Origin of the sequence: Prevotella corporis DSM 18810 = JCM 8529 (assembly GCF_000430525.1) — a bacterium.
Classification (GTDB): Bacteria; Bacteroidota; Bacteroidia; order Bacteroidales; family Bacteroidaceae; genus Prevotella; species Prevotella corporis.
Genome location: NZ_KE387159.1, coordinates 1 through 54,867 on the forward strand (window position 1 = coordinate 1; position 54,867 = coordinate 54,867).

Here is a 54,867-nt window from a genome sequence, read left to right on the forward strand (position 1 = left end):
AGCAATGGGAAGGGTAAAACTCTTGCCCGTGCGCAAATCCGTCCATCGTCTGCGACGAATTTTCAAGATCACCTTATGGCCTCGAATAGGGAAGTCGGTTATATTAACTGCTTCCATGAACCCCTTGGACTCGAAGGTGGCATTACCTGACAAAGTCTTGTCCATACGTTCGTCAAGACTAATATGAAACTCAGGTCCAACCTCGCAGACAGAAACGATAGTAAAATAATCTAATATTTGAGAAGGCAAAACAAGAGTTGCCAAGGTGCGTAACATTTTTTCTTCCATAATGCGAAGGTCGGAATTATTAAGATAAATAACAAATTATTCCCCCATTGATTTTCTACTGAGCCATCTTTTTCCTATGTAAATATCCGATTACCGATATAGCTGATACAAGGAAAAGTATTCCGTAGATGAGGCGTGTCATAGTAATCGGCCACGTCGGTCATAAAGGTGTCGGCTTTCATTGGGATGAAGAACTGATTGTGGGCATCTGCCAGAAGAAAATGATAAAGCATATAATCTTTCTTCGTAAAATTCCGCTGATTTTTAGAAAGGCTGTCCAATATCGTCAATGCGGCCATGTCCCCCCTCGCAATCAGGCTGTCGATAGTTTCAAGTTGTCCCCGGTAGGTGGATTTGTTGCATGCAGCCAGCAATATGATGAACAGTGTGGTTATTGCGATCGCATGTCTCATTGCATTTGGTTTACAATGCAAAGATAGTATTTCTCGTTGAATCAACGAAATGATTTGTCAAGAACATTCGGGTGTTTTCCATCAATAGCCCCCGTAATTGCAGCTGGGCTCATCGTGGTTTCCGCTGTCTAAGCCCCGCCATCGGGGGAGGATTATATGGCACTCGCCATCCGCCGGACTCAGAGAAAAATCCTTAGAATCCGACATACCCCCAGCCGCATTGTAATGACTTGTGTGCCAGCTTGATGCGGATGAGCTGGCGAAAGGTCATCCTCGGTGTGCCCATTGCTGACCTATCAGCTGGCGAAAGGTCATCTTTTCCGTCGCCGTTGGTGGTTGGTGGTCGAGCCGTGAGGAAGTGAAAAAAAATGATGTGTCCGAAAGGTCGGACACATCATTCTATTGTATGGTTGCTTGCGAGCCGCACCTGTTGTCAGAGTCGGTTCCGCCTGTGCTTGCTTTTGTTTCGTATGGTTTTAGAAACGATCGTCGCTGTCGAAGTCGTTGCGGCGGTCGAATCCATAGTTTCGTCGTTCGTTGCCGTATCCGTTGTTGTTTCTTCTGTCGTAACTTCTTCTGTTCCCGTAGTTTGTACGGTTTCCGTAGCCTTGCCGGTTGTTTCCGTAGGAGTTGCGTGGTGCTCGTTCTTCCCTTGGTCTGGCAATGCTCACGTTGAGTGTTTTTCCCTCAAATTCAGTTCCGTTGAGAGCGTCGATGGCCTTCTGACCGTTGTTTTCGTCGTTCATTTCTACGAATCCGAATCCACGTGAGCGCCCAGTCTCACGGTCGGTGATGATTTTGGCAGACGCTACTTCTCCGTAGGTTGCAAATAAATTGAACAGGCTCTCGTCGAGAGTTGTGAAGTTGATGTTTGAAACATAAATGTTCATTGTCGATTTGTTTTAAATGTATAAAGTTTGATGTTTGAAATTCCACGTTCTGCGGTTGTCTTCCCTTTTTTCGGCCACTGTTGTTCGGTCTGTTTTGCGTTGCCGTGGGGACGGTTGTATGGCGGTGGTCGGAGCGTAATGGTGGCATGGTCACGTTTTCGCTCTTTTCCGCTAATTGCTTATGTTGTTGGAAGTTACATGATTTTTTGTCGTGTTTCCTCCTGCCTTATGCCGTTGGTTTTATCATCTTTTCAATCAGTCAGCCATGCCTTTTTCGTATTGTGATGTCGGCGTTGGCCCAGAAAATTCATTTGGAGTACAATTCTTGCGATGATAAATCCATTCTCAAGAGAAGGCCGGAGAAAGCATTGCCAGTAATTAGATGCTACAAAAAATTATTTTTCTATGGTGACAAAGGTATGTAAAAAGGTTGAGAAAATCGCCTCTTTTTTTCTTTTTTTTGTCCTTGTGTGATATTTTTTCTCTCCCGTCGTTGTCAGCCTGACTGTCCTAAAGAGAGATTTTGGCACGTTGGGGCATCCCTCTGCCGGGTGTTCGGACATCGGAGGGAGGGTCAAAAAAATGGTTGGAAGATGCCGTTATCGGCTAATAAATTCCTAACTTTGTGGTCAAAAAGCTCCATGGGCAATATAAAGATTTTCGACAGTTCGTTCAGCCAGTCACGTGAGCTGAGTTTTGCACCAGCCATCAAGGCGGGATTTCCCAGCCCTGCCGAGGATTACAATAGGGATTCGCTCGATTTCAACCGCGATCTCATCCGCCATCCTGAGAGTACGTTCTACGGCCGCGTATCGGGCGACTCGATGTGCGATGCGGGTATCAACGATGGCGACATCGCTGTCATAGACAAGGCAATAGAAGCGTCGAACCATGATGTCGTGGTGGCCTACATCAACGACGAATTTACCATCAAGTTCCTCGACACCACTCACAAGGATGAGGGCTACATAGAGCTGCGACCCGCCAACGAACGCTATCTCCCTATCAGGGTTGACGACCTCGACAACTTCAGGGTGTGGGGTGTTGTGGTCTGGACAATCAAGTGTTGGAAGCGATGAACTGTTTGTCTGGTGTGGCCGTCACGGCTGTTGTGCGTCGTCACGATGTACCACCATCGGCCCGAAGTGCCATTCATTATCTCTCATAATAAGATGTATTACGCCATCTGCGACTGTGATAATTGCTACGTGAGCTGCGAGCGAGTGTTCCGCCCCAGTCTGAACGGCAAGCCCGTTGTTGTGCTCAGCAACAACGACGGTTGCGTGGTGGCCCGCAGCAACGAGGCCAAGCGGATGGGCATCAAGGCCGGAATGCCCTACTTCCAGCTGAGAGAGCAGTTCGCCGGGGCAGATATCGCCGTCTTCTCAAGCAACTATGAGCTTTACGGCGAGCTGACAGGACGGGTGATGTCGCTCATCAGGAAGGCCTCGCCACGCACATTCCGCTACTCCATCGACGAGAGTTTCTGCCTCTTGCCCGACATGAGCCACGACGAACTGAAGGAGTGGGGCGAACAGCTGCGGAAAGATGTCATGCAAGGAGTGGGAATACCCATCAGCATCGGCATAGCACGGACAAAGACACTGGCCAAGACTGCCAGCCATTTTGCCAAAAAATACAGTGGCTACCGTCACTGTTGCATCATCGACACCGACGAACGGCGCACCAAGGCGCTGCAACTCTACCCCATAGGCGAGGTGTGGGGCATCGGACGGAGGTACGAGGCACGGCTGACCTTGGCGGGTATCAAGACCGCCTACGACTTCGCAAGCCAGCCACGGTCGTGGGTGAAGTCGGAATTCAACATCGTGGGAACACGCACGTGGATGGAACTCAACGCCATCGACTGCATACCCGACGAGGAAATCACACGCAAGAAAAGCATTTGCACCAGCCGAAGTTTCACGGGGATGACCACCGACTTCGAGACTGTGAGGACTCATGTGGTGAACTTCGCCGCCCGCTGTGCCGAGAAGCTACGCCGGCAACGCTCCGTGGCATCTGTCGTCACCGTGTTCCTCCATACCAATGCCTTCAGGGATGACCTGCCGCAATACTGGAACACACGAGAGATAACCCTACTCACACCGACGAATGCCACGCAGGAAATCGTGAAGGCGGCCGTCGATGGGCTTCACCACATCTTCATCGAAGGCTACCACTACAAAAAGGCTGGGGTGGTGGTCATGGGCATCACCTCCGACAGACAGATTCAGACCAACTTCATCGACTTCGACTCCGAACGGGCGCGCAAAATGGCTGCACTCGGCAAAGTCATCGATCGTCTCAACCGAATCAACGGCAGAGACTCGATCATTCTCAGCTCACAACAGTATGCGCAGAAGGGTGCCGATGGGAAACCAGTGGGCTTCGCCGATGCCATACAGCACAATTTCAGGAGCAAGAACCCTACCACCCGCTGGAACGACATCATCTATCTCCTTTAGCCAGTGGGCCTCGCCCCCCGACTGACACCTGACTAAACGAAAGACGTGGCTCATGTTGCATGAACCACGTCTGTTTGTTATTTAGCTCAAGATTTATTCTTGTTATTTAATCTTGTTGTAGCCGTACTTGGCTGTGCAGCACAGTTCCTCCTCGATGCGGATGAGCTGGTTGTACTTCGCCATGCGGTCTGTGCGCGACATAGAGCCAGTCTTGATCTGGCCAGAGTTTGTTGCCACTGCGATGTCGGCGATGGTTGTGTCCTCCGTCTCACCAGAGCGGTGTGAGGTCACTGTTGTGTAGCCGGCGCGGTGAGCCATTTCGATGGCTTCGAGTGTCTCTGTGAGCGAGCCGATCTGGTTCACCTTGATGAGGATAGAGTTGGCAGCGCCCATCTTGATACCCTTTTCGAGGAACTTCACGTTGGTCACGAAGAGGTCGTCGCCCACCAACTGGCAGCGGTCGCCGATTTTTGCTGTGAGCTTCACCCAGTTTTCCCAGTCGTTCTCGTCGAGTCCGTCCTCGATAGAATCGATAGGATATTTGGTGATGAGCTGCTCAAGGTAAGCGATCTGCTCGTCTGCGGTGAGTTTCTTTCCGTTAGGATCTTTCGGCATGCCGTCTTTCAGCTCACGGTAGTTGTAGAACCATTGTCCGTTCTCTTGTGTTGCGAACTCTGATGCTGCGCAGTCCATGGCAATCTTCACGTCCTTGCCTGGTTCGTAGCCAGCGTCCTTGATGGCTTTCATGATTTCGTCGAGTGCGTCCTCTATGCCGTCGAACTTGGGAGCGAATCCTCCCTCGTCGCCTACTGCTGTTGAGAGTCCGCGTTTCTTGAGGTTCTTCTGCAGTGTGTGGAACACTTCAGCTCCCATGCGGAGTGCCTCACGAAGCGATGGTGCGCCTACGGGACGTATCATAAATTCTTGGAATGCGATTGGGGCATCGGAGTGTGCACCGCCGTTGATGATGTTCATCATCGGAACTGGCAGTGTGTAGGTGTTGGTTCCGCCGATGTAGCGGTACAATGGCATACCGAGTGCTTTTGCGGCAGTCTGTGCCACTGCGAGCGACACGCCGAGGATGGCGTTGGCTCCGAGTTTGCTCTTGGTTGGTGTGCCGTCGATTTCGAGCATTTTATAGTCGATTGCACGCTGTGCTGTCACGCAGAATCCCTTGAGTGCCGGTGCGATGATGTTGTTGACGTTGTCAACGGCCTTGAGCACACCTTTTCCTCCGAAGCGTTTTTTGTCGCCGTCGCGGAGTTCGAGTGCTTCATTCTCACCTGTTGATGCGCCTGATGGCACACTTGCACGTCCCATTACGCCATTTTCGAGTGTTACTTCTACCTCGACTGTAGGATTGCCACGAGAGTCGATAATCTCACGAGCGTGAATTTTTTCAATCTTCATAATTTTACCTTATAATTTATTAATGTGATTTGAATGTATAAACTTATCTTAATAGGAGTGACACGATGACATTGGGGGTGTTGCTTTCGTTGGGTGGAAACCGTTTGTTATCCTTGCCGTCAGTATTTTCGTGGTGTACCATTGTGCTTGTGAAGCAAGCTCCTATTGGTTTTCGTCCCCAAAGTTATAAAAAATATTTGAGACTGGCAAAGATTTTCACACAAAATAACTCCTACACAGTCCGTTGCGTTTCTCTGAGCTCAAGCATTTCGGTGGGAACGGACTGCCTTATCTTGCCGGCGATGAGTTCACGCAGCGAGTTGCGTATGAAGTTTCGGCTGGTCATCAGCACGATGTCGCGTGTGGGGATGGGGTGGGCGAAGGGTCTGACGAGCTGTTTCTGTCCGTCGCTGAGCTGGTAGGTGGCCAGTTCGGGTATGAATGTCACTCCCTTGCCGCTTTCCACGATTCGCATGAAGGTCTCGATGCTGCCCAGATGATAGGTTTTCTTGCTGTTGGCGGCGGCTTTCAGCTGGCAGAACTTCACGAGTTGCTCGCGGAAGCAGTGCCCCTCGTCGAGCAGCCACAGGTATTCGCCTGTGAGGTCGGCCGTGCGGATGGCGGTGCGGTCGAAGAGGTCGTTGTCTTTGGCCACGTATGCGTAGAACTTCTCGTAGAAAAGGTGGTGGCAGTCGAAGTTGTCGAGCCCTTCGACCATGGCCAGTATGCCGGCGTCGATGTCGTTGCGTCTCAGTGCCCGTTGCATCTCTTCGGTCTTCAGTTCGGTCACCCGCAGGTCGATGTCGGGATAGTCGCTCATCAGTTGCGGCAGGAATCTTGGGATGAGGTAGGGCGCAATGGTGGGCAGCACGCCCAGATGGAATGTTCCCGTCAGCGATTGTTTCTGCTCCTGCGCCACTTCTTTCAGTCTCCGTGCCCGCACGAGCACGCCCCATGCCCTGTCGATGATGATTTTCCCGGCTGGAGTGGGACGTATGGGCTGTTTGCGGCGGTCGAAAATCTTCACCCCCAGCTCGTCCTCCAGCTTCTGAATCATCGAGCTCAGCGTGGGTTGTGTCACGTTGCAATAGTCGGCTGCCTTGGCAAAGTGTCCGAAGCGATGGACCGCCATCACGTATTCCATTTGTTGTAGTGTCATTGGCTTTGTCGGTTCTGTACTGCAAAGATACCCATTTTTTTTCTGATACCGCTCATCGTCACGACTAAAAAAATGTTGCCCTGTGGCGAAAGGTGAGCTATGGGCGCGCAAAAGCTCACCTTTTGATGAGTAAAAGCTCACCAATGGTTTTGCCGTAGCTTATGTTGGCCGATGGGGCAGAGCCGTGTGGCGGTTGTCAGTGGCGGTTTTCGGCCAGTCGCAGCAGCGTGCCGGTGGGACAAACGAACCGACAGTAGGGGCGTGGCACGAACAGCGACAGTACCACCACCACGATGCCCAGCACGAGAACAAAGGCCGAGGCAGTCTGAAAGACGAAGGCCGAGAACACCTCATAGTCCATCCACTCGGTCCATATGCCCGTGACCAGCAGCACCACCAGCACGTTGAAAAGCCCTTGGCGGAAGTAGTCCAGCCGTAGGGCGACCTTCTGGCTCATGTGCCATTTGCGACGGTGCGCCATGCCTGCCAGATCTTGTAGCGAGCCACACGGACAGACATTCGAGCAGTAGTAATTCTTCTTGCCGAAGAGCGGATAGGCAAAGGCGGTGCCCATCATGATGATGGGGATGAGCGACATCCACGAGTCGATTCCGCCCGATACGAAGCCCACCAGCAGCGACCACGAGAGGAACGTGCCGCACCAAAAGCCCAGCACGACCACGTTGAGCACGAGTTGTAGCGTGCGGTAGCGTCGGTTGCGGACGAGCAGTGGCACGATGGCTGCCAGCATCACCACCACCAGTCCGGCCACGGTCTTGGCGTTGGGGGAGTCAGCCAGCAGGTCGTTCGGTGTGGTGGCATTGGCAGAGGCATAGGCCATCGCCCTGTGCATGTTGGCGATGATGGCACGCGACGAGTAGGTGGCGCCGCTCACGGCATCGGGTTGGGTGCGTGCGGCCTCGTCGATGGTCATGCCGTTCCAACGTCCGAGCAGCTCCTTGGCTTGTCCGAAGAATGCCGGTGTCTCGTTGTTGGCCAGTGCCTTGACCCGTTTCACCCTCCCTTTGCTGATGTATATTTCCAAGGGAACGGGTCCTCCGTAGCCTCTGATGTCGCTGCCGAGTGCCGAAGTGTTGACGACGAGGGTGCCGTCGGCCATCGTGCGCATGGTGTCGTTGTCGTTGTGCGTCTCCGTAGCCACTCCTTTTTCGCCGAGGCGGTGTCCCCACAGGCAGCCGTCGCGCTGTATGGCTGCCGTAGCCACGATGCAGAGGCAGACGAGCAGCATCAGAATCTGTTGTAGTCTCTTCATATTATAATAGGTGTTTGCCCGTCGATGTTGTTGCGGGATTTCGTGCAAAGATACCCATTTTTCGTCACTTCCGTACTCATCCGCCTATCTTGTTATCAGTTTTTAACCCCGACGCTCCCCCGTCGCACTCTTAAATTTTTTCCGAAAATCAACATTCGCACAAAAATTGTTTGTTCAAGCCAAATCCTTTTTATATCTTTGTACTCCGTTCTCTATGACAATAAAAAATAATCACTATCAAATAAAAAGAAAATTATGGACAAAAAACTACTCAAAACACTGACGACTTTATTGTTGTTGGGCACCACACTGGCAGCGCAGGCCATCGATCGCAAAGCGCTCAGTGAGTATGCCAGCTCGCTCAAGGGCCAGAAGAAAGCCGATTTGAAAACAGCCGTTTTCAATCTCATAGGCAACCTCAAGACATTGTCGTACGGCAGCGGCTACAGGAAAACGTGGTGGGGCTTCTACCGCACCGATCGCATCGGCAACACGATGGAATGCCGCAACCGTTACAGCGATGCAAAGTTCTATTTCACTGGCGACGACGGTAAATCCATCGCAGGAATGAACATCGAACACTCGTTCCCCAAGAGCTGGTGGGGGAAAACAAAAAACAATGCCTACCAGGACTTGCACCACCTCTATCCCTCCGACGCAAAGGCAAACAGCAGCAAGAGCAACTACCCCATGGGCATTGTCACCAGCGGTTCGTCAGCCCCTGACGGTGCCGAGAAGGTGGGAATGGGCCCCGGTCCTAACGGACAACTCATCAAAATGTTCGAACCGGCGGACCAATTCAAGGGCGATTTCAGCCGAACCTATATGTATATGGCAACTGCCTATCAGAACCTGACGTGGCAAGGCACACAGGGCTTGCAGGAGTTGGAGAACAACTCGTGGCCGACACTTCGCCAATGGGCTTACACCATCTACACCGAATGGATTAAGAACGACCCCGTGAGCGACATAGAGATTGAACGCAACAACGCCGTGGCTGAGATTCAGGGCAACCGAAACCTGTTCATCGACTACCCTTATCTGGCAGAATACATCTGGGGCGACAGCATCGACCGTCCGTTCGACCCCTACACATCCGTCACAACGGCATCCGACGACTACCGCTACGGCAGCCAAACACCGCCGGCAGTGACCACACCGACATTCTCAGTGACCTCAGGCTCATACATCGCTCCGCTGACGGTTGAGATTACATGCGCAACCACAGGTGCGACGATATACTACACCACCGACGGAACGGAGCCGACTAAGGCCAGCACACCATACAACAGTCCGCTGACGCTCAACACCACAACCACCCTCAAGGCCATAGCAGTGAAGGGAACCGACGCAAGCAGAGTGGCAACGGCCAACTACACGCTCAAGAATGCCGACGACATGTACTACTTCTCGAAACTCACCACCGCACCGACCGACGGCAAACGGTATCTCATCGTGGTCAACAACGGAACGCTCAAGGCTGCAAAGCCAGTGGTAGAGGGCACAAAGGGCTACGGCTATCTCAAGGTGGCGGACGTTCAGGAGAAAGAATCGAAGATAACACTCGAAACCGATGAACTCGCCTTCACATTCGAGGCAGCAGCCGGAGGATTCAAAATCAAGGACAGCAAGGGCCGATACTACTACCAGAGTGACAACTACAGCACCTTCACGCCGACCACCGACCCAACCGAGGCCGACGTATGGACGGTTGTGAAGAATGACGACGGCACCTATTCCATCAAGGCCGCCGACTCTGGCAACACCATCCAGTACTCAACCAAGTACAAATCGTTCGGCAACTACAGTACAACGTCAGCCAAAAACTTGTTCCCCATGCTCTATGAGGAAACAAAATCCAACGGAATAGCCACCATCGAGGTGGAGACAACTGGCGTCAACGTCAACAACGCTACCTACACGCTGCAGGGAGTTCAGATGCCGCAGGGCAAACCATTGCAGCCGGGCATCTACATCCGCAACGGACGCAAGATAGTAGTGAAATAAACAATACCCACAACGGTCGGAAACGGCCACAATAACCAGCGCAACGGGCTGACAAGCACAGTGACTACGGTCGCCGCTTGTCGGCCCGTCGCCTTGATATCTATAAGGTGTGGCCGATTCTATCCCATCCATCGCCCAATGAAATCTGCCACACGTTCAATGTAATGTACAGTCTTTGAAAGGCAGTGTGGCAGAGTGGGTTGACGGGTTCGGGAAAATGTGTTTGTGAGTATGATACGGATGAGTGGGCGAAAGGTTACCTTTTGCGCCGCCATTGCTGACCTTTTAGCCGACGAAAGGTCATCTTTTTGTTGCCGATGGCTCAATGTCGGAATGCCGATTGAGAAAATGCCCGCTTGTTTTGCGTTGTTGCTGCTGGTCGTTCTGTCCGCAACTGATGGCTTACGGCAACCGTGTGTGGGTGTGAAACCGCCGATATCGAGATTGGAGGGAAAAAAGAATCCCCCACCGTCACGGTGAGGGATTTCTCTTATCAAATGATTAATGATTTTACCTTAAATGCAATGGTTTGTCGCCGAAGGATTAGTATGCGAACAAAGGATAGTCCTTCATTGTTGCATTCACCTTCTCGCGAACTGTTGCAATGACCTTTTCGTCTTCTGGTGATGAGAGGACGGTGTCGATGAGCTCTGCGATGAGCTGCATCATGTCTTCCTTCGTGCCACGGGTTGTCATGGCAGCTGTTCCGAGACGGATACCGCTGGTCTGGAATGCCGAGCGACTGTCGAATGGAACCATGTTCTTGTTGACGGTGATGTCGGCTGCAACGAGTGCGTTCTCTGCCACCTTACCAGTCAGTTCGGGGAACTTGCTGCGGAGGTCGAGCAGCATGGAGTGGTTGTCTGTACCGCCGCTGACGATGTCGAAGCCACGGTCGATGAGTGCTGCTGCGAGTGCTGCTGCGTTTTTCTTCACCTGTGTTGCGTATTCCTTCCAGCTTGGCTCAAGGTTTTCGCCGAATGCCACGGCCTTGGCAGCGATGACGTGTTCCAATGGACCGCCTTGGTTGCCAGGGAATACTGCTGAGTTGAGCACTGCTGACATTTTCTTGAGGTTTCCGTTCTTAAGAGTGATGCCCCATGGGTTGTCGAAGTCCTTGCCCATAAGGATGACACCGCCACGTGGACCGCGGAGAGTCTTGTGGGTAGTGGTTGTGACGATGTGGGCGTACTTCACTGGGTTGTCGAGCAGTCCGGCAGCGATCAAACCTGCTGGGTGTGCCATGTCAACCATGAAGATAGCGCCGATTTCGTCGGCTACCTTACGGATGCGTGCGTAGTCCCATTCGCGGCTGTATGCCGAGCCGCCGGCAACGATGAGCTTTGGCTTGTGCTCGCGTGCGAGTTTCTCAAGGTTGTCGTAATCTACGCGTCCTGTTTCCTTGTTGAGGGTATAGCCGATGGGGTTGTAGAGAATACCTGATGTGTTGACAGGGCTTCCGTGAGAAAGGTGCCCGCCGTGGTCAAGGTCCATTCCCATGAATGTGTCGCCTGGCTTAAGGCAAGCGAGGAATACTGCTTGGTTAGCCTGTGCGCCTGAGTGTGGCTGCACGTTGGCATATTCGGCTCCGAAAACTTTCTTGATGCGCTCAATAGCTAAATTCTCCACGATGTCAACAACCTGGCATCCACCGTAGTACCTCTTGCCGGGGTAGCCTTCTGCATACTTGTTGGTGAGGTATGAGCCCATAGCCTGCATGACCTCGTCACTTACGAAATTCTCGGATGCGATAAGCTCCATGCCTTTCAGCTGGCGCTGGTGTTCCTTCTCGATAAGATCAAAAATCTCAAGATCTCTTCTCATATTGTTTAAGTGTTTATTGTCTTTTCCAGCTAACATTTTTCATAGTGTAATGCTTTCGAAGACTAGGTTATTATTATTGCTTGCAAATATAAGCAAAATCTGTAAATCGCACAAATAAAAGATAGAAAATATTGTCTTCGGCCTTTGTTATTGGCTGATACTGTGCCCCTGATTTCTCACTTTGGGACAATCGTGCATCTTTCTCTCGGCATCATTCGCAGAGTTCCACCTTATCTATATATTGCTCCTTGTCGCAGTAGTGGCATTTCAGTATGCCGTGGGTCTTGTCAACGGTGTTGAAGATGGTGGTCATCGGCTCGTTGTTGGTGATGCACTTGGGGTTGTTGCATTTGACGATGCCATGCAACTCGTCGGGTGTCGTCACCTTTTTCTTCTCCACCACCTCGTAGTCCTTGATGATGTTGAGGATGATGTTTGGCGCCACGACTGACAAACGTGATATCTCGTCATCGGTGAAGAACTTGTCGCTGACCTTGATGATGCCTTTCTTTCCCACCTTGCTCGATGAGAAGTTGTAGCCTATGGTGACGGGTGTGGCGAGTTGCTGCAGTTCGAGCAGGTTGAACACTTGGAATGTCTTTCCCGATGGTATGTGGTCTATGACGGTGCCGTTCTCGATGGCGGCTACAAGTCTTTCTTTCTTTGACATTTTCTTTCTTTGTTGTTGGTGTTGATAATAGGGTAGGGATGGCTTTGTCCTATTCCTTCTTCTGTACTATATTTATGGTGTCGAAGATGTCGCCTGCCGTTACATAAACTGTGAGGGTGCGTTCCTTGCCCGTCGTGTTGGGTTCGATGGTGAGCCAGTAGGTGTTGCCTTTCACCTCAATCTCGTACCAGTCTTTTTTAATATGGCGGTAGTCCCATTCTTTGCCTTCCTCGACGGCGAGAAATTTCTTGCCATCAACGGTGACGTATGAATCGAGCCATGGTCGGCTGTAGTTTGTGCAGGTGACGGCGAACGTTCCTCCTTTCGCCTCGGCAGTAATCTTGGTGGGATTGCCTGGGTGATCAGCTACCCATTCCATTGGATCCCACAATCCCACTGGGTCGGTCTTGTCGCCACAGGAGGTGAAGCCAAGCAATGCGCTTGCCATAAGCAGGCAGCATGCGATGTGTTTTGTTTTTCTCATACTTGTAGTTATTCTCGTTGAATTGCGATGGCGGGTCGTGGCCTTTCGGTGTCGGCAGTGGCCCGCATGGGTTATAGTATCGTCTTGTCTGCCCTCACCTTGTCGAGTGTGATGCCGAGCGAGTAGCAATAGATGGCCTCGCGTGCGAAGAGTCCGTTGCGTGCCTGCTGTATGTAGTAGGCGTGCGGACTGTCGTCCACGTCGTAGGCAATTTCGTTGACACGTGGGAGTGGATGTAGGATTTTCATGTTCGGCTTTGCCAGCGTGAGCATGTTGTTGTGTAAGATATAGACATTCTTCACGCGCTCATACTCCATGAGGTCTGAGAAGCGTTCCTTCTGCACGCGTGTCATGTAGAGTATGTCGGCGTCGGCAATCAGTTCTGGTGTGAAGTCCTCGTGTTCGGTGTATCTGATGCCGTTCTCCTTGCAGTAGAGTTTGTATTCTTCGGGCATGGCCAGTTCCTGTGGCGCTATGAAATGGAAGGTGGGGTTGAAGTGGCGCATGGCCATGAGCAGCGAATGCACCGTCCGCCCGTATTTCAGGTCGCCCACGAGGTAGATGTTTAGGTTTTCAAGCGTACCCTGTGTTTGGCTGATCGTGTAGAGGTCGAGCAAGCACTGCGATGGATGTTGGTGTGCTCCGTCGCCTGCGTTGATGATGGGCACTGGTGCCACTTCCGAGGCATATTGCGCCGCTCCCTCGATGTAGTGTCGCATGACGATGGCGTCAGCATAGTTGCCCACCATGAGAATGGTGTCCTTCAGTGTCTCGCCTTTGCTGACACTCGACACCTTGGCGTCGGTGAATCCTATCACCTTTGCCCCCAGTCGGTTGGCCGCCGTCTCGAAACTGAGGCGCGTGCGTGTCGAAGGTTCGTAGAATAGGGTGGCGATGACTCTTCCCTTGAGTAGCTCTCTGTTGGGGTGTGCTTCGAACTCCTTTGCCATGTCGATGAGATAGAGTATCTCCTCGCGTCCGAGCTTCTGGATGTTCACGAAATTATGTCTTTCCATTGAAATTTGTGAGTTTGACCGTTTCGACTGTAAAGGTACGGAAATAATTTTGTCACTCCCAAAAAACAAGGCAATAATTTTGTGCTTTCCTTAAATTAAACTATCTTTGCAAATGAATTATGTCAGTTGGCCGACATTCCGCCGGCGACATGATGACAGAAATATGGATACATGAGACGACATCTCGTACATTTCTTTTGGGGAACGCTGATATTTCTTGTCGGTTCCATGACTGTCTTTTTCGTGGCCGTTTGGAACGGATGGGTGGGCTATATGCCTGACATGGAGGAACTTTCGAATCCTGTCGATAAGCTTGCCTCACAAGTCTATTCCAGCGATGGCCAGTTCATCGGAACATGGAACCAAGACAACGCCAACCGTGTGGCGATCGATTACAACAGTCTCTCGCCACACCTCGTCCATGCCCTCGTAGCAACCGAGGACGAGCGCTTCTACGAACATTCCGGTATCGACTTCATTGCCCTTGGCAGAGCTATCGTCAAGCGTGGCGTCATGCAACAAGCGAGTGCCGGAGGCGGTTCGACCATCACCCAGCAACTCGCCAAGCAAGTCTATTCCGAAAAGGCCCGCAACACCCTTGAGCGACTGTTGCAGAAGCCTATCGAGTGGATTATCGCCGTGAAGCTGGAGCGACATTTCACCAAGGAGGAGATATTGGCCATGTATTTCAATTACTTCGACTTCCTCCACAATGCCGTGGGCATCCAGCGTGCGGCCAACATCTATTTCAACAAGGAGCCACGCCATCTGAGCGTCACCGAGGCTGCCACACTTGTGGGCCTCTGCAAGAATCCGTCGCTCTTCAATCCGCTGCGCTATCCCGACCGATGCCGCAACCGTCGCAACGTCGTGCTCATGCAGATGAAGAAGTGCGGCTACATCACACAGGAGGAGTTCAAAGAGCTTATCCAGCGTCCACTCGGCATTGTCTATACCCGTGCCAAGCCCATTGATGGCTCGGCCGACTATTTCCAGTCGTTCCTCCGCCAGTACATGATGGCCGAAAAGCCGGAGCGGGAGAACTATCAGGAGTGGCGCATGCGTGAATTTGTGCTCGACTCCGTGGCATGGGAGAGCGATCCTCTCTATGGGTGGTGTAACAAGAACCAGAAACGCAACGGCGAGAACTACGACGTCAACACCGACGGACTGCGCATCTTCACCACCATCGACACACGCATGCAGCAATATGCTGAACAGGCAGTACGCAAACACGTGGGAGGATACCTGCAGGCAGAGTTCAACAAGGCCAACCGATACAAGAAGAACGCACCGTTCTCCAACAATATCACACGAAAGACCATCAAGGACATTCTCAACCGCTCGTGTAAGCAGAGCGTCAGATATCGCACTTTGAAGGAGCAGGGGGCAACCGACGAGGAAATCGTACGCAGCTTCCGAACACCACACGTCATGACGCTCTTCACCTACCACGGTAATGTTGACACGCTCATGACGCCCATCGACTCCATACGCTACTACAAGTCGTTCCTGAGAGCAGCTTTCATGAGCATGGACGTCCACACGGGAGCGGTGAAAGCCTACGTCGGGGGCATCGACTACGAACACTTCAAGTACGACATGGTGATGGTCGGACGCCGACAGGTGGGTTCCGCCATCAAACCTTATCTTTATGCGCTCGCCATGCAAAACGGAATGACACCTTGCAGTACTGCTCCCAACGTGCAACGTACCTACGGCGGATGGACGCCGCGCAACACCTCGCGAGCACGCTACGGACAACAGGTAACGTTGAGATGGGGATTGCAGCAATCGAACAACTGGATTTCGGCCTATCTCATCAATCTCCTTGGTCCGTCGCAGTTCGTCAACATCCTACACGACTTTGGATTCTACAATCCCGACATCGACCGCTTCACGTCGCCTGTGCTCTGCCTCGGCTCGTCCGAGCTTTCAGTGGGCGAGATGTGCAGTGCCTATACCACTTTCGCCAACCGTGGTGTGAGGTGCGCGCCACTCTTCGTTACGAAGATAGAAGACAGTCATGGCAATGTCATCGCCAAGTTCCAGCCACTCATGAACGAGGTCATATCAGAGGAGAGTGCCTTCAAGATGCTCGATATGCTGCAGGCAGTCATCAACGGAGGAACGGGCGGACGACTGCGTTCTCGCTTCAACATCGACGGACAGATAGGCGGCAAGACCGGTACAACCAACGACAACTCCGACGGTTGGTTCATGGGCTTCACGCCACAGCTTGTAAGTGGCTGCTGGGTAGGTGGCGAGGACCGCGACATTCACTTCGACAACACGTCAATGGGGCAGGGTGCCACCATGGCATTGCCCATCTGGGCCTACTACATGAAGCTGGTCTATGCCGACAAGCGGTTAGGCTATTCACCATCGGTGAAGTTCGACATTCCCGCCAACTTCAACCCGTGTCAGACCGCCGATTCCATATCGGTCAACGGCATACAGGAGATTTACTTCTGATGCGCCGTCGGCTGCCACAATAGGTCTGTGCTGCATCAGCCCGTCAATCGGACGACGGCAGGCCTTTGAACGGCAAGTACAAAGAAACTCAATCAATAAAATAGTGATAATTTTCTCAAACAACTAATCGTTGAGAAGCTGGCTGGCTCGTGATGAGTCAGCCAGTTTTGCTTTGCTGAGGTCCGTTCTCCTGTCGGACGGAGTCCTCCAATCGTTCATTGGAGATTTTTTTGTGCAAAAAGAAAGCAAAATTTTCTAATGATCGATTTGGGATTAATTGTTTTTACCAAAACGATTATACGTTTTCATTAAAACGATTAATCGTTTCCAGTGAATCGCCTTGTTGTTCTTTGACAATAAAGCTGCTCTGCCGTGGCAAATGGAGAGTTCAAGACTATTGGGCTTTTCTAAGTTTTCTTGTCACGAACGGACATCGTTTATAGATTGAAACTCACCTTGGCTGTCAAGCTGCGTTCTCGTAGATTGTTGATGGAAAAAATCCGTTCGTTTGTGGTAACGTATCTTCTCTCGTAACGGTTCGCTCCGAATAGGTTATTGCAACTCAGGCTCACTTCGTAAGTTTTCGTGCGATAATTTATTGACAAGTCAGAGAAGAAGTTGGTGTTCACCGTTTTATCATTGCTGTGGTATAATTCGTTGTCCCATTCTATCTGCCAATTTCCCGGCATGATGAAGAATTTCAATTCATGATGGAAATATCGTAATGAGCTTTTATCATTGCCGGCGAGCTTGTCATCCTGCCGCATGTAGTTCATGGAGCTGCGTTCTTCGACGGAGAAGAAATCTATCGGGTGGTACGAAGTCTCAATGCCCAGACTGCCTCTTTGCATTTTGAGGTCGGTCAGCTGTCCGCCGAGCATGAGTTGATATTTGTCCCATCCGTACAGGGCTTTTGCCGACACAGAGAATTTTCCCCATCCTATTGATTTTCCCAAACTTCCGTTTATCACGCAACTTTCTCTCTTTCCGTGCTCATTTGTGACTTCGCGTTTGTAGAATCCTTTATCGAGTGTTGCCGCATACAAAGCAATGTTTCGGATGACGTTTGCGGTAAAGCCCATGCTTGTAAAAAAACCGCTTATGGCATCTCTGTAGCTCCACGAGTTTCTGAAAGTGTGCACCGTGACGTCCTCCGGTTTTCCCTTGCCTTTCGTCAGGGTCATGTAGTTTATGTAAATCGGTGAGAGGCTCAACTCATCCATGCTGTTTGCGATAGTCGCCATCGAGTAGGTCAGAGTGGTATTGATTTTCGATGAGAAATCGTATTTAAAGTAGAGTGATGGCTCGGCGGTGAATGTACTTTTTGACAGAGAGTTCAGTTTGCGATACATCCATCCCAGCCGCCCGGACAACGTCAGTTTCATATTCTTATCCTGATAGGCAAGCACTGGTGAGACGTATGGCAGTAGCTCCGTGTAGCAGTCTCTTCTATCCGTCAGATCGTTTGCCGTGTTTAGGTGCTTGTTTTGGAAATCGACTCCGACTTTGTATGTGACGTTGAACCCCGCTGTTTTGTGTCGGAAATAGGAATAGGTGTTCCATTTTACGGTGTGCAGTCCCAGCCTTTCCGTTATTCCGTTGCGCAACAATAGTCTGCCGGGCTGATAGCCATATATAAACTGTGAGGAAACTGAGAAACTTCTGTTGCCTTTCATATTGGTGATGTATTCCAAGTCGTCGGCAATGTATCGTGCGCGCGGTGTTACTTCCTGGTGAACGGAGATACCGTTGAGCAGCGTGTTTCCTCTGGCGTAATCGAAATCAATATATCCTTTCAAACTGTTTGCGAGATAGATTTTCTCTTTGTTTACCTTATACAACAGCTCGCCTTTCCATTCGTTGCGTTTGGTAAAGGCATTTTGTTCTTCCGTAATGAGTGCGTTTCCGCTTTCTGCGTCCAGATATATTTTTTCGTTTCTGCTTTGTTGTTCTGTTTTGTCAGTCAATCCGTTGAGCTGAAACCGCAGGTCGTTGTTTTTGCCAGTCTTTATCAGCCAGTTGGAAGCTATTATGTACGTGTCGTTCAGCCGGTAGCGTCTGCCGGCAAGTGCGGGTCTGTTTATATCTATACCGCTTAGTAATCCGTTTCCCAGCGTCAGTGATCGGTTTGGGGTGAGGTCGCTCACTTCGTGTTCAATGTCTTTTCCCGTATTGTCGGTTTTCAGCAGCGATATGCTTTGCATTTTTGGAGAGATGAACATTCCCATCAGTCTTAGCTCCCTGAGCCATTTTGTCTTGTGTTGCAATGTAAGGCCTGTTCCGACATCAGCTATCCCTTGCCAGATGTTTTTTGAGTCATCTCTCAGGACAATATTGATGGCTGCCTGCTCGCTGAACTTTATTCCTTTCAGTGCTTTTACCGGTTGGTGGTTTTGCAGTACTTCCACACTTTTCACCTTGTCGGCACTGATGTTTTCGTTGGCTATGGAATACTTTCCGCCCAACAAGTCCATGCCTTCTATATAATAGGTGTTGATGTTTCTCCCCTCATAGGAAATCTTTCCGTCGGCTCCTATTTGCAGTCCCGGCATCTTTGCGATGACATCGGCAATGCTTCGGTCTTGCTTCTGCCTGAAGGCGTTCACGCTGTAAATCAATGTGTCGCCTGTCTGCCTTATTTTCTGCGCTTTCACCTTTACTTCTTTCAGTTCGTAGGAAGTTTCGTACATTTTATAAGTGCGACCGTTCTTGAACTCGTTTACGGGTAGTTTCAGCGTTTCATATCCCATCATTCCGATTGAAAGCTCAGCGGGATTTTTGCCGGGTTGTACATCCACCTCAAAATACCCCTTTTGGTCTGAATGGGTGTATGCGACAGGCTTTCCCTCCACATTCTTCAGGATGACGGTTGCCCATTCCATAGCCGTGTCGTCCTTGTCTTTGACGTACCCGTTGAAGGACTGTGCAAAGGTCTGGAAATGCCAGAGTATGCCCAGTATGAAAAGTGTTGTAAGTCGTTGCATTACTTCAAAGTCTCAATCAGGCATGCCGTTGCCGCCTTCTGCCTTATGTCCCTTCCATTGGCATCTTTTTTGGAAAGCACCCGTATGCCCATCACCCGGCTCAGCAGTTCATCGGAGTTCTTTCTCATCAACATGCTCAGTTCTTCCATTTCCTTGGCGGTGCAGTGGTTGTACTTCTCATCCCTCAATCCTATTTTGCTTTGGTTACCCTTTGCGATGCCTATGCAGTCGAATGCGAAATCTCCCTTTGCGTCACGGGCGTATAAAATCATTCCCGGCAAACCGCATAGTTTCCAAGGTCCATCAGCGATGCTGATCTCAGGAGTGTAGAAGGCTGTCCATGTTCGTCCGCGATAGGTGGTAACGGCCTTATAACAGGTGTAACCCGCTATTGTGGTATCGGCTTCTTCAAGCGTCCATTTCATTTTCGGCATATCTTCTTCGTACATGAATGGCTTGAAGAATACATCGCTGACAACGATTTTTCCTTTTTCCGGGAAGTTTTTCAATACGCTCATTGCCGTTGAGTAGTCAGTCAGATTGCGTTTTATCACTTCTTCGTGAGCTTCATAAGCATTGTGACCGGTTTTCAGCAAACTGTCCGTGACAACTCTGCTTCGTTCAAAAGTCAGACAATAAAATATGGATTGCTCATTGCTGATGTCCAATACCATGATATCGTTTTCCGGCTTTTGGATTTCTTCCACTTGCCTATGGCTCATATTGTAAGTGATGCTTATGTTGTTTTGTCCATATCCCGCGAATATGTTGAGACTGGACATAATGAATAAAAGTAAATATCTTCGCATTATTTTCATGATTAAGTAGCTTGAAATATTTCAAGCTACTTAATTATAAGATATGATTTAATTGACTTTTCTTTTCTCCAAATTATGTGCAGTGTAAATAGCTGCAATTTCTTCATTTGTTAATTTTCCCTCATAGATAGCTCGTGTTCCATCTTCGAAAATAATAACAGTGTAAGTTTTTTGTGGCTCACTGTTAGCTACTTGTAGTGTTGCGGGTTTATCATCTTGTGCCATCATTGGTATTGCTGGGAAAAGGCAAAGGCATGCCAATAGACTTACTTTTGAAAAGAATTTCTTCATAGTGAATAATTTTTGTGCCTACTCTTTTGTTATAAGCTTTTCGGCTACTGCTTCTTTTACAGTGTAGTCTGATAATCCAATCGACTAGAAATTTTTATTTACAAAAATACTTTTTTTTTTGAAAAAAGATACGTTCCCCCTTTCTTTTTAGCATATTTTTTTATAATGAATCTTAATTTAAACTATTTTAAACAACTTATAACAGATGTGCGTTTATATCGGAAACTGTTGGAGCAGAAAGTGAGATGAGGAGGTACACCTGAGTGTACAAACCTATTTCTTCAAAGTTCGCTTGCTCACGGGCGAGTGATGGGGGATATGGCGGGCTTTTTGGAGGTGTGGGAGAACAGAGCTGTTACTCAAAATAACAGGGGCTGGAATTGTATGTCGCAATCTGCTGACAATCAGAATAATAGCAACGGGATACTGATAGGTGAGCTTTTGCCACGCCATTCATGACCTATCACATGGCAAAAGGTCAGCTTTCGGGAAATGATCGGCAGACCTTGAACTGATGGAACAAATTATTTGGAATGCGATAGGGATAAGGACGGGTTGATTGATATAAATCAAAAATTCGAGGAGAAATGCGATTTTTTCGCTGTTTTGTTTGCTTGTGTTCGCAAACTGTTGTACTTTTGCATTACAAGAAAGATTAATAGATTGTTTAGGTTAGTAGTAATAGATTAGGTTTAGTAGTTTTTTAGGTAAAGAACAAAGCGATTGTTCAGGATTCAAGCAAATAGGATTAGTTTAGGTAATTAAGATTTTTTCATTAAAAGGGTAACAAAATGATGCAAGATTTAGGGTAGTACCGTGAGGTACGAACCTAAAATCAAGCTTCATACAAGAACATAATACAGTATTAAATAGAGAATGCAGAGCGTGATGCCCTGCATTTTTCATTTTCTTCCATTCCCCGTTCGTGCCACTTTCCTTAGAAGGTGTAGCCGAATCCCACGTTGAGGAAGATGGGGTACATGTTGAACGTGATGGTTTTGAAGTCTTTTTCGAAGATGTCAGTGAAGGCCCATGCCAAGTCGGCATTAACCGTGAAATGTCGGAAGGCCCGCCATGTTCCGCCCACTTGTGCTCCCCATTGGAAGTGGTTGAGGTTGGAGCTGAAGTCGTAGGCGGCGGTTTTGCCGTCGGTGAAGGCGAGTTTCTCGCCCGTTGGATCGGTCTCTCTCAGGTATCCGTCGCTGACGTGTCCCGTGAACTCGCCGTCCAACCGGAGCGAGGCAAACAGTCCGCCCCTGACTTTCCAAGCGTTGTTGAAGCGGTAGTTGGCCATCACGGGTATGGTGAGCATCGTAGAGTTGTATTTTGTTTTCACATAGCCCGTCCAACGGCCTGCCACGCGGCTTCCATCGTCGATAATCTCCATGCTGTAGTTTTTCACCTTGGCACCTGTTATCATGCCTTTCTCCTCCACTTTCAGTGCTACCGACACGCCCCAGTGTGGGTTCTTGTCGAGCCATTTGGTCACCATGCCTTCCAGCGAGCCGTTGAACCGTGGGCTGTAGCTGTCGATGGAGCGTACCTCCACGGGCAGTGGGATGGGCGATGCGCCGCCGATGTTGACGCCAGTCTTCACCTCAAATTCCCATCCGTTGCGTTCCGACTGCTCAAGTACGTCGTTTCTTACGTCCTGTGCGTGTGCGAAGGGGCATATTAGGAGTGCCATGCCTACGATAATTGCCTTGCCGACGGTCGCCATTCGTGCGGTGGTTGTCGTTCCGTCGGTTGTGTTGCTTGTTGAATATGTTGTCTTCATTCTTCTTTTCAGATAATCGTTAATAATTGGTTGGCCTTGTTTTCCGCCTCCCTCTGGGGGTCTTTCCCTTTCCGGGACGACCGGTGGGAGGGTTTACTCGTAGAAGAGTTCCATTTCATCGACGTAGAGTGTGCTTCCCACTGCTCCGTTGAACGTTGCCCCGTCCTTGCTTGACGACATGATGATGGCAAGGTTGTATTGGCCTGCCTTCAGTTTTGCGGCATCCACTTTTCGCCCTTTCACTGGTTCAAAGTTGATGGCGAAGCGTGTCCATTCGTCGGTCTCTTTCTTGTCGTTGAGCCTTGCCATGAGCACGATGTTGTCGCTTGTCAGTGAGTTGGTTCCGTCGAGATACGGCACTTCGGGTGTCACTTCGTAGAACACGGCATAGATGTCGAATTCGTCTTTCTTGCCAGGCACTTCGATTCCTTTCTTGTCGGTGAATTTTTCACCAGCCTTGTATTTGTAGTAGCCCACGAGTGCCTGTGGAGTCTTGCGGAACGGCTGTCCGAAGCGGGTCGATTTCGCCATGTTCTTCATATTGATTTCAAATGTTCCCATGAACAGGTTGCCGGCGGCCAGTGGTGCTCCGAACGACGCTCCTATTGCTCCTGTGCTGACGGTCTGAAGTTTCGCGCATTTTCCCTGCACTCCTCCGTCTGCCTGGCTTGTGGGATACGATTCGGCTGGGTCGGCAGCGTTGGTGAACATAAAGCCTGCGTTTCCGCTTCCCCATGTCATCTCCGTGCCGTCGATGGTGGTGTCGTAGAAGATGTGGTAGAATTTGTGTGGTGGGGTGTTTGGATCCCAGCTGCTGGCGTACTCGTACCATTTCATGTTTTCAAAATGATAGACGGTGGCAACGTCGTCGGAGATGAACGAAACCTTGTAGTTTTTCTTCCATTGTCCGTCCTGCGATGTCACGGTGTAGGTCTGTGGGGTGGTGAAGTCGCGCACTGTTCCGCTTTCGGGCTCAATGGTGGCTCCTTCGGTGAGGGTGAACTTGGGTGCGAGTTGTGTCACTTCGTCCCAGCCGTTGACGTAGAGTCGCACTTCGTTGTTGGTGATGACGGGTTTGCGGATGAGCAAGTCGCCATCTACTTGGCACGAAACGATGTCGGCCTCTGTATTGAGGGCTTCGTCCCTGATGCACGATGTGAGTGTCAGTGCCAACAGGAGTGCCAGCATTGTGAGTCTCACGCTTGTTGATTTAACCATAATTGTCATACTGATTTGAATAGAGTTATGGGTGGGTTTTGTGCGTCGTCGCCGTGATTGCCTCATGGAGGTGCATGGGTTGACGCCTTGTCGGCCTTTGTCCTCTTTGCTTCTCGGAGTGCGTGCGTGGCGACCGTGTGGTATTCTATCGTTGCTGGCTCGCTGACGCTTGGCTTTCTGCCATCGAGAACATCATCTACTCAGGCTGATTCTTTGGACCCTTCCAAAGTGAAATCGACTGCAAATTTACGTAAAAAATATCAGAAAGGTGGAAATTTGTATTGAATAGTAAGCATCTTTTCGTTTTTTTAGCCGGCTATTGCCCTGTGCTCTCTCTCCGTTCTGCCTTGCTGTCGCTGGCCGGAGCTTCCGCCTTCTACTCGCGCAGCTGTGTGGGCGTTACGCCGAGGTTGGTCTGTAGGTAACGGGTGAAATAGGCCACGGATGAGAAATTGAACTCGTAGGCAATCTGGGTCATGGTCTTTTCCGTTCCGCGCAGCGTGTTTTGCAGCTCTGCCACGGTGTAATGCGTAATCCAATAATTGGCGCTGTGTCCGCTGACTTTCTTGATAACTTCCGATAGATGTTTCGACGTGACGAAGAGTTTTTCGGCATAGTGTGGTATGTTGCGGTGTTCACGGAAGTCGCCTTGCTCAAGCATCTCGAAGAATTTGTTGGCCAGTGTCGATGCCTGTGTCGATGTGTCGCCCTTTCCGTAGATGCGACTTGTGAAGTCGAAGCAGTCGATGATGAGCTGCCAGCTGACCGCTATCATCATTTCGTGCTGGAATTTGTTTTCCTTCACAGAGAGTTGGTAGAACACATTCTCGTAGTCTCTGTGCCACCGCTCCTGTTCCTTGGGCAGCAGCTCCATGACGGGATTGGCATTGAGCAGCAGTATGTGACGAAGGGTGTAGTTTGAGCGCAGGGCCGTGAGGTTGTGGTATTTCGGGTGTACGAACATGCCCTCGACGGCGAAGTCGTCAGTTTGCCGTCCGACGCTCATCACGCTGCAGTTGTTGGCCACGAGCAGCATGCCGGGCTTGAGTTCGAAGGCCTTGCCGTCGTAGGTGAGGTCGCTGCTGCCCTTCATACAGAAGGCATAGAGGGTCATTTCCTGTGTCTTTGCGTCGTCGGTCAGGTTGATGTTGTCAGTTTTGATAATCCATTCGTCATTATATTCAATCATAGGTGGGTAAGTTTAGGCTATTGAAGATGACTGATGCGCCAGTTTGATTGTTATTTTTGCAAATATACGAAAATCTGTTTTGAAAAAGAAAAACCGGCCTCTTTTTCTTAAAAAAATCCCAATAGTGTCCCGTATATTCGGTTTTTAAAGAGTTGTTGCCCATTCATTGCCCCTTCATTTTCGTTTCTTTTCCAGTCAGTATTTTTTTCTTGAAAGTGGGCTTGTTGTGGGCTTGTCGGCCGATGAACGACTGAAGAATGACGAAAAAGAGGCGGAAAGAATGTAGCAAGTTGAAATAAAAAACGCTAAGGAAATAGGTATGTTCGGTTTTGAACACTTGCTAATCTGTACCACACCTTACTTTCTGATTGCGAAAGCTGACCTTTTGCCATGCGATAGGTCATGAATGGGCGAACAAAAGCTTATCTTTTAGTTTTCAATCAATATCTTGCTGATTAGCAATGGCTTACGAAGTGAGTTTTCAGTCCTGTTTTTTGTTATATGATTTTGTGGCGATGGTCTGTCGCCTCTTCGGTGTCGAGCATCTGTTTGCCGTCGTCGGCACGGTCGTGGGGAATGCAAAGGCAGACACCGTCAGGGCTTCGGAGCCTCGTCGGGTGTCTGCCGTTGGTTGTGTCGGTCACCCCCTCACGAGCCTTTGCTGACTGGGTGGGGGATCGGCGATTAATAATTCTTCGGTGCTATCTGGAAGTAGCTTTCAGGATGGTTGCAAACCGGGCATACGGCTGGTGCTTGCTTGCCCACTACGATATGGCCGCAGTTGATGCACTGCCAGATGGCCGAGCCGTCCTTTGCGAACACAAGTTTGTCCTCTATGTTCTTCAACAGCTTGCGATAGCGCTCCTCGTGTTCCTTCTCGATGGCGCCTACGCTGCGGAATTTCACTGCAATCTCAGGGAATCCCTCTTCGATGGCTTCCTTGGCCATCTTCTCATACATGTCGGTCCATTCGTAGTTCTCGCCCGCTGCTGCGTCGGAAAGGTTGTCGGTTGTGGTAGGAATATCGCCTTCGTGGAGGAGTTTGAACCAAATTTTGGCGTGTTCCTTCTCGTTTCGCGATGTCTCCATGAAGATATCGGCAATCTGCTGGTAGCCGTCCTTGCGTGCTTTCGATGCGTAATACTGGTACTTGGTGTGTGCCTGGCTCTCGCCTGCAAAGGCTGCCATGAGGTTGGCCTCCGTCTTTGTGCCCTTGAGGGCTGCTGGTTTGAACTCATTGAACTTCTCTGCCTTTACGTGGCATACCGGGCATTCTGCCGGTGCTTCTGTTCCTTCGTGAATGTAACCGCAAACGGTGCAAATAAATTTCTTTTTCATAATGTTCTTGTATTTATAGAATGATACATCTTGTTCGTTTTCGTATGTCGTCGGAGCTATTGTCTATGTGCTGCCGCTGTGCCGTCTTTTTCCTGTTGTGGCTCGGCGATGGCCTTTCGTCGGCCCTTCGCTGTCTTTGGGTCGCCTCTTTTATAGCTTTGTGTCGCTCTTGTGTTATCCTTGCCTTGCTTTTTGTGTCGGCTGTGTGCCACTTGCTAATGCAGCCAGTAACAAATGCAAATATACAATTATTCCATTACAAAGTATAATTTATTTACTTACTTTTGCAGTGAAGGCCGAAAATTAGACTAAAGCTAAATAAGTTTGTGTGCTCACCAGACATGATTATGCGTGGACGAAGAACGTAAAAAAGAGGCTGTTGGGACAATAAAAAAACGGGTTGACGAAGTGTCAGCCCGTTTGTTATGATGTTTGGTCGGGTGTTGGTCCGATTTTCATTTCGGCCGTTGCCCGTCATCCGATAGGCAGCCTATGCCTTGCCCAGCAGCTTGTTGGCCATGTTGAGTGCGGCGCGTCTGCCGTCGCCCATTGCGAGAATGACGGTTGCTCCGCCACGCACGATGTCGCCTCCGGCATAGATTTCCGGTTTGGAGCTTTGCATCTCGTCGTTGACGGCGATGGTGTTCTTTCGTCCGAGCTCAAGGCCTTCTATCGATTTGGGCACCAGTGGGTTGGGCGACACTCCGACAGCCACCACCACTTGGTCGCAGTCGATGGTGACGGTCTTGCCTGTTGTCTTCGGCCGGCGTCGTCCGCTTTCGTCGGGCTCTCCGAGTTCCATCACGTCGAGTATGGCTCCGCTGACGCGTCCGTTCTCGTCGGCAAGATATTCCTTCGGGTTGTGTAGTGTGAGGAAGTTGATTCCCTCTTCCTGTGCGTGCTTCACTTCTTCGGCTCGTGCCGGCATTTCCTCAAGCGAGCGTCGGTAAACGAGTGTCACCTCTGCTCCGAGTCGCTTCGCTGTGCGGCATGAGTCCATGGCGGTGTTGCCTCCTCCCACTACGAGTACTTTCTTTCCGATGATGATAGGCGTGTCGGTGTCGGGGTTGGCAGCGTCCATAAGGTTGACGCGTGTGAGGTACTCGTTGCTCGACAGGATGTTGATGCTGTTCTCGCCCGGTATGCCCATGAAGTTGGGGAGTCCTGCTCCAGACCCGACGAATATGCCTTTGAATCCGCCTTGCTCAAGTTCCTCCACGCTGATGGTCTTTCCCACGATGGTGTCGGTCTGGAAGTGTACGCCCTGTTTGCGGAGATTCTCCACTTCTACTTCAACGATGCTGTTGGGGAGTCGGAATTCTGGGATGCCGTATTTCAGCACACCTCCGATTTCGTGTAGTGCCTCGAAGACATATACTTCAAAACCGCGCTTGATCATGTCTCCTGCGAAGCTCAGACCAGCGGGACCTGAACCGATGACGGCCACCTTGATGCCGTTTGCCGGCTCAAGTTCCGGGAGTGCTATGTTGCCGCTCTCACGCTCGTAGTCGGCTGCAAAGCGTTCCAGATAGCCTATGGCTACTGCCGGTTCGTTCATCTTCAGGTGGATGCAGCGGCTCTCGCACTGTTTCTCCTGTGGGCAGACGCGTCCGCATACTGCCGGTAGTGCCGATGTGTCCTTGAGCACGCGTGCCGCATTTAGGAACTGTCCGCGCTCGATGTTCTTGATGAAACTTGGTATGTTGATGTTCACGGGGCAGCCTTCGACGCAGGTTGGCTTGGCGCAGTCGAGGCAACGCTGTGCCTCTCGCATGGCCATTTCCTTTGTCAGGCCCTTGTTCACTTCCTCAAGACGAGTGGTGGCACGATAGACGGGGTCGAGTTCTGGCATGACGACACGCTCAATGGCGGTGCGCTCCTTTGGTTTCATGCTCTTGCGGAGGACGGTGCGCCACTCGGCATTGCGGTCGGTGAGCTCCGATAGCTCTGCCTTTGTCTCCTCGGAGGGCTTCATCTGGCCCTTGGTGGGGATGGTCTGGCGGTCGCTGGTGTCGTCGGTGTGGCGCACGTTGGTCGATTTGCGTTCCATCTCCTCACGCTCAACACCTTTGAAAGTGCCCATGCGCTTGAACATCTCGTCCCAATCGACGAGGTCGCCGTTGAACTCCGGTCCGTCGATGCAGACGAATTTTGTCTTTCCACCTATGGTCAGGCGGCATGCTCCGCACATACCCGTTCCGTCAACCATAATGGTGTTGAGTGAGACATCGTTGGGAATGCCGTATTTTTTGGCCATCAGCGAGGTGAACTTCATCATCATGGGAGGGCCGATGGCGACCACCTTGTCAACGTGCTCTCGCTGAATGACTTCTTCTACGCCCACTGTCACGACGCCTTTCTTTCCGTAGGAGCCGTCGTCGGTCATGATGATGACTTCGTCGGAGTACTTTGCCACGTCATCGACCATGATTACCAGTTCCTTTGTGCGGCCAGCGAGTACCGATATGACACGGTTGCCGGCTTTTTTCAATGCTGTGAGGATGGGAAGGATGGCCGCAATGCCGATGCCACCTCCTGCGCAGATGACCGTTCCGTAGTTCTCGATGTGCGAGGCATTGCCCAACGGCCCCACGATGTCGAGCACGGAGTCGCCGGGTTCGAGCTCACACAACTTGGTCGATGAGAGTCCCACTTCCTGAATGACCATGGTGAGGGTTCCTTTCTCTGGATCGGCCTTGGCGATGGTGTAGGGTACACGCTCGCTATTTTTGTCAACACGCACGATGACGAAGTTGCCAGCTCTGCAGCTGTGTGCGATGAGTGGTGCTTCGACTACGATGCAAAAGACCTTCTCTGAGAATTGTTCTTTGCTGATAATCTTGTTCATGATAGAGTGATTGTCCTTCTCGGCAACTATCTCGTTTGAAAGAGGGTTTGATAGTTGGAGTCGGTGGTTATTTTGTAATAGGATATTTATTTCATGTGGTATTCGTTCGGGGCTTGTTCTGCGATGTTTGCGAGGGCGGCATGTCAGTCACCAGCTCATGACGAGGCCATGTTTTTGTCGTCGGACGTAGCCTTTCAGCCCTGGTTTTCAGCCTTTCAGCCCCTGGTTGCTTGTCTATTGTCCCTTTGTTGCAGCCTTTCAGCCCCTTGGTTGATTGCCTTTAGCCCCCTGTTGCTGCCCGCCGGCGGTTGTTTCGGCGTCTGGCGGGATGGCGAGGGGGGAGGCTACAGTTTGTCGTCGAGCATCTCGAAGCCGCAGTAGGGCACGAGAGCCTTCGGCACACGGATGCCTTCGGGTGTCTGGTTGTTCTCGATGATGGCGGCGACGATGCGTGGCAGTGCCAGCGCCGATCCGTTGAGGGTGTGGCATAGCTCGATCTTTTTGTCGTCGGCATGTCGGTAACGGCAGTGCAGTCGGTTGGCCTGATAGTTCTCGAAGTTCGATACCGAGCTGACCTCAAGCCAGCGTTGTTGTGCCGCACTCCATACTTCAAAGTCGTAGCAGATGGCCGACGTGAAGCTCATGTCGCCCCCGCAGAGACGCAGAATGTGATAGGGGAGCTCAAGTTTGATGAGGAGCTGCTCTACGTGGTCGAGCATTTCGGCGAGCGACTCGTAGGAGTGTTGTGGTGTGTCGATGCGTACGATTTCCACTTTGTCGAACTGGTGGAGGCGGTTAAGTCCGCGAACGTCCTTTCCATAGCTACCGGCCTCTCTTCTGAAGCACGACGAGTAGGCGCAGCGCTTGATGGGCAGGTCGCCCTCATCGAGTATTTCGTCCCTGAAAATGTTAGTTACGGGCACTTCGGCCGTGGGTATCAGGTAGAGATCGTCGAGCTGTGCGTGATACATCTGTCCCTCTTTGTCGGGCAACTGTCCAGTGCCCAGTCCCGATGCTTGGTTGACCAGCAGCGGCGGTTGAATCTCCAAGTAGCCGCTCTTGCGTGCCTCGTCGAGGAAGAATGCCTCAAGGGCGCGCTGAAAGCGTGCCATCTTACCTATATATATAGGGAATCCCGCACCGGTGATTTTCACACCGAGGTCGAAATCCACAAGGTTGTATTTCTTGCACAAGTCCCAATGGCAGAGCGCTTCTCTGCCAAGCGACGGCTTCTGTCCGCCTTCCTTCACCACTACGTTGTCGCTGGCGTCGCGTCCCTCAGGCACTTCTTCGCTGGGAATGTTGGGAATGGTCAGCAGCACTTCAGTCATGCCGGCCTGTGCCTCGTCCATCTGCTCCTGAAGGGTCTTGTCGGCGGTCTTGAGCTCGGCCACACGGTTTTTTATTTCGTTGGCTTCGTCTTTCTTTCCCTCCTTCATCAAGCCCCCGATTTGTCGGGAAAGCTGGTTCTGCTGCTGCTTGTTGCCGTCGAGTTGCTGCTGGCATTCGCGGCGAATCCTGTCGAGCTGCAGTACCTTCTCGATGGCTTCGCGGGCTCCTTGGAAGTGTTTCTTTTCGAGACCTTTGATTACACGTTCTGTTTCTTCACTGATAAGCTTTAATGTGAGCATGCTTCTTTACCTTAAAATTGTGCTTGTTCTGAGTTTTTTCGCTGTGCGGACGGGCCTTGCCGCAGCCTCGTCGTGGTGCGTTTGGGGGCTGTTGACTGCCTTTCTCCTCTCTGTTGACCGCCGCAAGGGTGTGCCGTGCGTTGTCAAAGGGAGTGGGCAGTGTTGCTCATCCGAAAGCCTGTGAGGGCAAATCTCAGAACAATTTTTCATTATTCAGTGAACAAAGTTACAAAAAATATATTTTAAATTCACGAAAATCATCACTATTTCTTGTGATTTTTTTTGACCCGTCGGCTTCCGTTGCTTGCCCCGCCTCACGCTGGCACTCTGATTCCGTCGCATTTGGTGTGCCTTTCCCGTTCGTTCCCGTCTCCTTGCCCTGTAAACGCATGAATCCCAGACCTCGGTTGGGGTCTGGGATTATGTTGTTTGTTTGGAATAGTTTGTTTGTTTGCTTACGCTTGTGGTGTTTGTTTGCTTGCGTATGCTTCCTCAGAGAGTACAGAGACTGTGCTCTTGTTGAACTTTCCTCTGTGGAAATAGACCACACCGTCTGTGAGTGCATAGAGAGTGTCGTCCTTACCTTGGGCAACATTTACACCGGGATAGTGTCGGTTACCGCGCTGGCGAACGATAATGTTGCCTGCGATAATCTTCTGACCACCACCGATCTTAACACCTAAACGCTTTGAATGTGATTCGCGGCCGTTCTTTGAACTACCGACACCTTTTTTATGAGCCATTTCTTAGTCCTCCTAAATTTAAGCGTTAATTGTTTTAATCTCTACCTGAGTGAACTGTGCGCGATGACCATTCTTTTTGCGATAGTCCTTGCGACGTTTCATCTTGAAGACGATGATCTTATCGCCCTTCACGAGTGGTGTTACCACCTCAGCAACTACTTTTGCACCACTGACAGTAGGCGCGCCAACTGTGACTGTTCCGTTGTTATCGACCAACAGAACCTTGTCAAACTCAACAGTCTTGCCTTCTTCGGCATCTTTCAGGCGGTTGACATAGAGCTTTTTGCCCTCTTCAGCCTTGAACTGCTGACCGTTAATTTCTACGATTGCGTACATTTTATTTGTTGTAAACGGTTTCACCGATAGGCGACAGAGCATCTTTCCTGTACTTATACGAGCCCATTCGGCATAAAAAACGGTGCAAAATTACAAAAATTGTTTCTATTAACTGTCCTGACGGCTTGGGTAACCTCGGTATATTATAAAGAATTAACAATATATAACTTATCGGGCGGTTTCTTTTCGTTATTCTTCTCTTTTCAATATGGCTGTCATGGTGGGTTGGGTGGTCTCCAATTCTATTGTGTAGGAGGCTTCATAGAGTAGGGGGAGTGTGTCCTTACCTGCCTTCATGACTTGCTTATAGGTAATTTTCTTGTAGTCTTCGGTCACGGTCGTGTCGTTCTGATAGTCGTATTGCTGTTCCGTTGTGTCGTTTTCGAGTGCATTCTGGGGTTCTACTTCCATTTTTTCGTAGTCTTCGACCGTCATTGCGGAGTCCGCAGAACTTGCCGCATCTATGCAACTGTCGAGGTAGGCTGTGTCAGCCACCATCGTGTCAACCTCTGTGGAGTCGGATACGGTTGTGTAGATGTATTCGTATTTTTGTTGTTGTCTTTCGAGGCTGAAGCTCAGGTCTTTTTTCAACTTGGCTGTCTGCGTCGTGTATCTGTTGTTTCGGTTGGTTCCGTCGAGCGGTTTCCCGATGGTTGCCGTCCCTTTTTTGAATGGTATGTGATAGAAGTTGTTCCACATAGTGAACCCCGGACAACAGACGTTGAGGAAAATTTTGGTGAGTGTGCTGCCTATTTGTGGCATCTGAAGCATCTTCATTGTTTCCTCCATTTCCTTTTCCGTCTCTTTGTCGGCCTTTCCCGATGTCAACAGTATCTCATGAATCTTTTCGCATATCTTTTGCCAATGTCGCTGTCCGTCCATGATGGTCCATGTGTCCATGTTGGGAGACAGGAGTACGGTGATTTTGTTTTGTTTGAAGTAATCGAACACCGCTCCCACCAGTGTATCAAACTCCTTGTCGGCGTCCGACTGGTTGTATTCGGGTGTCTCGGCAATCTCCAAAGTGGCTACTATGACGTACGGGGTTACATCGTTTATCTCTATTGTGAATCGGTTTTTCAGCTGGTTCTTGTATAGTGCCATTGCCAGTCCGCCTATGTATTGTGTTTGCATGGAGGCTTCCGGCATTATTTCTAACGGTGCGAACAGGCCAAAATCGGGAATTTTCATGTTGGCTGTTTCAGGATGGATGTTGTCGATGGTGAGGCAATAGCTTGCCTTGAGCCCCTTTCTGAATTTCTGATGGTAGTTGTCCACAGTGGGGTTGGTGTGTCTATGTGCCAAGATTGGTAGGCAGACTGCTGCGAGCAGCAATAGTATTATTTTTCTCATGATGGTCGTTTGTTGGGTTGTTGGCAGCTTATTGTTCTCTTCTGAGTATGATTCCCACTTTAGGCTTCTTGCCGTCTCTTTCAATTTCGTAAGTTTGTTCGTAGAGAGTCGGCATCGAGTCTTTCCCGATAATCAGGTGATAGTGCCTGTGCTCCAAGGTAAATCGGGCGGTTTTCTGCGCCTTCTCGTCGGGTTGCGGATCTGTCGTGTTCCCGTTTTCGTTTCCATCAGTCCACACGCTGTCTATTTCGACGGAGTCTGCCTCATCGTATGACCAAGCGATGGCTCGGCGACTATACTGGTCGGATGTCATTTCGAACGAGTTGTCGGCAGCCATTTCGGCCTTTTCCACCGTGTATGTCTGTTCCTTATCGCTGTCGTTGATTGGTTGCCCCGTGGTTTTCTGCCCCAAACAGAAAGGTGTGTTGTAGGCTTTCTCGAACCAGTGGAGGGCGGGACATGCCATGCGGATGAAAAATTCCAACAGTCTTTGTCGGGGAGTCGGGTACTGGAGCTGGTAATCCTCTGCTTTTTTCGCATCGTAGTCCGTACCTTTCCGTATTCCCATGCGCTCCGACAGATTGTCCCAATGTTCTTTTCCGCCCACCAGCATCCAACTGTTCATGTCGTTGGGGAAGAACATTGTGAATTTGTTTTCCTCCAAATACTCTGTCATGGCTTTCGAGACCTTGTCAACCTCTTTGACATCAGTCTCTTTCTTCTCTTTCGGTTGGTGAATGAGCAGCGAGAAAACCGTGCCGTAGGGTGTCGTGTCAATCACTTCAAGCGTGAACTTGTGACACACTTCGTCGGAGAAGGCATATCCAGAGATACCAAAATAGCTGTACACGATGAGCTGTATTTGGTCAGATTGGTCGAGGAGCGAGTAGTACTCGGGGACATCTGTCTCCTCAACGCCATCGCTGTCAGTGGTAATCTGGAAACTGTAGGTGGCTTTCTGACCTTTCTCAAATCGTGGCCGGTAGGTCTGCGCCCCAGTCGTCGTCAACCCTTGCGCCATGGTCGTCAGGCAGAGGAGTGTCGTCAGTGCGGTAATTAGTATTCTCATGCTAATTGATTGTATGATAATTCATCAGCAAATGTAATTATTAAAAACGACAAACGGAAATGTTTTTCAGTAAATTTTCAATTTTTTTCTTTTCGTTCTTTTATTTGGTGGTATTGGATATATTCAGTAACTTTGCCGATGAAGATAAGATAGTTTATGGATTCACAACCCAATAAGAAACCCACCTATACCGTACCGGTGGCCATCTGCGCCGCCGTGCTCGTGTTCGGCTCGCTGCTGCTGGCCTTTCTGATGGCTACGCGCGACATGGCACCACCTCGCAAGTACGAGGTCGATATGTCGGGCTCGGTCATCGGCATCGATACCACGTCGAAGATTCCCGTGCTGACGAAGGAAGAGGCCAAGGAAGTCGAGGTCAAGGACCACAAGAAAGTCGATTACGTCGAGCCAGCCCCGAAAGCCGACGAGGAGAACATACCGGCACCGGAGCCCATCATCGTGCCGTCAACACCCCCGACGGTGATAGAAGAGTCAGCCCCTGCGGAGACAAAAGCGCCGAAAATAGAAATCAAGTCGCCCAAGGTAGAGCCGATAGAGTAGGTCGTCTTCAGCCCCCTGTCAGCTGCCACAAAAGCCGCGGCAATCCAAAAGCTGACCTTTTGCGTTGCGAAAGGGCAGAGATGACCGTGTGAAAGCTCACCTTTCGCAGTCCCGTTTCTCTGATGCCGTCCGTCGTTGCCGTTTCACTTCTTCCTTCGCCTTGCTCTGTCGCAGGTGTCAGATGAAGCCCCCTGTCATATCCAAGGAATTTCGTATTCCGGCATAGGGCTCTCTTCCACATTGAAATTCGTGTTGGGTAGAATGACTTTAGCCTTTGTCAATCTGTTAATATAATTGTCTCGTATCTTATTTTCCTCAATCTCCACTCTTCTCGCCTTACCCATGGCCAGGAATTCTTCCTCGATTTCAAGTCCAAGATAACGGCGGTCGAGCAAGTTGGCAGCAATTCCGGTAGTGGCACTTCCGCTGAACGGATCGAGAATCCATGAGCCAGGTTCGGAGCTCGCCTGAATCAATCTTGCCAGTACTGCCAGAGGCTTTTGCGTGGGGTGTTTGCCACACGATTTTTCCCATTTCCCTATGGCTGGCAAATTCCAGACATCAGTCATCTGTTTGTTGTCATTCAATAGTTTCATCAATGTGTAGTTGAAATAATGTGGAACTTTAGGCGACTTACGGGCCCAGATGATAAATTCGGTCGAGAATGTGAAATAGCGACATGAGATATTGGGCGGTGGATTGGTTTTCGCCCATGTAATAACATTCAAAATTTTGAATCCCAGTTTCAACAACTGTTGCTGTACGCTGAAAATGTTATGGTGAGTTCCTGAAATCCAAATAGTGGCATTGTCTTTCATGTGGTCACGAACTCCCGAAAGCCAACGCAGATTGAAGGCATCCATGTCTTCGGGTGTCGTTGGTTTATCCCAATCCCCTTTATCCACGCATACTATCCGCCCACTCTGATAGCTAATCCCCCCATTTGACAGAAAATACGGAGGATCGGCAAAAACCATGTCAAATCCGAATTTGAACTTTGATAAGGTTTCCACGCAATCGCCTTTTATAAGGGTAAAGTCGTTAGAGGGTGATTTGTAATAGGAAGGAATCATTCTATATCATAAGAATTCACCGAATCGCTTGCTTGTTCAGGAACAGGCAAGCCCAATTCTTGTAAAGGAATATAGTCGAAATAGTATTTACATCCAACACTAATTATATAGTCAAGGGTATCTTTGTATTTACTATTTAAGAACCACTTGTCAAGAATGTAAAAATATTCTACTCTATAATTTAATTCTGAAAAAAGTTTTGTATATTCTTTCTTCTTAAAATCGCATGTTTGTAATTTCTCATCAACACTACCTGCTACTTCTTGATGTTTTACTTCTATGATAAATGCAGTATTATTGATAATTACATATATACAATTGTCTGGCAACAACTTTTTGGATATATGTTTTGTCCAATCAATTCCAACCTCTTTCAAAAAAGTATATAAGGCATGTTTTTTAAATAATCGTGCTATAAGTTCATCCTTGAAATAAACCTTCGTATTTATAACTTTATAGTTATTTTGAGAGTTTAAAAAGGCTGCCAAATCTACTTTAGCTTCATAAATAAGCCCTGTGATAGTATTACCACCACCTATACCATCCTTAATCATTACTAATTGTCATTATTAGTTCTTGTGCAAACACCATGGTAATATCCAAGTGCGAAGGCAGCATGAGGACTTTTATGTCTTTGTGCGCCTGCCTGACTATCTTCAAGCCTCTCTAGAACAGAGTTAATATTCAGTTCTCCATTCAACTTGTAGCCAGCTTTGTATCCTGCTTCATAAGCACATGCTGCGCATTTATGCCTACCAACTCCACCTTGATCAATTGGGATAGAATCCATTTTTGCCGATAAATTTGTGTGATCTTTTTTACATGCCATGATTGATATTTTTAATAAGATTAATAAAATCGTCTAGGTTCGTTAGATTATAAATTCTTGGGATTATAGCGTAGGCTTCCTGTAGTTTGTTTCTAGCACTCTTCCAGCCTATTCCATCAGTAACCCAAACGAATTCAAATCCATCAACAGAATTAATTTTAGGTGCTATATCAGAGTAGGAACGTGCGACTTCATTCAGTTTTGAACCTCCGCCACTGTAGAAATTTACTTCGATAAGATAAGTTTTGTTCAAAGTCTCAATAACGAAATCAAAGCGTTTCTCATCATCACCGAGAACTTTCTGTAGCTCAGACCATTCAGTCGAATAAATTTCTTGGCGATAGTTGATAGCATTTTCTCTAAAAAGTTTGGCTACCATTCCTTCCATTACATGCCCACTTCTATTCTTGCGTGCGTTGCTGTCAAGACCAGTCTCAATACCAAAGACATAATCGACCAAGTCATTGATTTTCCTTTTTCTGAAAATATCTGCCAGTCCTGTGCCTTCAAGGTATTCTATCACTCCGTCAACGCTTTTAAATAATCTATCAAGCACAATACTCTCGCCAATGGAATTCAAAACTATTTTTTTACCTTCGCTTCGGACTGCAATGAGAATATCCATGATTCTAAATGCAGTTTTGTCCCGATACCAAATGGTTTCGACACTCTTGCGGAGGTCTGTTGTACCTAAAAGACTGTTCAACATGCAAAGGCTTAGCCTGATATTATCAACATTGTTATTTATCTTTTCAAAATCACAGAAGAAATCCAATGTTTGATTTGTCTCTTGAAGTTGAGACATAAACTGATTAAAATCCTTAGTCATTTTTATTTTTCATGTATTTTTTTATTAAACCATGCTTGCCATCTTATCATCTTCAGCCACAATCCCCGGTTCGATAATGATGCTGTTCGGATAAGTATTGGCTTTGGTGTTTTTATAGTTGTGTACTAATATCTCTGTCAGTTTTCCTCTTTTCTTTGGGTTTGAGTTTATGCTCCTTGAAGCCCATAAACGTTCGATTTGGTATTCCCTATAAAGAGAGTCAAAGAAGTTGTCTTTTTCATTCTTTCCTTTACAGTCCGAATTGCTCAGCATGAATTTGTAGCCGGCTTCGTTAATTCTGTCACAATACTTTTTCAATCGTATCTGTGCTTCATCATTGAACGCCTCTTTTGTATAATCGTTAAAACTTGAAGTATCGCTCAGTGGGCGATAGGGGGGATCAAAATAAAATAGGGTGTTACCTTGAGCATAATCGAAAGTTGTCTCAAAATCGCCATTCAGTATTTCAACACGTTTCAACAATTTGCTATCTCTTAAAATTGTTTCTGTGTCGCAAATAGTAGGATTGGAATACTTTCCAAAAGGAACATTGAAGAGCCCCTTTTTATTTACCCTATATAATCCATTAAAGCAGGTTCGATTAAGGAAAAAGAATTTTGTAGTATTCTCTATTGGCGATAGGTTTTTTTCGTTATAGCGGTCGCGCGCTGCAATATAAAAGCTTTTCCTCCCTTCTTCTGTTTCCAAAGCAAGATATGAACTTTCTATATCTCTCAACGACTCTATAAGTAGTTCAGGCATATCTCTGACAGTCTGATAGCATATGAACAAATCGGGGTTGATATCATTGATAACAGCTTTCGTGATGTTGGGGTAATGCCATAGCATATAAAAAAGCATAGCTCCGCCACCCACAAAGGATTCAATGTAGGTTACATCATTCCAATTACCAAAGTCAGCTGGAAGTTGAGAGTCCAACTGTTCCAGGAGTTGACTCTTGCCGCCAACCCATTTGATAAAAGGTTTTGGTTTTACCATATTCAAATAATCATTAATTCAACAACTTTTATTTTTTTCGTCAAAGAATCAATTACTTTTACAATTTCTATAGAACATCATCATATTTGCTAAGCAATGGGATGAATGCTATTTTTCCCAAAGTCAGTTAATTAGTCCACTTGAAGCCAATGATTGCCCTCTGTGTAAACATGAGATCTTGAGCCAATTATTGGGGCAATTTATCATGGTGGAGTCAAATTTTAAGCAAATGTATGAAAAAATAATGTTATGGCAAAATAATAAAATGTTTTTGAATGATTAGCGAGTGCATAAACTTCAGTTTTAAATGGATGACTGTTGTTATCTAAACTTACCGTTCTTTGTCGTCTCACCGTCTTGCCGTCACGTGGTAACAGTGCTGGCTCCGCTCGAAGATTATCCAGCATTCGCCCTCCTCACGCAACTCGCAGATGACTTCGCCCAGTAGGTTGGCCATCAGACGGTTGCTCGGTTGCATGCCGTCCATGCTGATGCGGTTGAAGCGAGTGAAGCTGACATCGAAGGTTGTGCCGTACATGTGCGACGAGTTGGTGGCGGCGACCCTGTTGATTTTTTTCAGTCCGCCGATATCCTCACGGGTGCGGAGCATCGACGTGACGATGATTCTGTGTTCTCGGTAGCCGGCTTTCCGGAGTTTCTTCTGAAATCGCTTGGCGATGGTCTTTAGAACCCATTTCCCGCCACTGGTGAGGTAGGGATTCGAGTGGGGCATGGGGTCGAGTAGATAGTATCGGTTGGTTTTGATTTTCCTCAGTCGCCAGGCTCGCAGCCATATTCCGCTGCGCCGTCTGATGGGTTTCGACAGTCCGTAGCGAGTGGCGGCTTCGAGTTGCTGGCCGCCCAAGTCGGCTATCTGGAATCGTCTGTCTATTTCGGGGTTGTCTTGCCTGAACGTGTGGCCGCCCTCGCCAAACCGGCTGCTCGTGCATCCTTCCATGACCAGCAGCAGAAGGGCAGCGATGATTGCCGTCAGGTGTCTGGCGGTGATGTGTTGGCTGTTTGGCATGTGTCCGTTCATTTTCTCCTATATTATAAATAGGTGAGCTTGCAAATTCAGTATTGTTGGATTTCGATGTTGTTTTTGTTGGCAAAGGGTCGCTGTGGACGCCTAAAGGCTGTCGCCGTCGTTGTCAACTCGTTTGATGGGGCGCAGGCGATGGGGCTTCACCACTAAGGGTACGTTCTCGATGAACACGTTGCTCGTGTCGAGACCCAGTGCGCGCGACATGCTCAGTTTCAAGTGGGCAATCAGCGAGTAGAGGCTCATGATGAGGCGCTCCTTCTTCGAGAAGTGGTTGAGGGCTGCATAGATTCGGTTGATGATGACGAAGATGAAGTTGCCCGAAATGCCGTGTTTCTCAAGCGACGGGTAGCAGCTGTCGAGCGTGAACTCCTTGCTGGCCACCAGCTCCTCGATGATCTGGCGGAAATAGTGGTTCACCAGCGGCTGAACGCGGAACCCTAATTTCAGGTTGATGCGGTAGAGCGTGTCTGGAATCAGCGTCGTGAACTCGTATTCCAGTGTTTGCGGCTCGTCCTGATAGTCGATGTGTAGCAAAATGTAGTGGTCGGCCCGCATGGGGTGCTTGTGGATGATGGAGTAGAGAATCTTTTGTTCGATGTCGTAAGTGCCCGAAAGCTTGCTCAGATAGACGATATTGGTGGCAAACTTGGCTATCGTGGTGTCGTGCTTGATGTCCGAAATCACGCCATACCACTCCCTGATGTCGCGCACATCGACCTGTTGACTGCGGATGAGTTTGGCATTGTGCCATACATACATCACGACGAACATGACACCGGCCATGAGCATCGTCACCCATCCGCCATGAACGAACTTGAACATGTTGGCAATGAAGAAGATACCCTCAAGTCCGATGAAGAAAACCACAAACGGTATCGTGATGAGCGGCGACACACGGCGCTGCCCCAGATAGGCGAAGAGCAGGAAGGTGGTCATGAGCATCGTGATGGTGATGGCCAGACCGTAGGCGGCTTCCATGTTCTCGGAACTCTCGAAGAACAGAATGACGAGGATGCAGAGCACGTAGAGCGCCGTGTTGACAAACGGTATGTAGAGCTGTCCCTTCACGTCGGTGGTGTATTTGATTTTCTGACGCGGCCAGAACTTCAGGTTCATCGCCTCACTGAAAATAGTGAACGAGCCACTGATGAGGGCTTGACTGGCGATGATGGCGGCGATGGTGGCCGTGGTGATGCCGAAAAACAGGAAACTGCGGGGCATGATGGCATAGAAAGGGTTGACGCCCGGAGCAAGACTGTCAGCATGGTTGATGATCCAAGCTCCCTGACCCAAGTAATTGAGGATGAGCATCGACTTGACGAAAACCCAGCTCACGCGGATGTTCTGCGCACCACAGTGGCCGAGGTCGGAGTAGAGTGCCTCGGCGCCGGTCGTACAGAGGAACACCGCCCCAAGGATGAGGAACCATTCGGGATCATGTATCAGAAGCTCCAGCGCATAATAGGGATTGAAAGCCTTGAGAATTGGCAGAAAGTCGGCGATGTGACCGATTCCCAGTACCCCCATCATCGTGAACCAGACGAACATCAGCGGACCGAAAAATCGCCCGATGGCGTTCGTTCCAAATTGCTGAATGAAGAACAGCACCGTAATGATACACAGGCAGATGGGAATGATGGGTGTCTCTGGCTCGTAGGCTCTCAGTCCCTCGATGGCCGAGAGCACCGTGATGGAGGGAGTGATTACACCGTCAGCCACCAGCGTGCTCGCACCGATGATGGCCAGTAGGTAAAACCACCTGCGGCTGTGCCGCCTGATGAGCGCATAGAGGGCCAGAATGCCGCCCTCACCCTTGTTGTCGGCACGGAGCGCAATGAGAACGTACTTGATAGTGGTCTGTAACGTCAGCGTCCAGATGATGCACGACACAGCACCGGTGATGTATTCGGCATTGATGGTGCTGCCGGCCTTCACAATGGCCTTCATTACATAAAGTGGCGATGTGCCGATGTCGCCAAACACAATGCCCAGCGTCACGATGACGCCGATAAAGCTCAGCCGGTTGTGTGCGGCCTGTTTCGTTTCAGAGTTCAATGCCATAGATTGTCCCTTTCGTTTAATCTGAAAATATCGCTGCAAAGGTAAGAAAAAATCGGAATCTGCAAATTTTTATCAATCCTTAATTCCGCAACACTATTATAAATTAAACTTTTTAAGTACCTGAGCAACAAAAAGTAGCTCAGGATTTTGCCATGTCAGAATTTTCACTTATCTTAGTGTTGCAAACAAAAGAGAATCCGACGATAGACATGGCGAAGATACAAATTAAATCTGAGAGACTCACTCCTTTGGGGGGATTATTTTCAATCATGGAGCAATTTGACTCCACACTATCCTCTGGGCGATAAAGGAACTGACGCAAGAAAACATCTCATACACGTCAGATACGGGTAAGAACTACGATTCCAATACGGCGGACACTCTCAATACTTTACTGCTGTAAGGCATACCGCGACTTGTGATTCAAAGACAGAAACGGATGGCTGGTGTGCAGGATTTTTGGGAATGAGAATACACATACCGTTGTATCCTGACTAACGACTATGATTCTTCCGTAAGAGAAATTGTCGGGTTCTATAACCTTCGTGGAGGAAAGGAACGTATCTTCGATGATATGAACAATGGTTTCGGGTGGGACAGATTGCCCAAATCCTTCATGGCAGAGAACACAGTGTTCCTCCTTCTTACAGCACTTATCCGTAACTTTTACAAGGCCATTATTCAAAGACTTGACGTAAAGAAGTTCGGACTCAATGCAACAAGTCGCATAAAAGCGTTTGTCTTCAGGTTTATCTCTGTACCAGCCAAGTGGATCACGACATCAAGGCGGTATGTGCTGAATATCTATACCTGTAATAATGCTTACGCAGATGTTTTCCAGACTGATTTTGGATAATGCCTACAACTTATGGGAATGATGTTGTGTATTGCCTCAAGTCACATTGTGGGGTAAGGGGATATTGCAGGCAGAAGTGGGTGCTTCAAGTTCAAATTATCTGCAAATTCAGTAATGAGAGGACGTGTAAACGCAATAAGGACGTTCAAGAGCTTAGTTGCGGATTTGAGGTTTATCTTTTTGAGCATAAAACTGCTCTGTCGGTTCAAGGATCAGGGCTATGCCTTTTTCTTAACCATTAGTTTGAGTACTTATCCAATGCTCGCAAAACTCTTCTTTTGTATAGGTTACAAGACCCTTGCCCGGATCTGCGACATAAACCGTATATCTGTCCTTACTATGTTTTTTTATCTTATAGACAATAACGAAATGATTTTGGTTCCAATGGACGATGCAAGGCAGTGAAGCCTCTTCGGCAAGCGTTTCAAAGCCTAAACGGCCACCTACTGTTTTAAACCCAATCTCTTCAGCAGCTTTGCTAATGCCGAGAAGAGAAACACCATCCTTGCTAAGGTCACTTAATAGTCTTAATCTATCTCGATCAGTAGATTTTCCATAATATCCCGCTGTCATTATCAAACATGAAACTCCACAATCCATTGTGTCTCGTTGTTGTTCAAAAGATATATTCTTTATCATCGGCTAGATGTATTTTAATTAAACACGATATTCGTTTACTTCGCAGTCGCATCGTTGGTTAATCCACTTACATTATCTTGATTATTAAGTTTGGTGGGACCATTGATGCTTTTCTTTCTGCCAATCGTAAAATTGTATCTAAAATTTATGGCAAATAGATTTTGGAAATTATTCCAAATCGTTTCTTCCTTAAAGTTTATCAAACTATTGTTGGAATAGATGGCAGATGGCTTAGGATTGTGAATATACTGCAATGCCACATATACATTGTTTTTGGAGTAAGATAGCTCACTAAAAACATAGGCTTTCTTCTTTTCCGTTACATCCCCCAATAGATCGGTCATAGAACTACCTACGTTTCCTAATATGGAAAATTTTTTGTAAGAAATGCTTGCCGTGATAGAAAAGTATTTTGACCACTCACTTAGACTGGCGCCATCAGGCTTTATGGTACTGGAATATACAATTGTTGCGAACGGCTGGATTTTCAAGAATGGGAATGGAAGCCATTGAAGGCTGAGGTCCGCAGCTGTGTATGAGGTGTGTTTAAAATGTTCAAGGGTCTTCACTATCTCTGCGTCTCTACTCTCAAATAATGTCATATAAGGGCGGCGCAGGTACGAATGCCGTATTGCGGCACTCATATAGAAAGTAGGCAGACTCAGTTGGTATTGAAGACGATTATAGAAAGTATAGTAGGGATGAAGATGAGGATTGCCCACACTATAATATTGATAGTTGAGATAGACTGGATGGATGGTGAGCTGTGAGATGTCAGGAACATTGGATAATATAAGCGAGTTAAGCCTAATGGAAGAGGAGTGACCAATCTGATAGCTCGCAGAAAATGAAGGTTTGAACACGGTATAATGCCTTGCCTTCATTTCTCCATTGTCTTGAATACTATGTTCTATACCTACACCTATGGTGTAATGGAGATTCTTTAACTTGCCTGCAAGATTTGAATATATATAGCAGACTTGCTGGTCCATTGTAGAACGGGTGTTTTCATTATAGGTCTGCCGAAGCTGCTTATAAAAGTATCTTGCCCCGATGCTTATATTTTCATTGGAAAAGGACTTGTTGTAAAGCAACTCGGATATGATGGAATTAGAGTAATTCCTGAGATGGTTGTTGTACCGATAAGCTATTGTATTATCTGAATTTTCTTGGGAAATCTGATTGTCCGATTTGGAATCAAAATAAGATCCCACAAAATTGGCTGTCAATTCCTGGTTGTTCTTCAATTTTCTATTGTAATACAAATCCAATGATATAGCATCATAATTACTTTTAAGTTTTTTTGCCGAATAACCTTGTTGTAGAATTCCTGTACCAAATTTCGTTGTTGCAGTTTGTTGATGGCTTTCCCGCCCCGGGTTGAGGCGATACCTTACTTTAGCAGAAAACTGTTGGTTGTCATCCGGACGAAACATGTAATCTGCCCCTATGATATGATACTCCCCCTTGTAAGTACCGGGAAGTCCTTGCAGTTTGCTGGAGAAATTTGCATGGTCTATCTCATACTCGTAAGTCTGATTGATTCTGTTGTCGTTAAGATTCCTATAATCAATGAAATAAGAAAGGGCAATCTGGTGCTTGGGTGTGTACCACTTCGCATTGATAGTGTTTGTTCCGTAACCCGTTGTAAATGAGTTTACTGTATTGATAAAACTGTTAAACCCGCTATCCTTTTCTTTAATGGTAAAGACGCTTAGCACTGCACCTATGTTTTTATTGGCAAATCTTGCTGGTGGCTGTGTAAAATACTCAACCCTCCTGATTTTTTTTGCAGATAGAGCCATTAAGTCATTTTCATTCGCTTGTATGCCATCTATGAGAATGAGTATATTCTGCCGGTCTGTCGTTTGAAGGATATTTGAAATTCTATTCAATTGAAATTGTGGCATTTCTCCCAAGGCCGCCAAGGCAGAGGAGGCTCTTTCTTTCAGACTTTGTGGGATGAGTAGTTTGTCCTTACTTCCGAAAGTCTCAATCTCCCTTGCAGAAATAACTACTTCCTGCAGTTCTTCAGAATACCGCTTCAAGATGATTTCGTGATGAGACTTGGCCGCAAAACATATCGTTTCGTAACCCACGGAAGATATTTTTAGTATAAGTTGCTGGGAGACAGTATTCGGGAAAGAAAAATATCCCTTATTATTAGATACCGTACTGGCAATCAGAACACTATCAGGAATTTGGTACAGCCCAATAGTTGCAAATTCGACAGGTAGTTTTTCCTCATCTATTATCACTCCGGATATCTGGGCGTTGAGAACTTTGCACGAAAACAACAGAACTATTATAAAGACAAACCTCATGATTGTATGGTATTATATAATAACGAGTATTTTCTCTTCAGTTTCTCAATATCCAGCTCCATTCCAATCATGGAAAGGCAGAAAGAATCTCCATAATACAAGGAGCGAAACGTAGAAATTACCAGATTTAGGTCAAGGTCTTTTTTGAGTTCGCCCGCCTCGATGCCACGGCGACAATACTCAATCCACAGGTCAGAGATATTCGTTTCCAGTTCCTTGAACTTCTCCTCAAAACCTTCATAGTGAAAATCCGCAGAAGACAACAAATTGACAAACTGAGTGGAACTTGCCTCTGCCTTAGCGGCTTTCATTCTTTCCATTCTCTGCCGTATAAGCTCTAAATCGCTCATGATGAAATCCCAAAACGGCGTTTCTTCCGAAACTGATATATTGTTGTGCAAGGACTCGGACAGAAAATCGAGGACAAACTTGTCAATGACAGCCCGATATAACCCTTCCTTGTTCTTCACTTTATAATATATGGCACCACGCGACAACCCGGTTATTTCCTCGATATCTGCTGTCGTTACGTCAGCATATTCCTTCACCAAAAAGAGCCTGAATGCCCCCAAGAGGATATTATATCTGCGTTCTTCTTTCTTTGTCATTTATACAAGTATTAGTTGTATGAGAATAATATTACGCTCGTACTATTTTTATCAGTGGCAAATATATTGATATTTTTTTAATTTTCCAAGAAATTGTCGATTTTTTTAAACCTTAATTCCGCAAAACTATTATAAATTAAACTTTTTAAGTACCTGAGCAACAAAAAGTAGCTCAGGATTTTTCCATGTCAGAATTTTCACTTATCTTAGTGTTGCAAACAAAAGAGAATCCGACGATAGGCATAGCGAAGATACAAATTAAATCTGAGAGACTTACTCCTTTTGGGGGATTATTTTCAATCATGGAGCAATTTGACTCCACACATTATCATCTGTAATCGACTCAACCCTCGGTCTAAGGTGTGGAACGTTCGGTTGTCAGTACAGCGAAATCATCCGTTCTTTCATGAGTATCACGGTTGAGGGTTATCATCGTCAGGTGCGCAAAGTAACGAAGAACAAGGGTGTGTTCCCGTCAGACACCGCACTTGAAAAACTTGTGTATCTTGCTTATCGAGACATTAGTGAGAAATGGACTATGCCCCTGTCTAATTGGGCACTGATATCACAACAACTTGCTATAAAATTTGGAGATAGGTTCAAGATTATGTAACTTTGCCTGTGAAAGGCTCCTCTTATTTGTATGCAGATATGAAATCTGCATACAAATAAGAGGCAAAGAATAAAAAACAGAGCCGTGACACAGTTCAGTTTACCCTACCGGGAATTATTAATAGATTTTTTTATTATTGATTATTAATTTCTTCGTTATAAGACATTCTCCTTTATAATAACCATTGTAATACGTTGTCATATCATTTTTGATTATATATATATCGTTTGGTAAGACCTCTACTTCTATTTGATAGAAGTTTTTTTGCTTTATCTTCCGAAATATCTTCTTTACAACTTTTATACTTTCACAACTATCATAACATATAAAAAAATCTTTTCCTTTAGATGTTTTGAAAATACCATATACCTCCATATTGGTTGGTGGTAAATCTTTATATTCCCAATTTTGGACAGAGATGGTAATGTCATTCATTATTTTATCACATCTAAGAATAAATACTTCAGATAAACTATCTTTTGAAAGTCTTGTGAGAATTTTATATAAATCGTTTTTTTTACGTCTTATGACACAAAGATTGTACCCATAGAAAGAATTCGATATTCTTGATGAATCCCGAATATTGGTATAATACTTTATAATGCTCTGGCATATAGCAGACTGCTGTATAAAAATGCTCAATAATATAGTCAACAGAAAACTTCTCATCTCATTTATGTTGTTTATTCTTGAATTTTTCTGGTAAAGGTGCAACCACTTCAACTCCTTTTAAAGTTGCTGGGATCGTATTTCTGTCATAAAAAACTTTTTCTGTAGTAAATGGAAATCCTATTTTTAATGATGCTTTTGGGAATTTCCCTTGTATTGTTTTGGCTATCTCCACATCGCCATACGAAACGACATCATTACCTAAATCGTGATTATGTTCAAAAGACAGAATTGTATAATTCCTATCTAAAGATCGATAATATACAAATGATGGAGTTGCATTAGTATTGTGTGAGTGAGAAGTACCCATATAAAATAAATCAGAGCCTGATTGATCTTTCAAAGACATATATGCCCACTCAACTTCTGAATTATCAACTAAAAATTGATACACATCATGAAAATCTTCTTTATAATTATATAAATCTAATACAGTAGTACCATTACCATAAGTTATCGAACGTGTTCTAATATTCTGCGTCTCATGAGATTCAAGAACGCCTTTATTTACATCTATATAATTATTAGGATTATTGGAGGCTATAATCCTATCCATATTTTCTTTAGTCTTTTCTTTGAGATTAATATTACCCTCTATATCTAACTCGTAAATATCTCGCCCGTCAACATCTATCAATTTTACAGGATTATCTATCGTATAGACATACCCACTCAACCCAGCATACTTTTCTGTTAGTGGATCTACACTCATCCACAAACTCAACCTCGGCTCATAGTACCTTGCACCATAGTAATACATACCCGTCTCCTCGTCAAACTCCTTGGCATTGAAGAGATAAGGGGTGTTCCACGTATTGTTGCGTTCTTCAATGAACACTTCTCCGAACGGCACATACTCGATGTGCTGCGATACCTCACCGTCCAAGTTCGTGATGTAGCTACTGCTTCCCAAGTGGTCAGGGTGATAGTAGAACTGCATCTTCTCGTAGTCGTCATTCGGCTTGAAACCTTGTGCCAACGAGTGCAAAGCAAGCTCGCTTGCAGTTTGCCGAATGCCGCCAAGGTTCAACTCCGTTAAGTTGCCGTCGATGGCTGCGCGTGTCATGGCTTTCGCCTGTGCCGCCTCCGGCATACCGTTGTAGTTGTCATTTATCGCACGATTGTATCGTGTGGCAATAATGAAAACAAATCCATGCGATTCAATCGCACGACAGCCTAGAGAGGGTGTTAAACCCAATATTGTCACGCGATTCAATCGCACGGCAGCAGGGGGCAATATTGTGTTAAAATACAAAAACATCTCCACATAATCATCAAAATTCATCAAGGTTTCCCTTTGGGATTTCCTTGAATTCCTAGGTCACAACATACAATTGGTTTAAAGAAAACAGGTATACCCGTATTGATAGAATTATTTATAACGTCAAAAAAAACATATATGTAAAAGAAAGGAATTCGCTTATCAATTGATGTCGGAGAAATATTCCATTTAACAGCCAATTCCATGTTCTTTTTGCTGTTCAGATAATCATTCGCTATACATAATCTAATCGCTTGTCCCTTCACAGAATAAACTTTATACACAAAAACAGAATCTGAGCATAAAGTATAGAAAAGATTTTGCTTCTTTAGAGGAACAGGACATATGTTGGGGGCAATATAATTACCATATTCCCTATCAAATGGAGAAAACTTGTAAATTTCTACATTTTTATAGCAAGGAGAAACTAATGCCGAATAAATTTCTTTCGGACTCATTATACGAATACTATCTATTTGGGTCGTAAAATAAAAAGTGTCCATTGAGTGATCTATTGACAATGTATCCTTTCTAAAGATTTCTTTCTTGCTGTAACGCTCTATAAGAAATCCTTCTATCTTTACCATCTCTTCTTGACTATATGCATAAAATTGATAGTTCGCAAAGAAGATTAATGCAAAAAAATATTTATCCATAACCGTTATCAAAATTAGAGCCACAATTACCATTGACATAGTCGCTATTGTCTACACCGTTGTATGGCAAATCAAATGTCTTGTAATTGTCCTTGATGGATTGTAACTGCTGATTGTACTTATCCTTGTAATTGACAGTCACACCGTCAGCTTCATTGCCAGCGTATGGTATTCGTCTTGGGTCTGTCTCTTATGTTCACCGATATATGCTGCTTTTTTGATTTTACTTCAAATTCTATCATACTCTTTAATTGTTTATGGTTATCAATTATTTAACGTCGTTCTTTCCTGTTTATTGCTCATGGCTATTAATACCCATATAAGGGTAATGATTATAATTTTCCTTTATAATACTTTATAAACATCATCCTTTTTGTATCTGTATACTTCGCAACAATCTGAGAGTCTTGGTAAGATTGGACTTTTGGAAATTAAATAATAATATCCTACAATTATTTTGTTGCAACAACCAATAACTCTTCTTATGATAATCTATTTTCTCCAAAAGAGAAGATATGGCTTTATAATTTCTTTCATGTCGGAGATAAGAGAATTTTTCGGATATAATATCTATCATAAAATCTTCAGAAGGAATATATGCCGTATCATTTAGTATTTCGGTATTAATGATTTCCACAAAAATGGTTTGTTTCTTGTCCAATATAAACATTAATTTCCCTGGTATTTCCGTATACCATTTTAATGTTTTAGGAAGAGGGAACATATAAGAAGGATATTGATATAAGAAATTTCCATCAGGCATGGCTATACTTACATATGATTTAAACATCCAATATGTTCCCATATCTGTTAATTTTGCAGTTTGCGCCCTAATTGCAGTATTCCATACAAAAAGGGCTATAAATAAAAGAACCCTCATATGCCTATTGTTCCTTGTTGATCTTTTTTACTGCTGATTTAAAATCAGAAAACCTTATCTCTTCCGAATTAATAGCACCATTTTTGTTGTAGAAACAGATAGAACGATGTAAACTTACATCCGTCTGCCCGCTACCAAAGGTATTTACATTTCGAGTTTCCTGGAAATAGTACCCAAGGACAACATTTGGCTGATTACCTACTGTATTCATTTGATCTGTTTCAGATGGCATATTATTAAATGGAATGGTTTGACTACCCTGTTCATATTTTGGTTTAGGATGAGTATGAACATCATATGAGACAAGATCTCCTTGTTCCACAATACTTGATACCGCAGGCTTCCATTCGTCTGGACCAATTTCTGTTTCTCTCCCAGAAACCATCGTTGATATAGTTCCTTTATTTCCTACTCTAAATCCATGTTCTTTTCCTGTGTTCTCTGTCAAATTATATGCCTCTTCCATTTTGTCTACAACTTTATTTGAAGGTACTTTTATAAATGTACCTTGTTCAATTGCAGCGTTAACTTTATCATCCTTCTTACTATTTATCAGTAACATAATTCTATCAGTTTTCCCATCATCAACATTTCTAACAAGCTTTCCGTTTAAATTATAATAATCCGTCATACCATTAGGAACTATTAAAGTAATTGGATTGTTATGGCAATAAGTATAAGATGAAATATCAGGATACTTTTCTTCCATAGGATCCGTACTCATCCACAGACTTAACCTTGGTTCATAGTATCTTGCCCCATAGTAATATAATCCCGTCTCCTCATCAAATTCCTTGGCGTTGAAGAGGTACGGCGTGTTCCACGTATTGTTGCGTTCTTCTATGAACACTTCTCCAAACGGTACATACTCGATGTGCTGTGTCACCTCGCCGTCAAGATTGGTGATGTAACTACTGCTGCCCAAATGGTCTGGATGATAGTAGAACTGCATCTTCTCGTAATTGTCCTTATCGTGGAAATTACCGTTTGCAGCCCTTGTGCGTGCCATCGCCCTTGCCAGTGCCGCCTCCGGCGTGCCATCGTTGCAGCAGAAGCCCTGACCGTTCACGTAGTCGTCATTGTCCTTACCATTATAAGGTAGGTCAAACGCCTTGTAATTGTCTTTAATGGATTGTAACTGCAGATTGTACTTATCCTTGTAATTGATAGTCAAGCCATCTGCCTCATTTCCTGCATACGGTATTCGTCTTGGATCTGTCTCTTATGCTCACTGATATATACTGCTTTTTTGATTTTACTTCAAATTCAATCATAATATCTAATTAATTATGGTTATCAATTATTTAACGTCGTTCTTTCCAGTTTATTGCTTACGGCTTTTAATACCCTTGTATGGGTAAGTTCAAACAATCTATATGTAGTTTACCATAGACTTGTAGTTTTAATATTATACATTCTGTTCTCTATCGCTATTGTGGCTTGCGTTTTCGTACCACGTTTTTTACTCTTTTATTTATGACGTCATATTTACTAAAATGAGACGTCATTTTTACCAGAATTAGACGTCATATCTGTCAGATTGAGACGTCATATTTTAGAGTGTATGACATCATATTTTGAACTTTAATGCTCATTCTTTACTTTCCTACAAAATAATTTAATATATATATAGTTTTTACGTTTATATTATTCTTTTTCCCAGGTTTCCATTTTGGCATTTTTTTAAGCATTCGTATAAAATTATTATCAAAACTCTTAGACACAGATTTTAATACAATGAAATTACTAAGAGTTCCGTCTTCCTTTACAACAAATTGAACAATTATATGCCCAGGAGCCCCATTTTCACCATAATCTTTTGGAATGTTGAAATTTTTAGTAATATAGTAAAAAAGCTCACTATCTCCTGTAGCAAAAGACGGAGATAGTTCTACATCATAAATAACTTTAGTCGTACTACATGATGTAAGAAGCATCAAAAATAAAAATAGCGATATTAATATTCTCATTTTTTAGATATATGCCAAAACTAATAATTATCAATAAACCAAAAGTTATCAAACTGCGAGCGTCCTTCCCCATGTTCTTGACGAATTATTTGTTTTTTGATAAATTCAAATTGCTGGGGAGTGATATTTGAATGTGGCAATTCTTTGACATTTCTTAGTTGTATTCCATCAATTGTATTGGCATAATTATTCATTACATTTTTATATACATCTTTGACTGTATTCGATGTAGAACTATAAGTAAATTTATGTCCTTTTGATGATATATTTTTTACTTCTGTATCAGAAAAACTCGGTTCGACTAATTCTGGCATTCCCAAAGTATGGAGCAATTCATGGATAATGTCTGCAGCAAAAACATAACCCTCTTTCACTTGATTTCGATTATTATATATCGTTGCATCTGCCATTCCTATTTTACAATTTATTCCAGCAAAAGTTGTTGGCGAATAATCAGAAAATGATACTATCAAATAAAGTTGATCTTCCTTTTGGGGTACATTGAAATTTATCTCTCCTGAGAATTTCCCCGAAGAAACCTCTTTTATCATACGATTAAATTCTGCATTAATATCTTGTTTATATTGCTCTATTATCTTTTGGTCAATATTAGGATTTACTTGTAATTCAACATTTGCATACACTACACCTCCAGTTTCATTATATTTTATTCCCCACTCTCTTCCATCAAAATCTTCATATCTTATAGGATTGTTGTTTGTATAGCAATAGGTATTTATATTAGCAAATTTCTCCTCCTTTGGATCCGTACTCATCCACAAGCTCAACCTCGGCTCATAGTACCTCGCACCATAGTAGTACATACCTGTTTCCTCGTCAAATTCCTTCGCATTAAAGAGATAAGGGGTATTCCAGGTGTTGTTGCGTTCTTCTATGAATACTTCGCCAAACGGTACATATTCGATATGCTGCGATACTTCTCCGTCAAGATTGGTGATGTAACTACTGCTACCCAAATGGTCGGGATGGTAGTAGAACTGCATCTTCTCATAATTATCCTTATCGTGGAAATTATCGTTTGCAGCTCTTGTGCGTGCCATCGCACGGGCTTGTGCCGCCTCCGGCGTGCCATCGTTGCAACAGAAACCCTGACCGTTCACGTAGTCATCATTGTCCTTACCGTTGTATGGAATATCAAAGCTTTTGTAATTATCCTTGATGGATTGGAGTTGCTGTGCATACTTGTCCTTGTAATTGATAGACAATCCATCCGCTTCATTTCCTGCATACGGGATGCGTCTTGGGTCTGCACCATAGCTGGCGAGGTCGCCAAGTTTAGATACAATACGCTGGCTACCCACATAGATGTGCTTGGTGTACTTACCACCTTGCCCTGCCACGAGGTATGGGCTGACATAAAGGCTGAAGCGTGCTGTACCAGTATTACCACCCGAGAATTCAGAATTCACATAAATCGCTTCATTCTCACCTGACGTCTTCACTGTGCGCTCACCATCGGCATCATACCAATAGTTGCTCACAAAACCGTTCTCATCGGCTGCCAACAAGCGGTTTTCCTCGTCCCAACGGTACTTCTGCTCAGTTGCCTTCTCATCTTCCTTGCCGTCTTTCTTCACACGAGAGGTGTTGATATAGACAAGGTTTCCGTTGAGGTCGTAAGCGTACTTGTGTCCATTGTTGATGGTCGTGCTGTCTGTCGGTGCTTCTTCCGTGCGGTAATTGATGTCACGCACATTGTCAAGTTGAAACTTCTTGCCCTCTTCGTGACCATAGCTGTAGGAGAGTTCATAGCCTGCATTGAGAGTACCATCGAACTGTACACCCGTCTGTGAGAGGTGTTGCTTTTTGGTTGTTATGCGATGCATGTTGTCGTAGCCCATGGATAACGTATAAGATGCCGATTTATTGTCCGCACCTGCATACGTTCCCGTCGCGCTTGCCAGACGGTACAGCGCATCGTAGGTGTAGCTGTGGCTCATCCGTCCACCGGCCTTGCCGCTCTGCGGGAGCGGGGCGTTGTTCTGAATGCCCAGCACGTTGCTCACCGCATCGTAGGTATAGGCATTGTCCATGATGGTGCCTGCCTTGGCGTTCACCACGAGGTTCTGCAACCTGCGGTGCTGCGGGTCATAGCTATAGAAGGTCTCGGCTCCGTTGCAGTACTTGAGGTAGGTGCGCTGCTCAACATTCTCTAACAATAGCATCATTTTAATTACTTTTGGAGTCAAGTATTTTCTAAATAAGATAAGATCTTAAAATCTTTAATATCAATTCTTGGCTGTATATTCTTTATCTCAACTATTTTTTTATTAGAGTTTGGTGCTATGTGTTTTCCTACAATTTTATATAAATATAAACTGCTTTTAGCACACTTGAAATAGAAGCGACGATTATAGAGATTATTTCCTCCACCGTAAAAGGCTTCAAGTATAAAGCCGGTTCTATATTTCCTTATATTAACGTTAATGTTTTTTATTTCTTCAGAAGAAGGTAAATTTATTCTTGTAATTTCTTGTTTGTTTTTTTTGATAGAGAGTGTTTCAGAATAAATACCTTTTTCTGTAAATCCATTAAGTAATTGAACAACAAAACATACTTTTTCTTGTATTCGTATAACAATGGAAGATTTTATATCATATGTTTGTAATACTGACTTATTACCCTTCCCTATTTGAAAGGGAAAGGTAATAAGTATAGCCAAAGTTATAATATGTTTCATCTTTTTTCTGTTCTCCCTTAATTCCGCAACACTATTATAAATTAAACTTTTTAAGTAGCTGAGCAACAAAAAGTTGCTCAGGATTTTGCCATGTCAGAATTTTCACTTATCTTAGTGCTGCAAAAAAAGAGAATCCGACGATAGACATGGCGAAGATACAAATTAAATCTGAGAGACTCACTCCTTTTGGGGGATTATTTTCAATCATGGAGCAATTTGACTCCACATTATCATCTGTAATCGACTCAACCCTCGGTCTAAGGTGTGGATCGTTCGGTTATCAGTACAGCGAAATCATCCGTTCTCTCATGAGTATCTACT

At 46.4% G+C, this 54,867-nt stretch carries 49 protein-coding genes and 6 pseudogenes; 9 read left to right on the forward strand and 46 right to left on the reverse strand.

Annotation, left to right across the window (positions count from 1 at the left end; translation table 11 throughout):
- The 3 genes from H515_RS0112155 to H515_RS0112165 form a co-directional block, all read right to left on the reverse strand.
- Positions 1–288: ISAon1 family transposase N-terminal region protein (locus tag H515_RS0112155; protein ID WP_028901762.1), on the reverse strand; the 288-nt coding region annotated here is incomplete at its 3' end.
- Between the two features lie 74 nt (positions 289–362).
- Positions 363–701 carry a hypothetical protein gene (locus tag H515_RS0112160; RefSeq protein WP_025876481.1) on the reverse strand — a complete coding sequence of 113 codons (339 nt, stop codon included), beginning with the start codon at positions 699–701 and terminating at the stop codon, positions 363–365.
- 476 nt (positions 702–1,177) lie between these two features.
- Entirely contained in the window at positions 1,178–1,591 is a 414-nt protein-coding gene (locus H515_RS0112165) for an RNA recognition motif domain-containing protein (protein ID WP_025876483.1), read from the reverse strand.
- Between the two features lie 641 nt (positions 1,592–2,232).
- On the opposite strand from H515_RS0112165, the gene H515_RS0112175 reads away from it, so the two are divergent.
- Complete coding sequence (locus tag H515_RS0112175; RefSeq protein ID WP_025876485.1) at positions 2,233–2,670, forward strand: LexA family protein; 438 nt, start codon at positions 2,233–2,235, stop codon at positions 2,668–2,670.
- Positions 2,671–2,763: 93 nt separating this feature from the next.
- Positions 2,764–4,059 (forward strand): Y-family DNA polymerase, encoded by a 1,296-nt coding sequence (locus H515_RS0112180; protein WP_025876487.1) that lies wholly within the window; start codon positions 2,764–2,766, stop codon positions 4,057–4,059.
- 102 nt (positions 4,060–4,161) lie between these two features.
- Here H515_RS0112180 and eno read toward each other — a convergent pair whose 3' ends face one another.
- The 3 genes from eno to H515_RS0112195 all read right to left on the reverse strand — a co-directional run bounded on the left by eno (position 4,162) and on the right by H515_RS0112195 (position 7,901).
- On the reverse strand, positions 4,162–5,469 hold the full coding sequence (eno, locus tag H515_RS0112185; protein ID WP_025876490.1) for a phosphopyruvate hydratase: 1,308 nt from the start codon (positions 5,467–5,469) through the stop codon (positions 4,162–4,164).
- 232 nt (positions 5,470–5,701) lie between these two features.
- Positions 5,702–6,628 (reverse strand): hydrogen peroxide-inducible genes activator, encoded by a 927-nt coding sequence (locus H515_RS0112190; RefSeq protein ID WP_025876491.1) that lies wholly within the window; start codon positions 6,626–6,628, stop codon positions 5,702–5,704.
- Between the two features lie 196 nt (positions 6,629–6,824).
- Positions 6,825–7,901, reverse strand: coding sequence for a 4Fe-4S binding protein (locus H515_RS0112195; protein ID WP_028902018.1), 1,077 nt, complete (start codon positions 7,899–7,901; stop codon positions 6,825–6,827).
- Positions 7,902–8,156: 255 nt separating this feature from the next.
- Between H515_RS0112195 and H515_RS14780 the strand changes: the two genes are divergently transcribed.
- Entirely contained in the window at positions 8,157–9,908 is a 1,752-nt protein-coding gene (locus tag H515_RS14780; protein ID WP_051274794.1) for an endonuclease, read from the forward strand.
- Between the two features lie 119 nt (positions 9,909–10,027).
- Here H515_RS14780 and H515_RS0112205 read toward each other — a convergent pair whose 3' ends face one another.
- The 5 genes from H515_RS0112205 to pyrB form a co-directional block, all read right to left on the reverse strand.
- A complete protein-coding gene (locus H515_RS0112205) occupies positions 10,028–10,405 on the reverse strand; it encodes a hypothetical protein (protein ID WP_025876493.1) in 378 nt (125 codons plus the stop codon).
- 46 nt (positions 10,406–10,451) lie between these two features.
- On the reverse strand, positions 10,452–11,732 hold the full coding sequence (gene glyA / locus H515_RS0112210) for a serine hydroxymethyltransferase (protein WP_025876495.1): 1,281 nt from the start codon (positions 11,730–11,732) through the stop codon (positions 10,452–10,454).
- A 211-nt stretch (positions 11,733–11,943) separates the two neighbouring features.
- Positions 11,944–12,402: an aspartate carbamoyltransferase regulatory subunit gene (pyrI, locus tag H515_RS0112215; RefSeq protein ID WP_025876497.1), complete on the reverse strand. Its 459-nt coding sequence runs from the start codon at positions 12,400–12,402 to the stop codon at positions 11,944–11,946.
- A gap of 49 nt (positions 12,403–12,451) precedes the next feature.
- Positions 12,452–12,886 carry a BACON domain-containing protein gene (locus H515_RS0112220; protein WP_238300129.1) on the reverse strand — a complete coding sequence of 145 codons (435 nt, stop codon included), beginning with the start codon at positions 12,884–12,886 and terminating at the stop codon, positions 12,452–12,454.
- A 71-nt stretch (positions 12,887–12,957) separates the two neighbouring features.
- Positions 12,958–13,902: an aspartate carbamoyltransferase gene (pyrB, locus tag H515_RS0112225; protein ID WP_025876501.1), complete on the reverse strand. Its 945-nt coding sequence runs from the start codon at positions 13,900–13,902 to the stop codon at positions 12,958–12,960.
- Between the two features lie 171 nt (positions 13,903–14,073).
- Here pyrB and H515_RS0112230 point away from each other — a divergent pair, with 171 nt between their 5' ends.
- Positions 14,074–16,377, forward strand: coding sequence for a transglycosylase domain-containing protein (locus H515_RS0112230; RefSeq protein ID WP_028902020.1), 2,304 nt, complete (start codon positions 14,074–14,076; stop codon positions 16,375–16,377).
- Between the two features lie 437 nt (positions 16,378–16,814).
- On the opposite strand, the gene H515_RS0112235 is transcribed toward H515_RS0112230, so the two are convergent.
- The 15 genes from H515_RS0112235 to H515_RS0112305 all read right to left on the reverse strand — a co-directional run bounded on the left by H515_RS0112235 (position 16,815) and on the right by H515_RS0112305 (position 33,972).
- Complete coding sequence (locus H515_RS0112235) at positions 16,815–19,361, reverse strand: TonB-dependent receptor (protein ID WP_028902021.1); 2,547 nt, start codon at positions 19,359–19,361, stop codon at positions 16,815–16,817.
- Positions 19,361–20,179, reverse strand: a complete 819-nt coding sequence (locus H515_RS0112240) for a GLPGLI family protein (protein ID WP_081410176.1) — start codon at positions 20,177–20,179, stop codon at positions 19,361–19,363. The genes H515_RS0112235 and H515_RS0112240 overlap by 1 nt, the downstream gene beginning before the upstream one ends.
- Positions 20,180–20,227: 48 nt before the next feature.
- Complete coding sequence (locus tag H515_RS0112245) at positions 20,228–20,470, reverse strand: hypothetical protein (protein WP_154653713.1); 243 nt, start codon at positions 20,468–20,470, stop codon at positions 20,228–20,230.
- A 937-nt stretch (positions 20,471–21,407) separates the two neighbouring features.
- Complete coding sequence (locus H515_RS0112250) at positions 21,408–22,157, reverse strand: porin family protein (RefSeq protein WP_082745848.1); 750 nt, start codon at positions 22,155–22,157, stop codon at positions 21,408–21,410.
- A gap of 183 nt (positions 22,158–22,340) precedes the next feature.
- A complete protein-coding gene (locus tag H515_RS0112255; protein ID WP_025876512.1) occupies positions 22,341–23,465 on the reverse strand; it encodes a PCMD domain-containing protein in 1,125 nt (374 codons plus the stop codon).
- Between the two features lie 376 nt (positions 23,466–23,841).
- The gene (locus H515_RS0112260) at positions 23,842–24,654 is read right to left on the reverse strand and encodes a helix-turn-helix domain-containing protein (RefSeq protein ID WP_025876514.1); all 813 of its coding nucleotides are present in this window, start codon (positions 24,652–24,654) and stop codon (positions 23,842–23,844) included.
- 497 nt (positions 24,655–25,151) lie between these two features.
- The gene (locus H515_RS14680; RefSeq protein WP_154653715.1) at positions 25,152–25,298 is read right to left on the reverse strand and encodes a hypothetical protein; all 147 of its coding nucleotides are present in this window, start codon (positions 25,296–25,298) and stop codon (positions 25,152–25,154) included.
- Positions 25,299–25,338: 40 nt separating this feature from the next.
- Positions 25,339–25,992: a rubrerythrin gene (gene rbr / locus H515_RS0112270; RefSeq protein ID WP_025876516.1), complete on the reverse strand. Its 654-nt coding sequence runs from the start codon at positions 25,990–25,992 to the stop codon at positions 25,339–25,341.
- A 56-nt stretch (positions 25,993–26,048) separates the two neighbouring features.
- Entirely contained in the window at positions 26,049–26,204 is a 156-nt protein-coding gene (locus H515_RS14685) for a hypothetical protein (RefSeq protein ID WP_154653716.1), read from the reverse strand.
- Positions 26,205–26,482: 278 nt separating this feature from the next.
- On the reverse strand, positions 26,483–28,840 hold the full coding sequence (locus H515_RS0112280) for a bifunctional dihydroorotate dehydrogenase B NAD binding subunit/NADPH-dependent glutamate synthase (protein ID WP_025876519.1): 2,358 nt from the start codon (positions 28,838–28,840) through the stop codon (positions 26,483–26,485).
- Positions 28,841–29,184: 344 nt separating this feature from the next.
- Positions 29,185–30,471, reverse strand: coding sequence for a serine--tRNA ligase (gene serS / locus H515_RS0112285; RefSeq protein WP_028902023.1), 1,287 nt, complete (start codon positions 30,469–30,471; stop codon positions 29,185–29,187).
- Positions 30,472–30,926: 455 nt separating this feature from the next.
- Complete coding sequence (gene rpmA, locus H515_RS0112290; protein ID WP_025876521.1) at positions 30,927–31,214, reverse strand: 50S ribosomal protein L27; 288 nt, start codon at positions 31,212–31,214, stop codon at positions 30,927–30,929.
- 18 nt (positions 31,215–31,232) lie between these two features.
- Positions 31,233–31,550 (reverse strand): 50S ribosomal protein L21, encoded by a 318-nt coding sequence (gene rplU, locus H515_RS0112295; protein ID WP_028902024.1) that lies wholly within the window; start codon positions 31,548–31,550, stop codon positions 31,233–31,235.
- 189 nt (positions 31,551–31,739) lie between these two features.
- On the reverse strand, positions 31,740–32,903 hold the full coding sequence (locus H515_RS0112300) for a hypothetical protein (protein ID WP_154653717.1): 1,164 nt from the start codon (positions 32,901–32,903) through the stop codon (positions 31,740–31,742).
- Between the two features lie 28 nt (positions 32,904–32,931).
- Positions 32,932–33,972: a hypothetical protein gene (locus tag H515_RS0112305; RefSeq protein ID WP_028902025.1), complete on the reverse strand. Its 1,041-nt coding sequence runs from the start codon at positions 33,970–33,972 to the stop codon at positions 32,932–32,934.
- Between the two features lie 156 nt (positions 33,973–34,128).
- Between H515_RS0112305 and H515_RS0112310 the strand changes: the two genes are divergently transcribed.
- Entirely contained in the window at positions 34,129–34,533 is a 405-nt protein-coding gene (locus tag H515_RS0112310; RefSeq protein ID WP_025876526.1) for a hypothetical protein, read from the forward strand.
- Between the two features lie 194 nt (positions 34,534–34,727).
- Here the strand turns inward: H515_RS0112310 and H515_RS0112315 are convergent, their stop codons facing one another.
- From H515_RS0112315 to H515_RS0112345, 7 genes are all read right to left on the reverse strand, one after another.
- Entirely contained in the window at positions 34,728–35,606 is an 879-nt protein-coding gene (locus H515_RS0112315) for a DNA-methyltransferase (RefSeq protein ID WP_025876527.1), read from the reverse strand.
- On the reverse strand, positions 35,603–36,160 hold the full coding sequence (locus H515_RS0112320; protein WP_025876528.1) for a hypothetical protein: 558 nt from the start codon (positions 36,158–36,160) through the stop codon (positions 35,603–35,605). Before H515_RS0112320 ends, H515_RS0112315 begins: the two co-directional genes overlap by 4 nt.
- Before the next feature lie 2 nt (positions 36,161–36,162).
- Entirely contained in the window at positions 36,163–36,435 is a 273-nt protein-coding gene (locus tag H515_RS0112325; protein WP_025876529.1) for a hypothetical protein, read from the reverse strand.
- Complete coding sequence (locus H515_RS0112330; protein WP_025876530.1) at positions 36,425–37,264, reverse strand: type II restriction endonuclease; 840 nt, start codon at positions 37,262–37,264, stop codon at positions 36,425–36,427. The genes H515_RS0112325 and H515_RS0112330 overlap by 11 nt, the downstream gene beginning before the upstream one ends.
- Positions 37,265–37,288: 24 nt before the next feature.
- Complete coding sequence (locus tag H515_RS0112335; protein WP_025876531.1) at positions 37,289–38,263, reverse strand: DNA adenine methylase; 975 nt, start codon at positions 38,261–38,263, stop codon at positions 37,289–37,291.
- A gap of 349 nt (positions 38,264–38,612) precedes the next feature.
- Positions 38,613–39,302: a DUF5715 family protein gene (locus H515_RS0112340; RefSeq protein ID WP_036891975.1), complete on the reverse strand. Its 690-nt coding sequence runs from the start codon at positions 39,300–39,302 to the stop codon at positions 38,613–38,615.
- A 90-nt stretch (positions 39,303–39,392) separates the two neighbouring features.
- A complete protein-coding gene (locus tag H515_RS0112345; RefSeq protein WP_028902027.1) occupies positions 39,393–41,369 on the reverse strand; it encodes a KUP/HAK/KT family potassium transporter in 1,977 nt (658 codons plus the stop codon).
- 412 nt (positions 41,370–41,781) lie between these two features.
- On the opposite strand from H515_RS0112345, the pseudogene H515_RS13630 reads away from it, so the two are divergent.
- Positions 41,782–42,225, forward strand: a pseudogene (locus tag H515_RS13630) (transposase); the annotation flags it as partial.
- A 234-nt stretch (positions 42,226–42,459) separates the two neighbouring features.
- Here H515_RS13630 and H515_RS0112360 read toward each other — a convergent pair.
- From H515_RS0112360 to H515_RS0112370, 3 genes and pseudogenes are all read right to left on the reverse strand, one after another.
- A pseudogene (locus H515_RS0112360) lies at positions 42,460–42,864 on the reverse strand (cysteine peptidase family C39 domain-containing protein); the annotation flags it as partial.
- A gap of 35 nt (positions 42,865–42,899) precedes the next feature.
- Positions 42,900–45,188, reverse strand: coding sequence for an outer membrane beta-barrel protein (locus H515_RS0112365; protein WP_025877746.1), 2,289 nt, complete (start codon positions 45,186–45,188; stop codon positions 42,900–42,902).
- Entirely contained in the window at positions 45,185–45,796 is a 612-nt protein-coding gene (locus H515_RS0112370) for a TetR/AcrR family transcriptional regulator (RefSeq protein ID WP_025877744.1), read from the reverse strand. Before H515_RS0112370 ends, H515_RS0112365 begins: the two co-directional genes overlap by 4 nt.
- Positions 45,797–46,038: 242 nt before the next feature.
- Here H515_RS0112370 and H515_RS14965 point away from each other — a divergent pair.
- A pseudogene (locus H515_RS14965) lies at positions 46,039–46,211 on the forward strand (IS1380 family transposase); the annotation flags it as partial.
- Positions 46,203–46,409, forward strand: a complete 207-nt coding sequence (locus H515_RS14970; protein WP_025877743.1) for a transposase — start codon at positions 46,203–46,205, stop codon at positions 46,407–46,409. The pseudogene H515_RS14965 and the gene H515_RS14970, both read left to right, overlap by 9 nt.
- Before the next feature lie 117 nt (positions 46,410–46,526).
- Here H515_RS14970 and H515_RS14700 read toward each other — a convergent pair whose 3' ends face one another.
- The 10 genes and pseudogenes from H515_RS14700 to H515_RS0112415 form a co-directional block, all read right to left on the reverse strand.
- A complete protein-coding gene (locus H515_RS14700; protein WP_007175505.1) occupies positions 46,527–46,844 on the reverse strand; it encodes a hypothetical protein in 318 nt (105 codons plus the stop codon).
- 235 nt (positions 46,845–47,079) lie between these two features.
- Positions 47,080–47,634, reverse strand: a complete 555-nt coding sequence (locus H515_RS15325; RefSeq protein WP_338091342.1) for a JAB-like toxin 1 domain-containing protein — start codon at positions 47,632–47,634, stop codon at positions 47,080–47,082.
- 57 nt (positions 47,635–47,691) lie between these two features.
- Positions 47,692–48,204 (reverse strand): annotated as a pseudogene (locus tag H515_RS15330) (RHS repeat domain-containing protein); the annotation flags it as partial.
- A 158-nt stretch (positions 48,205–48,362) separates the two neighbouring features.
- Complete coding sequence (locus H515_RS0112390) at positions 48,363–48,995, reverse strand: hypothetical protein (RefSeq protein WP_081410178.1); 633 nt, start codon at positions 48,993–48,995, stop codon at positions 48,363–48,365.
- Entirely contained in the window at positions 48,988–49,137 is a 150-nt protein-coding gene (locus H515_RS14910) for a hypothetical protein (RefSeq protein WP_004357077.1), read from the reverse strand. The genes H515_RS0112390 and H515_RS14910 overlap by 8 nt, the downstream gene beginning before the upstream one ends.
- Before the next feature lie 222 nt (positions 49,138–49,359).
- Positions 49,360–49,875 (reverse strand): hypothetical protein, encoded by a 516-nt coding sequence (locus tag H515_RS0112395; protein WP_025877737.1) that lies wholly within the window; start codon positions 49,873–49,875, stop codon positions 49,360–49,362.
- A gap of 4 nt (positions 49,876–49,879) precedes the next feature.
- Positions 49,880–51,091: pseudogene (locus H515_RS13640) on the reverse strand (RHS repeat domain-containing protein); the annotation flags it as partial.
- Positions 51,092–51,473: 382 nt separating this feature from the next.
- A complete protein-coding gene (locus H515_RS13645; protein WP_025877735.1) occupies positions 51,474–51,845 on the reverse strand; it encodes an energy transducer TonB in 372 nt (123 codons plus the stop codon).
- Between the two features lie 20 nt (positions 51,846–51,865).
- Positions 51,866–54,034 (reverse strand): RHS repeat domain-containing protein, encoded by a 2,169-nt coding sequence (locus H515_RS13650; protein ID WP_322786250.1) that lies wholly within the window; start codon positions 54,032–54,034, stop codon positions 51,866–51,868.
- 17 nt (positions 54,035–54,051) lie between these two features.
- Positions 54,052–54,546 carry a hypothetical protein gene (locus H515_RS0112415; RefSeq protein WP_025877725.1) on the reverse strand — a complete coding sequence of 165 codons (495 nt, stop codon included), beginning with the start codon at positions 54,544–54,546 and terminating at the stop codon, positions 54,052–54,054.
- A gap of 146 nt (positions 54,547–54,692) precedes the next feature.
- On the opposite strand from H515_RS0112415, the pseudogene H515_RS14705 reads away from it, so the two are divergent.
- Positions 54,693–54,867, forward strand: a pseudogene (locus H515_RS14705) (IS1380 family transposase); the annotation flags it as partial.

What these genes read in the sequence shown, in the direction of transcription:
- H515_RS0112160 (WP_025876481.1), bottom strand. Translation starts at nt 701, where the DNA reads ATGAGACATGCGATCGCAATAACCACACTGTTCATCATATTGCTGGCT.
- H515_RS0112165 (WP_025876483.1), bottom strand. Translation starts at nt 1,591, where the DNA reads ATGAACATTTATGTTTCAAACATCAACTTCACAACTCTCGACGAGAGC.
- H515_RS0112175 (WP_025876485.1), top strand. Translation starts at nt 2,233, where the DNA reads ATGGGCAATATAAAGATTTTCGACAGTTCGTTCAGCCAGTCACGTGAG.
- H515_RS0112180 (WP_025876487.1), top strand. Translation starts at nt 2,764, where the DNA reads ATGTATTACGCCATCTGCGACTGTGATAATTGCTACGTGAGCTGCGAG.
- eno (WP_025876490.1), bottom strand. Translation starts at nt 5,469, where the DNA reads ATGAAGATTGAAAAAATTCACGCTCGTGAGATTATCGACTCTCGTGGC.
- H515_RS0112190 (WP_025876491.1), bottom strand. Translation starts at nt 6,628, where the DNA reads ATGACACTACAACAAATGGAATACGTGATGGCGGTCCATCGCTTCGGA.
- H515_RS0112195 (WP_028902018.1), bottom strand. Translation starts at nt 7,901, where the DNA reads ATGAAGAGACTACAACAGATTCTGATGCTGCTCGTCTGCCTCTGCATC.
- H515_RS14780 (WP_051274794.1), top strand. Translation starts at nt 8,157, where the DNA reads ATGGACAAAAAACTACTCAAAACACTGACGACTTTATTGTTGTTGGGC.
- glyA (WP_025876495.1), bottom strand. Translation starts at nt 11,732, where the DNA reads ATGAGAAGAGATCTTGAGATTTTTGATCTTATCGAGAAGGAACACCAG.
- pyrI (WP_025876497.1), bottom strand. Translation starts at nt 12,402, where the DNA reads ATGTCAAAGAAAGAAAGACTTGTAGCCGCCATCGAGAACGGCACCGTC.
- H515_RS0112220 (WP_238300129.1), bottom strand. Translation starts at nt 12,886, where the DNA reads ATGAGAAAAACAAAACACATCGCATGCTGCCTGCTTATGGCAAGCGCA.
- pyrB (WP_025876501.1), bottom strand. Translation starts at nt 13,902, where the DNA reads ATGGAAAGACATAATTTCGTGAACATCCAGAAGCTCGGACGCGAGGAG.
- H515_RS0112230 (WP_028902020.1), top strand. Translation starts at nt 14,074, where the DNA reads ATGAGACGACATCTCGTACATTTCTTTTGGGGAACGCTGATATTTCTT.
- H515_RS0112235 (WP_028902021.1), bottom strand. Translation starts at nt 19,361, where the DNA reads ATGCAACGACTTACAACACTTTTCATACTGGGCATACTCTGGCATTTC.
- H515_RS0112240 (WP_081410176.1), bottom strand. Translation starts at nt 20,179, where the DNA reads ATGAAAATAATGCGAAGATATTTACTTTTATTCATTATGTCCAGTCTC.
- H515_RS0112245 (WP_154653713.1), bottom strand. Translation starts at nt 20,470, where the DNA reads ATGAAGAAATTCTTTTCAAAAGTAAGTCTATTGGCATGCCTTTGCCTT.
- H515_RS0112250 (WP_082745848.1), bottom strand. Translation starts at nt 22,157, where the DNA reads ATGGCACTCCTAATATGCCCCTTCGCACACGCACAGGACGTAAGAAAC.
- H515_RS0112255 (WP_025876512.1), bottom strand. Translation starts at nt 23,465, where the DNA reads ATGGTTAAATCAACAAGCGTGAGACTCACAATGCTGGCACTCCTGTTG.
- H515_RS0112260 (WP_025876514.1), bottom strand. Translation starts at nt 24,654, where the DNA reads ATGATTGAATATAATGACGAATGGATTATCAAAACTGACAACATCAAC.
- rbr (WP_025876516.1), bottom strand. Translation starts at nt 25,992, where the DNA reads ATGAAAAAGAAATTTATTTGCACCGTTTGCGGTTACATTCACGAAGGA.
- H515_RS0112280 (WP_025876519.1), bottom strand. Translation starts at nt 28,840, where the DNA reads ATGAACAAGATTATCAGCAAAGAACAATTCTCAGAGAAGGTCTTTTGC.
- serS (WP_028902023.1), bottom strand. Translation starts at nt 30,471, where the DNA reads ATGCTCACATTAAAGCTTATCAGTGAAGAAACAGAACGTGTAATCAAA.
- rpmA (WP_025876521.1), bottom strand. Translation starts at nt 31,214, where the DNA reads ATGGCTCATAAAAAAGGTGTCGGTAGTTCAAAGAACGGCCGCGAATCA.
- rplU (WP_028902024.1), bottom strand. Translation starts at nt 31,550, where the DNA reads ATGTACGCAATCGTAGAAATTAACGGTCAGCAGTTCAAGGCTGAAGAG.
- H515_RS0112300 (WP_154653717.1), bottom strand. Translation starts at nt 32,903, where the DNA reads ATGAGAAAAATAATACTATTGCTGCTCGCAGCAGTCTGCCTACCAATC.
- H515_RS0112305 (WP_028902025.1), bottom strand. Translation starts at nt 33,972, where the DNA reads ATGAGAATACTAATTACCGCACTGACGACACTCCTCTGCCTGACGACC.
- H515_RS0112310 (WP_025876526.1), top strand. Translation starts at nt 34,129, where the DNA reads ATGGATTCACAACCCAATAAGAAACCCACCTATACCGTACCGGTGGCC.
- H515_RS0112315 (WP_025876527.1), bottom strand. Translation starts at nt 35,606, where the DNA reads ATGATTCCTTCCTATTACAAATCACCCTCTAACGACTTTACCCTTATA.
- H515_RS0112320 (WP_025876528.1), bottom strand. Translation starts at nt 36,160, where the DNA reads ATGATTAAGGATGGTATAGGTGGTGGTAATACTATCACAGGGCTTATT.
- H515_RS0112325 (WP_025876529.1), bottom strand. Translation starts at nt 36,435, where the DNA reads ATGGCATGTAAAAAAGATCACACAAATTTATCGGCAAAAATGGATTCT.
- H515_RS0112330 (WP_025876530.1), bottom strand. Translation starts at nt 37,264, where the DNA reads ATGACTAAGGATTTTAATCAGTTTATGTCTCAACTTCAAGAGACAAAT.
- H515_RS0112335 (WP_025876531.1), bottom strand. Translation starts at nt 38,263, where the DNA reads ATGGTAAAACCAAAACCTTTTATCAAATGGGTTGGCGGCAAGAGTCAA.
- H515_RS0112340 (WP_036891975.1), bottom strand. Translation starts at nt 39,302, where the DNA reads ATGAACGGACACATGCCAAACAGCCAACACATCACCGCCAGACACCTG.
- H515_RS0112345 (WP_028902027.1), bottom strand. Translation starts at nt 41,369, where the DNA reads ATGGCATTGAACTCTGAAACGAAACAGGCCGCACACAACCGGCTGAGC.
- H515_RS0112365 (WP_025877746.1), bottom strand. Translation starts at nt 45,188, where the DNA reads ATGAGGTTTGTCTTTATAATAGTTCTGTTGTTTTCGTGCAAAGTTCTC.
- H515_RS0112370 (WP_025877744.1), bottom strand. Translation starts at nt 45,796, where the DNA reads ATGACAAAGAAAGAAGAACGCAGATATAATATCCTCTTGGGGGCATTC.
- H515_RS14970 (WP_025877743.1), top strand. Translation starts at nt 46,203, where the DNA reads ATGAGTATCACGGTTGAGGGTTATCATCGTCAGGTGCGCAAAGTAACG.
- H515_RS14700 (WP_007175505.1), bottom strand. Translation starts at nt 46,844, where the DNA reads ATGAATGACATTACCATCTCTGTCCAAAATTGGGAATATAAAGATTTA.
- H515_RS15325 (WP_338091342.1), bottom strand. Translation starts at nt 47,634, where the DNA reads ATGGATAGGATTATAGCCTCCAATAATCCTAATAATTATATAGATGTA.
- H515_RS0112390 (WP_081410178.1), bottom strand. Translation starts at nt 48,995, where the DNA reads ATGGATAAATATTTTTTTGCATTAATCTTCTTTGCGAACTATCAATTT.
- H515_RS0112395 (WP_025877737.1), bottom strand. Translation starts at nt 49,875, where the DNA reads ATGAGGGTTCTTTTATTTATAGCCCTTTTTGTATGGAATACTGCAATT.
- H515_RS13645 (WP_025877735.1), bottom strand. Translation starts at nt 51,845, where the DNA reads ATGAGAATATTAATATCGCTATTTTTATTTTTGATGCTTCTTACATCA.
- H515_RS13650 (WP_322786250.1), bottom strand. Translation starts at nt 54,034, where the DNA reads ATGATGCTATTGTTAGAGAATGTTGAGCAGCGCACCTACCTCAAGTAC.
- H515_RS0112415 (WP_025877725.1), bottom strand. Translation starts at nt 54,546, where the DNA reads ATGAAACATATTATAACTTTGGCTATACTTATTACCTTTCCCTTTCAA.